Below are 41841 nucleotides of genomic sequence, written 5' to 3' on the forward strand. Positions count from 1 at the left end.
AGCCTGCGAATCCGGGCACTTGTCGTCGCAGTCGTTCACGCCGTCGCCGTCGCTGTCCATGTCGGCGCAGCTCGGGGCCACCGGGGCCGGCGCCACCGGGGCGGTCGGCTCCGGACCCAGCGGGATCACCACGCCGACCGAGGCCAGCACGTCGCCGAACCAGTCTTCACCGTCGTTGCGCTCCGGCGGCGGATCGTCGTTCACCAGCTGGGCACGGGTGTCGTTCAGGCCAACCGCACGGTAGGCCAGCTCGGTGCGCACGCGCACGCGGCCGACGTTGCTCTGCAGGCCGACGCCGAACTTGCCGGCGATCGCGCCTTCCTTCTCCTCGAACGGCGAGTTCGGGTTCGGGAAGTTGTCGATCTCGATCTCTTCGCGCTGGTAGCCCAGGCCGAACAGCAGGTAGGGGTTCCAGTTGCGGCCTTCGACGACGAAGTGGCGACGGGCGTCGAACGAGATGCCGTACTGGCTCCAGTTCAGGTCCGGGTTGCTGTCCCAGTTCGGGTTCTGGTAGTTCAGCTCACCGTCGATCGACCAGTTGGGGTTCAGGAACTTGCCGACGCCGATGGTGCCGAACGGGGCATTGCCGGTGTTGCGGTCGTTGTCCTGGATGTTGAAACCAGCCGAACCGGTCAGGTACCAGCGGTCATCGAACTCCTGGGCATTGGCGGCCTGCACCAGGCCCAGGCCGCCCAACAGCGCGGCGCAGAGGAGTTTCTTTTTCATTGGGGTTCAGCTCCTTTGATCAGGGGGAAACGTTTCTTGTTGTGGAAGGATCAGCTTTGGATCGGTCTGGATCATGCAAGGGGCGCTCGGCCCGAAACAACACGCCGCAACACTATTTCGGGTGCCGTGAAGGCGATGTTAACGCATCCATAACCAATTGCGCTGAACGGCGCCATTATTGTTGGTAAAGCTGAATGAAGTCGGAAAGGGGGAGCGCGTCCAGCGCCGCGGGGTCCGCGGCCAGCGCCATCAGGCGGTCGACCTTGTCCCCGTCGAGCTGCGCGCGCAGCGCCTTTTCGCACTTGGCCATCAGCACCGGGATGCCCTCGGCGCGACGCTTGCGGTGGCCGATCGGATAGTCGATCGACACCTTCTCCGTCGAGCTGCCGTCCTTGAAGAACACCTGCACCGAGTTGCCGATGTAGCGCTTGTCCGGGTCAAAGTAGTCCTTCGTGAACTGCGGGTTCTCGGCCACGGTCATCTTCTCGCGCAGCGCGTCGATGCGCGGATCGGCGGCGACGTCGTCGTTGTAGTCGCCGGCGGTCAGGCGGCCGAAGATCAGCGGCACGGCGACCATGTACTGGATGCAGTGGTCGCGGTCGGCGTAGTTGGCCAGCGGGCCGGTCTTGTCGATGATGCGCACGCCGGCTTCCTGGGTCTCGATGACGATCTTCTCGATCTCGTCGATGCGGTCCTTGACCTGGCCGTGCAGCTGCATCGCGCATTCGACCGCGGTCTGAGCGTGGAACTCGGCCGGGTAGCTGATCTTGAACAGCACGTTCTCCATCACGTAGCTGCCGAACGGGCGCTCGAACTGGAATGCCTTGCCGCCGAAGGCGATGTCGTAGAAGCCCCAGGTCTTGACCGACAGCGCGCTCGGGTAGCCCACCACCTTCTTGTCGACGGCGTTGATCGCATGGATCACCGCGCGGCGGCAGGCGTCGCCCGCGGCCCAGCTCTTGCGCGGACCGGTGTTGGGCGCGTGGCGGTAGGTGCGCAGCACGCCGTTGTCGATCCACGAATGCGAGACCGCGTTGATCACCTCTTCCTTGTTGCCGCCGAACATCGCGGTGGCGACCGCGGTCGAGGCCAGGCGCACCAGGATCACGTGGTCGAGGCCGACGCGGTTGAACGAGTTCTGCAGCGCGTACACGCCCTGGATCTCGTGGGCCTTGATCGCCCAGCCCAGCACGTCGCGCACGGTCAGGCCCTTGCCGCCTGCCTTCTCGGCCTTGCGCGACAGCCAGTCGGCAACGGCGAGGATGGTGCCGAGGTTGTCGGACGGATGGCCCCACTCGGCGGCCAGCCAGGTGTCGTTGAAGTCGAGCCAGCGTACTTGGGTGCCGATGTTGAACGCGGCCTGGGCCGGGTCAAGCTCGAACGCCGTGCCCGGCACGCGCGCGCCGCCGGGGATCTCGCCGCCGGGAACCAGCGGGCCGAGGTGCTTGACGCAATCGGGGAACTTCATCGCCAGCATCGCGCAGGCCAGCGAGTCGAGCAGCATGTAGCGCGCCGTGTCATAGGCCTCCTGCGAATCGATCTTGGCGTCGATGACGTAATCGGCGATGTCGACCATCGGCTGGTCGGGATCGGGGCGGGCGGCGGAACGGATGTCTGCGTGACTCATGGAAGCCTGGCTCCTGGATTCTGGCCATTGCTGGCAAGGGGAACCGGCTATTTTGCCAGAGCGCGCTCCCACGGCGGGTTTTCGCCGAACTTGCCGGCGAGGAAGTCGGTGAACGCCCGCACCCGCGGCGGCACCATGCGCCGCTGCGGCATCACCGCATGGATGCCGCTGTCGGCGATCGCATGGTCCGGCAGCACCCGCTGCAGGCGGCCTGCGCGCAGGTCCTCGCATACGTGCCAGGTCGAATGCAGGGCGATCCCGAGGCCGGCGACCGCCGCGTCGCGGATCACCTCGCCGAAATTGCTTTCGAGGCGGCCCTGCACGTGGACCACGGTATCCCGGCCCTGGCGGTCGCGCAGCCGCCAGGTGTCCTGGCGCCCCTGGCTGCCGGACAACAGGATGCATTCGTGCCGGGCAAGGTCTGCGGGGGTTTGCGGCGTGCCGTGCCGGCGCAGGTAGCCGGGCGCGGCGCACAGCACCCGGCGGTTGCTGGCCAGCCTGCGCGCGACCAGGGTGGAGTCGTCCAGCGCGCCGATGCGGATGGCAAGGTCGTAGCCGGCGCTCACCAGGTCGATCGTCTGGTCGCTCAGATCGATGCTGACCCGCAATCGCGGGTGCTCAAGCAGGAATTCGGGCAGCAGCGGGGAGATATACAGGCGCCCGAACGAGGCCGACGTGGTCACGCGCAACGTGCCGGAGACCTCGGTCGCCGAGCGACGCAGGCCGCTGGTCAGCGCTTCCAGGTCCTCGACCAGCGCACGCCCCTGCTCCACCAGCGCGATGCCCTCGGGCGTGGGGTGCAGGCGGCGGGTGGTCCGGTGCAGCAGGCGCACGCCCAGCGCGCGCTCCAGGCGTTTCAGGCGCTGGCTCGCCACGGCGGGCGACAGGTCGAGACTGCGCGCCGCGGCGCTGATCGAGCCCAGGTCGAGCACGCGCAGGAACAGGCCCAAGTCACCGATGCGATCATCCATTATCAATAAATCATTGATATTGATTCACCATTTTGGCTGTTTCTGCTGAAGACGCAACATCCTAGGCTGCGCGCTTCCCAATTCCAGAGTCCGCAGCCGCCCATGGCCACCGCCGCCCCGCCCGCCCGCTCCCGCATGCCGCTGGCCGTCTACGCACTGACGGCCGGCGCGTTCGGCATCGGCACCACCGAATTCGTGATCATGGGCCTGCTGCAGCAGGTCGCCGCCGATCTCCACGTGACCATCGCCGCTGCCGGGCTGCTGATCTCCGGCTACGCGCTGGGCGTGTTCGTCGGCGCGCCGCTGCTGACGGCCGCCACCGCGCGGCTGCCGCGCAAGGCCGTGCTGATCGCGCTGATGGTGGTCTTCACGCTGGGCAACCTCGCCTGCGCGCTGGCGCCCGACTATCCGCTGCTGATGGCCGCCCGCGTGCTGACGTCGCTGGCGCACGGCACCTTCTTCGGCGTCGGTGCGGTGGTGGCGACCGGACTGGTCGCGGAGGACCGCAAGGCGTCGGCGATCTCGGCGATGTTCACCGGGCTTGCCATCGCCACCCTGCTCGGGGTTCCGGCCGGGGCCTGGCTGGGCCTGCACCTGGGCTGGCGGGCGACGTTCTGGGCGGTGGCCGCGGTCGGCATGGTGGCGACGCTGGTGATCGCCTTGCTGGTGCCGGCCGACCGCGGCGCGACCGAAGCCATGTCCCTGCGCGGCCAGCTGTCGGTGGCGCGCCGGCCGCAGGTGTTGCTCGGCCTGCTGACGACGGTGCTGGGCTTCGCCGGCGTGTTCACCGTGTTCACCTACATCGAACCGATCCTGACCCGCGTCACCGGCTTCGCCAACCGCGCGGTGTCGCCGGTGCTGCTGGTGTTCGGCGTCGGCATGATCATCGGCAACGTGCTCGGCGGGCGCCTGGCCGATCGCCGGTTGATGCAGGCGTTGCTGGCCACCCTCGCCGCCTTGGCGCTGGTGCTGGGCGCGATGGGTTTCGCGCTGCACTTCAAGCCGGCGGCGGTGCTGTTCACCGGACTGCTCGGCGCGGCGGCCTTCGCCACCGTGTCGCCGTTGCAGCTGTGGGTGCTGCGCCGCGCCACGGGCGGCGAAGCGTTGGCCTCGAGCCTCAACATCGGCGCGTTCAACCTCGGCAATGCACTCGGCGCCTGGCTGGGCGGCGTGGTCATCGTCCACGGCCCCGGCCTGGGCGCGGTGGCCTGGGCGGCCATGCTGGTGACGCTGGGCGGCCTGGGCGTCGCGCTGTGGGCGCGCGCGCTGCAGCGGCGCGACGACAACCAGGACAACGCCACCCCCTCCCCCGTCACGACAGTCGCCCGCGCGCGTGCCTGCGATGCAGCCGCCTGAACTTCCCCCTTCCCCCCAGGAGTCCGTCATGCCTTTCACCCGAGTCGCCATTCCCGCCGGGACATCGCCCGCGCACAAGGCCGCCATTGCGCGCGGCGTGCACGAGGCGATGGTCGCGGCGATCGGCATCCCCGAGGACGATTTCTTCCAGCTGCGCGGGACGGCGGCATGAGCGGTACCGGCACGGCGATGGAATACCGCCACCTCGGCGCCTCGGGGCTGAAGGTGTCCGCGCTCGGCTTCGGCGCCGGCACGTTCGGCGGCAAGGGGCCGCTGTTCAGCGCCTGGGGCAACACCGGCGTCGAACAGGCGCGGCGCATCGTCGACATCAGTCTCGAGGCCGGCGTCAACTTCTTCGATACCGCCGACGTGTATTCCGACGGTGCGTCCGAGTCGATCCTCGGCGCGGCGATCAGGGGCCGACGCGACCGCGTGATCGTTTCGACCAAGACGTCGCTGCGTTTCGGCGACGGCCCGAACGACGTCGGCGCGTCGCGCCACCACCTCGTCGCCGCGGTCGACAACGCGCTGCGGCGGCTGGATACGGACTACATCGACCTGCTGCAGCTGCACCACTTCGACGCGATGACGCCGATGGAGGAAACCCTGTCCACGCTCGACGGCCTGGTGCGCGCCGGCAAGCTGCGCTACCTCGGCGCGTCCAATTTCTCCGGCTGGCAGCTGATGAAATCGCTGGCGGTCGCCGATCGCCGCGGCTACCCGCGCTTCGTCGCCAACCAGGCGTACTACTCGCTGGTCGGCCGCGACTACGAGTGGGAGCTGATGCCGCTCGGGCTCGACCAGGGCATCGGCGCGGTGGTGTGGAGCCCGCTGGGCTGGGGCCGGCTGACCGGCAGGATCCGCCGCGGCCAGCCGCTGCCCGAAGGCAGCCGCCTGCACGACACCGCCGGCTTCGCGCCGCCGGTCGACGAGCAACGCCTGTACCGGATCGTCGACGCGCTCGACATCGTCGCGGAGGAAACGGGAAAGAGCGTGCCGCAGGTCGCGTTGAACTGGCTGCTGCAGCGGCCTACCGTCTCCACGGTGCTGGTCGGCGCGCGCAACGAGGAACAGCTGAAGCAGAACCTCGGCGCCATCGGCTGGCACCTGGAGGCCGCGCAGGTCGCACGCTTGGACGCCGCCAGTGCCGTCACGCCGCCGTATCCCTATTACCCGTACTGGAACGGGCAATTCGCCGAACGCAGTCCCGCGCCGGTCGCCGTCCATCCCGTTCCGCAGGAGTCCGCATGAAAGCCGTCGCCCTCACCCGCTACCTGCCGATCGACGATCCGCAGTCGCTGCTCGACGTCGAGTTGCCGAGGCCGTCCGCCCCCGCCGGGCACGACCTGCTGGTGCGGGTCGAGGCGGTGTCGGTCAATCCGGTCGACACCAAGGTGCGCGCGCCTAAGCCGCAGGTCGAATCGGCGCCGAAAGTGCTGGGGTTCGATGCGGCCGGCGTGGTCGAAGCCGTCGGCGATCAGGTCACCGGTTTCAAGCCGGGCGACGAGGTCTACTACGCCGGCGACATCACCCGCCCGGGCAGCAACGCCGAATACCAACGGGTCGACGCGCGCATCGTCGGACACAAGCCGAAGTCGCTGGAGTTCGCGCAGGCGGCCGCGCTGCCGCTGACCGCGATCACGGCCTGGGAACTGCTGTTCCAGCGCATGCCGTTCGACCCGGAACACGGCGGCGACGGCAAGGTGCTGCTGGTGATCGCCGGCGCCGGCGGCGTTGGTTCGATCGCGATCCAGCTGGCGCGGCGCGCCGGCTTCACCGTGGTCGCCACCGCCTCGCGCGCGGAAACGATCGAATGGTGCAAGGCGATGGGCGCGCACCACGTCATCGATCATCGTCAGCCGCTCGCGCCGCAGCTGGCCGCGCTTGGTTTCGAACAGGTCGACGCGGCGGTCAACTTCGCCGACACCACCCGCTACTGGGAAGCGCTCGGCGAACTGGTCGCACCACAGGGCCACGTCGGTTTGATCGTGGAACCATCGGGGCCGCTCGACATCGGCGATCCCTACAAGCTCAAGAGCATCGGCATCCACTGGGAACTGATGTTCACCCGCTCGCGCTTCCAGACCGCCGACATGGCCGAACAGGGCCGCATCCTCGAACGCGTCGCCGCGCTGGTCGACGCCGGCGAGTTGCGCGGCACTCACGCCGAAACCCTCGGCCGGATCGACGCGGCCAACCTGCGCGAGGCGCATCGAAGGCTGGAATCGGGCCGCGGCATCGGCAAGCTGACGCTGGCCGGCTGGTAGGCGCCGCACCGGATCTCACCCCAACGCAACGGAGCCACTCATGGGCAACGGAACCCTGCATCGCTACGCCGCATTCTCCGACGATCCCGCCGGCGGCAATCCCGCCGGCGTCTGGATCGGCGATGCGTTGCCGGATGCAGCGACGATGCAGGCCATCGCCCGCGACGTCGGCTATTCGGAAACCGCCTTCGTCGCGCCACGGCACGGCAGCGCGCGCGTCATCCGCTACTACAGCCCGGAGGCGGAGGTACCGTTCTGCGGCCATGCCACCATCGCCACCGGCGTGGTGCTGGGCACGAGCGATGGCGACGGCATCTACCGGCTGGCCACGTCCGTGGGCGAGGTGCCGGTCGACGTGCGCACCGACAACGGCCGGCGCGAGGCCGCGCTGACCTCGGTCGCGTCGCGCCACGAGCCCGCGTCCGCAGCGCTGGTCGATACCGCGCTGTCGACGCTCGGCTGGACCCACGCGGACCTGGACCCGACGATTCCACCGGCGCGCGCCTTCGCAGGTGCCTGGCACCTGGTGCTCGCGGTCGGCGACAGCGGCACCCTGGCGCGACTCGACTACGACTTCGACCGGCTCAAGGCGCTGATGCTGGCCGATGGCCTGACCACGCTGCAGCTGCTGTGGCGCGAAGGCCCCCGCGTGTTCCATGCGCGCAACCCGTTCCCGGTCGGCGGCGTGGTCGAGGACCCGGCCACCGGCGCCGCGGCCGCCGCGCTCGGCGGCTACCTGCGCGACGCCGGCCTGCTGGACGCACCGGCGTCGCTCCTGATCCGCCAGGGCGAAACGATGGGCCGGCCAAGCCAGCTGCAGGTGGACATTCCCGCGACGGGCGGGATCGTGGTGCGCGGCACCGCGGTGCCGATCGGCTGACACCCGTCGCCGCGGAACGGCGGCTTGCCGCCTGCCGGCTTTCCCGGCATCGTGGCCCGTTCCATACGCCAGCGCACGCCAGCATGTCCGACGCCACGCCCTACCCGCACCTGTTCGCACCGCTGGACCTGGGATTCACCACCCTGCGCAACCGCGTGCTGATGGGATCGATGCACACCGGGCTGGAGGACCACCGCCGCGATTTCCCGAAGCTGGCGGCGTATTTCGCCGAACGTGCCGAAGGCGGCGTCGCGATGATGGTCACCGGCGGCTTCTCGCCGAACCTGGTCGGCTGGCTCAAGCCCTTCGCCGGCAAGCTCAGCTGGCCGTGGGAAGCGCGCAAGCACCGCCAGGTGACCGCGGCGGTGCATGCGCACGACGCGAAGATCTGCCTGCAACTGCTGCACGCCGGCCGCTACGCCTACCACCCGCTGTCGGTGTCGGCGTCGAAGCTCAAGGCGCCGATCAATCCGTTCACCCCGCACGCACTGTCGGCGCGCGGGGTCGAGCGCCAGATCGACGCCTTCGCCAACGCCGCCAGGCTCGCGCGCGACGGCGGCTACGACGGCGTCGAGATCATGGGCTCGGAGGGCTACCTGCTGAACCAGTTCACCGTCGCCCGCACCAACAGGCGCGACGACCGCTGGGGCGGCAGCGACGAAAACCGGATGCGCTTCGCGGTGGAGATCGTGCGCCGCGTGCGCGAGGCCTGCGGGCCGGACTTCATCGTGATCTATCGGCTGTCGATGCTTGACCTGGTCGACGGCGGCAACGACTGGGACGCGATCGTCGCGCAGGCAAAAGCGGTGGAGGCCGCCGGCGCGACCATCATCAACACCGGCATCGGCTGGCACGAGGCGCGCGTGCCCACCATCGCCACCTCGGTGCCGCGCGGCTCGTTCGCCGGGGTCACCGCGAAGCTGCGCCCGCATGTGGCGCTTCCGCTGGTCGCCACCAACCGCATCAACATGCCCGACGTCGCCGAGCGCATCCTCGCCGCGGGCGGCGCCGACATGGTGTCGATGGCGCGGCCGCTGCTCGCCGACCCGCAGTGGGTGGCAAAAGCCCGCGCGGGCGCGGCGCAGGCGATCAACACCTGCATCGCCTGCAACCAGGCCTGCCTGGACCACGTGTTCCAGAACAAGCGCGCCAGTTGCCTGGTCAACCCGCGCGCCTGCGCGGAGACCGAACTCAACTACACGCCGACCAGCACGCCGAAACGCATCGCCGTGGTCGGCGCCGGCCCGGCCGGCCTGGCCTGCGCGACGATCGCCGCCGGGCGGGGACACCGGGTGACGCTGTTCGACGCCGCGGACGAGATCGGCGGCCAGTTCAACCTCGCCAAGACGATCCCCGGCAAGGAGGAATTCCACGAAACCCTGCGCTATTTCCGCCACCGCATCGAGGAGACCGGGGTGGACCTGCGGCTGTCGACGCCGGTGACCCCCGAGCTGCTGTCCGGCTTCGACCAGGTGGTGCTCGCCACCGGCGTCACGCCGCGCCGGGTCGACTTCCCCGGCCACGACCATCCCAAGGTCGTCGGCTATCTCGACGTGCTGCAGCGACGCGTTGTGCCCGGCGCGCGCGTGGCCATCATCGGCGCCGGCGGCATTGGTTTCGACGTGGCCGAGTTCCTGGTCCAGGATGCGCCCTCGCCGAGCCTCGACCCTGCACGCTGGATGGCCGAATGGGGCGTGGACGCGCGTTTCGATGCCCGCGCAGGCCTCGTGCCCGCGCGGCCGGAACCGTCGCCGCGCCAGCTCTGGCTGCTGCAACGCACTCCGGGCCGCCCCGGCGCACGGCTGGGCAAGACCACCGGCTGGATCCATCGCGCCACCCTGAAGGCCAAGGGCGTGCGGATGCTGGGCGGGGTGGAGTACCTGGGCGTGGATGACACCGGCCTGCGCATCCGCGTCGACGGCGGCGAGCAACGCCTGCCCGTGGACCACGTCGTCATCTGCGCCGGGCAGGAATCCAGGCGCGACCTGCTGGCATCGCTGCAGGCCGCTTCGATCCCTGTTCAGGTCATCGGTGGTGCGGACGTGGCCGCCGAACTCGACGCCAAGCGCGCCATCGCCCAGGCGGCGGCCGTGGCAGCCGCGCTGTAGCCGCCGGCCCCTGGAATCAGAATAAAAACTCCAATCCAATCAAGCATTTCAGGATTTGTGTTCAGCTTCCGTTAGGAAACCGGACGGTACCGTGCGCGCACTTTTCCTGCCGCCTGTTTCCGGCAGGACCGGCCCGGACCGCCCTTCTGCGGTCTTCGGCGCCCGGGCTAAAGCGCCATAGAGCCGCTGCCCTCCCCAATACGCCATGCCCGTTGGCATCGCCCGGTCCCCGTGGACCGCGTGGATGCCTGCGGGCGCAACGCAGCAAGGAGTCGTTCCATGAAACTGGCCTGGATCCTGTGGCTGGCCTCAGTCCTGCCGCCGCAAGCCGCCGATTCGCTCTGCCTGAGCACGACGGTCTACCTGGAGGCCCGCAACCAGTCCGACCTCGGCCAGCAGGCCGTGGCGGAGGTGGCCCTGCGCCGCGAGGAAAGCGGCCTGTGGGGCGACTCGATGTGCGAGGTGGTCACCGCGCGCAAGCAGTTCGCGCCGTCGCTGGTGTCGCCGAACACGCGCCTGGGCAACGTCGAGGCCTGGTCGCAGGCGGTGACCGTCGCCATCGAGGCCGAGCGCAACTGGGCGCTGCCCGCCGGCGAGCGCAAGGAAGTCGTGCCCGGCGCCAGCCATTTCCTGGCCCACGACATCGCCAGCCCGAGCTGGCGCAACGCCTACCAGGTCGCAACCATCGGCGGCCACACTTTCCTCAAGGTCCAGGACCTCAAGCCGCGCCACGGCTGAGCGTCCCCCGCGGCGCGACGACCCGGTGTATCGACGGCACCGCGTCCTCACCGCGACAACGGCATCATGGTGGTTTCCAACCGCCATGGATCCGCCACATGAAGCTTTACTACGCACCCGGGGCCTGCTCGCTCGCCGACCACATCACGCTCGAATGGATCGGCAAGCCCTATGAGGCCATTCGCGTTTCGAGCGACGATCGCAAGTCGCCGGGCTATCGCAGGCTCAATCCCGCGGGCTCCGTGCCGGTGTTGCAGGACGGCGACTGGGCGCTGACGCAGAACGTGGCCATCCTCAACTTTCTCGCCGACACCTCCCCGGAAGCCGGGCTTGGCGGCGACGGCACGCCCAGGGGGCGCGCGGAGGTGAACCGCTGGCTGGCGTTCGTCAATTCCGACGTGCACCCCGGCTTCAAGCCGCTGTTCGGCGCGACGGCCTACCTCGACGACGAGGCGACGATCGAGAAGACCCGGGACGCGGCGCGCACGGCGCTGCGCGGGCTGTTCGAGCGCGCAGACGCGCAGCTTGCGAACGGCGACTGGATCGCCGGCAGCCGCTCGATTGCGGACCCCTACCTTTACGTCGTCACGCGCTGGGCGAATGCGCAGGGCGTGGACCTGTCCGGCCTGGACAACCTCGCCCGATTCTCGGCGCGCATGGAAGCCGACCCTGCGGTGCAGAAGGTGCTGGGGGAAGAAGGCCTGTCCTGACGCCAGCAACCGGGGGGCTTGCCACGGATTGCGCGGATGAGCGCGGCCAAGGCAACGGCGACATGGAGTGGAACCATTCCGTTTCGCAGGGACCACTCGATGCGCGGCTCTTCTCTTTGTTTCCCGGAGAGTGCAGAAGGCATTCCCTACTGATCCGCTTTATCCGCGTTCACCTGCGCAATCGGCGGCAAAGAAATCTTCGCCAGACCTGATGGACCCCGACGCGGCCGGAATGCCCGGTGCGGATATCCCCGGTAGCGCTTTTCCCTCAAAAGAACCCAAAAAAGCCGCGCAATGCGCGGCTCTTCTTCTTCCACCCGTCAGCGCTTGCCGATCGGCACGTACTCGCGATCTTCCGGCCCGGTGTAGTTGGCGCTCGGGCGGATGATCTTGCCGTCCTCGCGCTGCTCGATCACGTGCGCACTCCAGCCGGCGGTGCGCGCGATCACGAACAGCGGCGTGAACATCGGCGTCGGCACGCCCATCATGTGGTAGCTCGATGCGCTGAACCAGTCCAGGTTCGGGAACATCTTCTTCATGTCCATCATGACGTTCTCGATCCGCTCGGAGACGTCGAACAGCGTCATGTTGCCGCCGTCGTGGCACAGCCGGCGCGAGATCTCCTTGATGATGGGGTTGCGCGGGTCGCCGATGGTGTACACCGGGTGGCCGAAGCCGATCACGATCTCCTTGCGTTCCACGCGCGCCCGGATGTCGGCCTCCGCCTCGTCCGCCGTGCCGTAGCGCGAGATGATGTCCATCGCCACTTCATTCGCGCCGCCGTGCTTGGGCCCGCGCAGTGCGCCGATCGCGCCGGTGATGCACGAATGCATGTCGCTGCCGGTGCCGGCGATCACGCGCGCGGTGAACGTACTGGCGTTGAACTCGTGCTCGGCGTACAGGATCAGCGACTTGTCCATCGCCTCGGCATGCAGGTCGCTCGGCGTCTCGCCATGCAGCAGGTGCAGGAAGTGCGCGGCGATCGAGTCGTCGTCGGTCTCCACGTCGATGCGGCGGCCGTTGCGGGTGAAATGCCACCAGTACAGCAGCATCGAGCCGAAACTGGCCATCAGCCGGTCGGCGATATCGCGCGCCTCGGGCGCCGGATGGCCGTCGCGTTCGGGCAGCACCGTGCCCAGCACCGAGCAACCGGTGCGCATCACGTCCATCGGGTGCGCGTTGGCGGGCACCAGTTCCAGCGCCTCCTGCACGATCGCCGGCAGCCCGCGCAGGCGCTTGAGCTTGGCCTTGTAGGCCTTGAGCTGCGATGCCGTCGGCAACGCGCCGTGCACCAGCAGGTGCGCGACTTCCTCGAAGGTCGACTTCGTGGCCAGGTCGTGGATGTCGTAGCCCCGGTAGTGCAGGTCGTTGCCGCTGCGGCCGACCGTGCACAGCGCGGTGTTGCCGGCGGCGGTGCCGGACAGGGCCACCGACTTCTTCGGCTTGGGCAGGGTGGACGGGGTATCGCTCATCGGCATGCTCCGGTCGGTTCTTCTTCGTGAGCCGTGCATTTTACGGCTTTCGGCCAGCGGCCTGTCCGGCCGGTACCGTCGCCTGCGTTGACAGGACTGAAGGCTGGACGCCCCGGGGCGGAAAGGCCGGCGATGCGGATGACCGCATCGCATTCGAACGCGCCGGTGGGGTCTGGCCAGAGGGGGGTGGCTCGGACCATGGGACTTCTCTCCAGGCCCGCCGGCCGACTATCCGGCCAACGCCCGGATCACGCGGGTGGCCGTGCCGGACGCAGCCGGTTGTCGATGAATTCGTCGGCGCCGATCGCGGGACACGCCGCGATCGCCTGGCGCCTGGTGTCAGCGGATCGTTCCCGCTCATCGTAGATCCAGCACTCGCCCAGCGCGGAGCAGTAGCACAGCCGGAGCTGGATGCGCGGGTACTGCCGGTAGAAGCGCGCGAACGCGTCCGCGTCGCGCAGCGTGATCTGCTGGATCGTCTCTCCCGGCGAAAGGACGATGCCGTTGATCGTCGAAGCGGCCGTATCGCGCAGTTCGGGCAGCCCCAGCGCGTCGAACGCATGGGGCCAGTCGCGCTGCGGCCGGCCGTCGACGTACAGCGTGACCCGTTGCACCGACGCCGGGCCGACGCCCTTGTTGGACAGGTTCATGTTGTGCTGGCTGGGCGAAATGCCCGGCTGCAGGTAAGGCCAGACCTCGGCACGCACCTGCTGGCGCTGCAACCAGGCGGTGTAGCCGGACACCGCCAGCGCAAGCAGGCCGATCAGCGCCGCGATCACCGCGGCAACCGCGTTCCAGTCACGACCGTGCGAGGCCTCCGGGCCTGGCGCCTGCGGCTCGCCCGTGCCCATGCCGGTCATTCCCTGGAGAACAGCTCGTCGAGCTTGCGCTCGTAGTCGTGGTAGCCGAGGAAGTCGTACAGCTCCTCGCGCGTCTGCAGGCGGTCGACGATGTTCTTCTGCGTGCCTTCGCGGCGCACGGTTTCGTAGAAGCCCAGCGCGGCCTTGTTCATCGCACGGTAGGCGCCGCAGCAGTACAGCGCGATGTCGACGCCGGCCTCGCGCAGTTCGTCGGTGGTGAAGAACGGGGTCGATCCGAATTCGGTGAGGTTGGCCAGGATCGGCACCTGCACCGCGGCCTTGAAGCGGCGGTAGTCGTCGAGCGTTTTCATCGCCTCGGGGAAGATCATGTCGGCGCCGGCTTCGACGTAGGCCACCGCGCGCTCGATCGCCGCATCAACGCCTTCGGCAGCGGCGGCGTCGGTACGCGCCATGATCACGAAGCCCTCGTCGCTGCGCGCGTCCACCGCGGACTTCACGCGGTCGACCATCTCGCCCTTCGACACCACTTCCTTGCCGGGGCGATGGCCGCAGCGCTTCTGCCCGACCTGGTCTTCCATGTGCACGGCGGCCACGCCGACGCGCTCGAAATTGCGGATCGTGCGGGCGATGTTGAACGCCCCGCCCCAGCCGGTATCGATGTCGACCAGCAGCGGCATGCCCGTCGCATCGACGATGCGGCGGGCGTCGACCAGCACGTCTTCCATCGTCGAGATGCCCAGGTCCGGCATGCCCAGGGAGTTGGCGGCCACGCCGCCGCCGGACAGGTACAGGGCTTTGTAACCGGTGCGTTTGGCCATCAGCCCGGCGTAGGCGGTGATCGCACCCATGACCTGCAGCGGGGATTCTTCGGCCAGCGCGGCACGGAAGCGGGCGCCGGCAGAGGTGGATGCATTCATGGGAACTCCGGCAAAAACGCGATTTTAGCCGATGCGCGGAACGCGAAACCCCCGCGCCCAGTCCCGGTCATCCAAACGGCGCATCGATCGTCGGCGGCTGGCTGAACCAGCGCGGGCCATCGGCCGTCATGTGGAAGCAGTCCTCCACCCGGATGCCGAACTGGCCGGGCAGGTAGAGGCCGGGTTCGTCGGAGAAGCACATGCCGGCGGCCAGCGGCGTCTTCTCGCCGCGCACGAGGTTGACCGGCTCGTGGCCGTCCAGGCCGATGCCGTGCCCGGTGCGGTGCGACAGGCCCGGCAGCTGGTAGTCCGGACCGTAGCCGAGGCTCGCGTAATAGCGGCGGACGGCGTCATCGACCGCGCCGGCGGGCACGCCGACCTGCGCCGCCTCGAAGGCGACCTGCTGGCCGCGAAGCACCTGCTCCCACACCTTGCGCTGCGCCGCGCTCGGCTCGCCGCCGAACACGAAACTGCGCGACACGTCCGACTGGTAGCCGTGCACGTTGCAGCCGCAGTCCATCAGCACGACTTCGCCGGGCCTGACCTGCTGCGGCTTGCCGCTGCCGTGCGGGTAGGCCGCGGCTTCGCCGAGCAGGACCAGGTTGAACTCGACCGCGCCGCCGAGCTTTTCCGTGGCGGCGGTCATCAGCGCGCCGATGTCGGCGGGCGTCATCCCGGCTTGGATGCGCGGATACGTCCAGCGGTAGGCCGCGATGGTCACGTCGGTCGCACACTGCATCAGAGCGATCTCGGCGGCGCTCTTGATCATGCGGCAGCCGCGCACCACCGGATTGGCAGATACAAGCGAAATCCCCGGATGCGCCTGCTGCAGGCCATCGACGAGCAGGTAACGCGCGGTTTCCTCGATGCCGACCGGCTTGCCGGCGAGCTTGCGGTCGCGCAGGAACCCGGCCACCACCTCGAACGGGCTGGTGTCCTCCTGCCACACCCGCACCTGGGCCGGCACGCCCAGCGATTCGTGCACGGAAGGCTCTTCGAAGAACGGCGTGACGATGCAGGGATCGCCTTCGACGGGCAGCACGGCGCAGGTCAGGCGCTCGCTGCGCCACCAGCGCACGCCGGTGAAATAGACCAGCGAGGCGCCGGGTTCGATGACCACCGCGCCGATGCCGTGCTCGGCCATCAGCGCCTGCGCGCGGGCGATGCGCGCCCGGCGTTCGGCTTCACCGATCGGCTGGGCGCCCGTGGCGAGGCTGGCGAGCGCGTCGAGGCCGGTATCGGCCGCGTCCGCCGCGCTCGCGCGCGGCGAAGCCGGCAGCGCAAGCAACGGCAGCGCACCGGCAGCACCGAGCAGTGCGCGACGGGAAAGCGTGATGGGCGGTCGGCGTTCCATGGGCTTCTCGCGGTGGCGGAAGCCGCTATCCAACCACGGCAGGCGCCACACCGCCAACACGAAAAGGGCCGGCACGCGGCCAGCCCTTCCGTGCCACTGCGTGCGGCGGGATTACAGCAGGTGCGCCACGCCGGCGCGTTCCTCTTCCAGTTCGGCCAAGGTCTTGTCCATCGCCGCGCGACTGAATTCATCCACCGGCAGGTCGGTCACGCGGGTGTACTCGCCGTCCTTGCAGGTCACCGGCACGCCGTAGATGACGCCCTCGGGGATGCCGTAGCTGCCGTCGGACGGCACGCCCATGGTCACCCACTTGCCGTCGGTGCCCAGCACCCAGTCGTGGATGTGGTCGATGGCGGCGTTGGCGGCCGAGGCGGCCGAAGACAGGCCGCGCGCCTCGATGATCGCGGCGCCGCGCTTGCCGACGGTGGGGATGAAGGTGTCGGCGTTCCACGCGGCGTCGTTGATCTTGTCCTTCAGCGATTCGCCGTTGACGGTCGCGAAGCGGTAGTCCGGATACATGGTCGGGCTGTGGTTGCCCCACACGACGAGCTTCTCGATGTCGCCCACGGCCACGCCGGCCTTGGCGGCGAGCTGGCTCAGCGCGCGGTTGTGGTCCAGGCGCAACATGGCGGTGAAATTCTTCGCCGGCAGGTCGGGTGCGGACTTCATCGCGATGTAGGCGTTGGTGTTGGCCGGGTTGCCGACCACCAGCACCTTGACGTCGCGCGAGGCGACCTTGTTCAGCGCCGCGCCCTGGGCGGTGAAGATCTTCGCGTTCTCCAGCAGCAGGTCCTTGCGCTCCATGCCCGGGCCGCGCGGACGCGCGCCGACCAGCAGGGCGATGTCGGCGTCCTTGAACGCGACTTCGGCGTCATCGGTGCCGACCATGCCCGCCAGCAGCGGAAACGCGCAGTCGTCGAGCTCCATCATCACGCCCTTGAGCGCGGCCTGGGCCTTCTCCATCGGCAACTCGAGCAGCTGCAGGATGACCGGCTGGTCCTTGCCGAGCATTTCGCCCGAGGCGATGCGGAACAGCAGCGAATAGCCGATCTGGCCGGCTGCACCGGTGACGGCGACGCGGACGGGGGTTTTCATTGGTTGCTCCTCGAAGTCTCTTGTTGTTCCAAACCCACACACCTGTCATCTCGAGCCGAAGGCGAGAGACCTGCTTCTTGCGCGATGTCCGGGAGAAGCAGATCCCTCACTGCGTTCGGGATGACAGTGATGGAGATCAAATCAGTTCGGCGAAGAATTCCTGGATGCGCTGCAGCCCCGGCGCCAGCTGTGGCGTCGGGCAGGTGTAGCTGATGCGCAGGCCGCGCGGCTCGCCGAAGGCCGAGCCCGGCACGCAGGCCACGCCCTTGGCGTCGAGCAGCGCGTTGCACAGGTCGACGTCGTTGCCGATGACCTTGCCGTTGTGCGACTTGCCGAACGCCACGCTGATGTCCGGGAACGCGTAGAACGCGCCCTGCGGCACCGGGCAGGTCACGCCGGGGATCGCCTTGAGCGCGGCGACGACCTGGTCACGCTTGGCCTGGAACTCCTCGCGGCGCGCGGCCGGCACGTCCTGCGGACCGGACAGCGCGGCGACGGCCGCCGCGGTGACGATCTCCGGCAGGTTGGTGATGTGGTTGGAGTTCATCGTGGTGACCGCGGTGGCCACCACCTCCGGCCCGACCATGAAGCCGGCGCGCCAGCCGGGCATGCCGTAGGTCTTGGACAGCGAGTCGACGAACACCACCCGGTCACGCAGCTCGGGACGGGCGTGCACGAAGTTGTGGTAGCCCACGTCGTCGAACACCATCCGGTTGTAGATGTCGTCGGTGACCACCCACGTGTCCGGGTGCTTCACGATCACGTCGGCGAGCGCTGCGATCTCGTCCTTGGTGTAGACCATGCCGGTCGGGTTGGACGGGTTGTTGAACAGGAACACCTTGGGCTTCTTCGCCAGCGCCGCGTCGAGCTGGGCGGGCGTGAGCTTGTAGTCCTGCTCCGGCGGGCACGGCAGCAGCTGGATGTCGGCTTCGAGGATCTCGCCGATATCGAGGTAGCTGGTCCAGTACGGAGTGCAGAAGGCGAAGCCGTCGCCCGGGTCGAGCAGCGCCTCGCCGAGGTTGTAGAGGATGTGCTTGGCGCCGATGCCGGTCGAGCAGTTGGCGCGGGTGTAACCGGTCAGGCCGATCTGTTCGATGTGCCCCAGGAAGGCGTCGAGCAGGTCGTTGGAACCGCGGTTGCTGCCGTACTGGCCGGAGTCGTGCTCCAGCGCCTCGCGCGCGGCGGCGTAGACGTGGTCGCCGGGCAGGAAGTTGGGGACACCGATCGAGAAGCTGATGATGTCGCGGCCTTCGGCCTTGAGCTGCTTGGCCTTTTCGGCCACCACCATGATCGCACTGGGCTTGGCACGGCCCATGCGCTTGGCGAGCTGGGGCATCGCGGAACCTCGGGAAGTTGGGGAGCGGGGGGCTGCAGGCGGGCGCGGCGCCGTGACTCAGGCGCGCGCTTGGCAGCCCCGTGATTTTAGCACGCCGGCCACCCGCTCCCGGCCCTGCGGAGCGGGCGCCGGCGCACCGGTCAGGCGGCGAGGATCTTGTTCCACTCGGCCACGCGGTCGGCCTTCGCGGCCAGCGCGGCGTCGGCATCGCCCTCGATCTTCACCGACTTGATGGTGTCGCCCTGCTTGACCGCGTCGACGGCTTCCAGGCCTTCGAGCACTTTGCCGAACACGGTGTGCTTGCCGTCCAGCCAGTCGGTCTTGATGTGGGTGATGAAGAACTGGCTGCCGTTGGTGTTGGGGCCGGCGTTGGCCATCGACAGCACCCCGCGCTCATGCTTGACGCCGTTGTTGGTCTCGTCCTCGAACTTGTAGCCCGGGCCGCCAGTACCGGTGCCCTGCGGGCAGCCGCCCTGGATCATGAAGTCCGGGATCACCCGGTGGAAGCTCAGGCCGTCGTAGAAGCCGCGCCTGGCCAGGTTGACGAAGTTGGCCACGGTCAGGGGGGCCTTGTCGGGGTAGAGCTCGACCTTGATCGGGCCACGGTCGGTGTCGAAAACGGCGTTCAGGGACATGGATTGCCTCGTTGGGGTGGGAATGCCCCGCCGATATGCGGGCTGAAGAATGGGATTCAATCGGCCCCGGCCGGCCGCGTTTGCGGCATCGCAGCAATGTATACTGATCGGCTCCCTCCACTTTATGGCCGCGCCCTGCCCCACCAGCTCCGGCGCGCCTTTCCCGTTCCCGTCATGTCCATCGAACGCCTCCGCAACATCGCCATCGTCGCCCATGTCGATCATGGCAAGACCACCCTCGTCGACCAGCTGCTCAAGCAGTCGGGCACCCTGGACGAGCGCGCCGCGGTCCCCGACCGCGTCATGGACAGCAACGACATCGAGAAGGAACGCGGCATCACCATCCTCTCGAAGAACACCGCGATCCGCTGGACCCACCCGAAGACGGGCGAGGTGTGGCGCATCAACATCGTCGACACTCCCGGCCACGCCGACTTCGGCGGCGAAGTCGAGCGCGTGCTGTCGATGGTCGACTCGGTGCTGGTGCTGGTCGACGCGATGGACGGGCCGATGCCGCAGACGCGCTTCGTCACCCAGAAGGCGTTCGCGATGGGCTTCAAGCCGATCGTGGTGATCAACAAGGTCGACCGCCCGGGCGCGCGCCCGAGCTGGGTGCTGGACCAGACCTTCGACCTGTTCGACCGCCTCGGCGCCAGCAACGAACAGCTCGATTTCACCACCGTCTACGCCTCCGGCCTGCAGGGCTTCGCCGGCATGGACGAGGACGTGCGCGAGGGCGACATGACGCCGCTGTTCGAGACCATCTGCGAGCACGTGCCGGCGCCGCCGGTCGACCCGGACGGCCCGTTCCAGATGCGCGTGACCTCGCTGGACTACAACAACTACGTCGGCGTGATCGGCGTCGGCCGCATCCAGCGCGGCAAGGTGAAGACCAACCAGCCGGTGACCGTGGTCGCCGCCGACGGCAGCAAGCGCAACGCCAAGGTGCTGCAGGTGCTCGGCTTCATGGGCCTGGAGCGGGTGGAAGTGGACGAGGCGCGCGCAGGCGACATCATCGCCTTCAGCGGCATCGAGGGCATCGGCATCTCCGACACCCTGTGCGACCCGGCCGCGGTCGAGCAGCTGCCGGTGCTGACCGTCGACGAGCCGACCATCTCGATGACCTTCCAGGTCAACGACTCGCCGTTCGCCGGGGTCAAGGACCGCAGCGGCGGCAAGTTCCTCACCTCGCGCCAGCTGCGCGACCGCCTCACCCGCGAGACCGCGCACAACGTGGCGCTGCGGGTCGAGGACACCGCCGACGCCGACAAGTTCAAGGTCAGCGGCCGCGGCGAGCTGCACCTGTCGATCCTGATCGAGAACATGCGCCGCGAGGGTTACGAGCTCGCGGTGTCGCGCCCGGAAGTGATCGTGCGCGAGATCGACGGCGTGATGCAGGAGCCCTATGAATCGCTGGTCGTCGACATGGACGAGCAGTACCAGGGCGGCGTGATGGGACGGCTGGGCGAGCGCAAGGCGCAGTTGCAGGCGATGGAGCCAGACGGCAAGGGCCGCGTGCGCCTGGACTACATCATTCCCGCGCGCGGGCTGATCGGCTTCCAGACCGAGTTCCGCACCCTGACCGCCGGTACCGGCCTGCTGTTCCACGTGTTCGACCACTACGGCCCGCGTGCCGACGGCTCGATCGGCCAGCGCCAGAACGGCGTGCTGATCTCCAACGGCACCGGTTCGTCGCCGGCCTACGCGCAGATGGCGATGCAGGAGCGCGGCCGGCTGTTCATCGAGCCGGGCGAGGAAATCTACGAGGGCCAGATCGTCGGTATCCACAGCAAGGACAACGACCTGACCGTCAACGCGCTGCGCGGCAAGCAGCTGACCAACTTCCGCGCTTCGGGCAAGGACGACGACGAGGGCCTGATCCCGCCGGTGAAGCTGTCGCTGGAACAGGCGCTGGAATTCATCGACGACGACGAGCTGGTCGAGGTCACGCCGAAGCAGATCCGCCTGCGCAAGAAGCAGCGCACCGAAGTCGACCGCAAGCGGGCCTCGCGCGCGGCGTGAGCCAGGCGCTGTTCCCCGGCTGGCGGCCAAGCGGCGGGGAAGCCGCGCGGCTGGCGCCGGTCGTCGCCGCGCTGCGGGACGCGGGCCGGGGGCACGGACTGAAACTGCAGGCGCGCCGCCCGGACCAGTGGCACGCCACGCTGTGTTTCATCGGCTACGACATGCAGCACGCCGTGACGCCTGCGCTGCTCGGCGCCTTCGCGCAGGCGGCGGCGCGCATCCCGCCGCATCGTTTCTCGATCGAGCGCGCGACGTACTGGCCGCAGGCCGGTGCGGTCGTCGCCCTGCCCTTCGACTGCCCTGCGCTGCAGGCGCTTTGCGACGCGACGCGGGACGCGATCCGTCGCTGCGGCGTCGCTCCGCTGCAGACCACGACCCAGCCGCACGTCACGCTTGCCTACCTGGACAGGCACCTTCCGCCGCAGGACTGGCTGGACGACATCGACTGCGGCAGCGCCGGCACCTTCCTCGTCGACGGGTTCGAACTGCTGTTCAATCCCGGCGGCCGCTACGACGCCCTCGAACGCTGGGCGCTGACCGGCGCCGAACTGCCGCGCCCGCCCGAACAGGGCACGCTGCTGTGACGCAGGCGCGCTACAACCCCGACCCGCACGCACACCCGGGCCTGCACGCCATCGCAATCGTCGAGGCGGCAAAGGGCGCGCTCGCGGTGCTGGCGGCCAGCGGGCTGGAGTTGCTCGGTCCGGCCCCGCTGCAGCAGTTCGTGCAGCTGCTGATCACGCGCCTCCAGCTCGACCCCGACCACGGCGCGATGGCCTGGCTGGCCAACGCGATCAATCCCGGCGCCGTGCACATGGCCGCGGCCGCGGTGTTCTTCTACGGCGCACTGCACCTGCTCGAGGCCTGGGGTCTGTGGCGGGCAAAGTCCTGGGCCTCGTGGCTGGGCTGCGTGACCGCCGCGGCCTACCTGCCGTTCGACGCGTACGCGCTGTTCGCGCATCCGGGCTGGATCGCGCTGGCCGTGGTGGCGATCAACGTCATCGTCGTCTGGGTGCTGGCGCGCGACCTGCTCAAGCGCCATCGCGCCGCCGCGCGGCAGGTACCCGCTCCCGCGAAAGCGCCAGTCCCATAGGAACTGCGGAAGCCGCGACCTCCGCGACGGCCTTCGCGACCTCGCGACCGCCTGCGGTTGCCCGCACGCGCCCGCCGCGCGATGCTGGCCATTGGCCCCCGCGGAGACCGCCACGATGCCGCACCCGTCGACCCTCGCGCTGCTGCTCGCCTGCACGCTGCTCGCCGCCTGCAACCGGCCGCCGGAAGCGGCTGCGCCTGCCGCCTCCGCTGACGGCGCCACCACGACCGGCACGACGGACGACTTCGCCTTCGCCGAGGCCGACATCGCCGGCCTGCAGGCGCGCATGGCCGACGGCACGCTCGACAGCCATGCGCTGACCCGCGCCTACCTCGACCGCATCGCCGCGATCGACGACGCGGGTCCGCGACTCAACGCCGTGATCGAGCTCAATCCACGCGCACTGGAAGAAGCCGACGCGCGCGATGCCGAACGCAAGGCCGGCAACGTCCGCGGCCCGCTGCACGGCATCCCGGTGCTGCTCAAGGACAACATCGACGCCACGCCGATGGTGAACTCCGCCGGCTCGCTCGCGCTGGCCGGACACCGGCCGAAGGACGACGCCTTCCTCGTCCGCCGCCTGCGCGAGGCCGGCGCGGTCATCCTCGGCAAGACCAACCTCAGCGAATGGGCGAACATCCGCTCCTCGCGCGCAACCTCCGGCTGGAGCGCACGTGGCGGGCAGACGCGCAGCCCCTACGCGCTCGACCGCAATCCCTGCGGCTCCAGCTCCGGCACCGGCAGCGCGATCGCGGCCAACCTCGCGGCCGTCGGCGTCGGGACCGAGACCGACGGCAGCATCATCTGCCCGTCGGCGGTCGCCGCGCTGGTCGGGATCAAGCCCACGGTCGGACTGGTCAGCCGCGACGGCATCATCCCGATCTCGCAAAGCCAGGACACGGCCGGCCCGATGGCACGCAGCGTGGCCGACGCGGCGGCCCTGCTGGCGGCGATGTCCGGCGCGGACGCATCCGATCCGGCGACACAGGCAGCCACGGGCCACGCGATCGCCGACTACGCCCCGTACCTGAAGGCCGACGGCCTCGCCGGCGCACGCATTGGCGTGGTCCGCGCGCTGATGGGCTACCAGCCCGACGTCGACGCCGCGATGGAGCGCGCGATCGAAGCGATGCGCGCCGCGGGTGCAACCGTGGTCGACGCGGAAATCGCCACCCTCGGGGAATGGAACGCCGCCGAGTTCACCGTGCTCAAGTACGAACTCAAGGACGGGCTGGAACGCTACCTGTCCGGATCCGGCGCACCGGTCACCACGCTGGCCGGGCTGATCGACTTCAACCGCGAACACGCGGCGGAGGAGATGCCGTTCTTCGACCAGGACATCTTCGAGCAGGCGCAGGCGCTGGGACCGCTGACCGACGCGGTCTACCTTGAGGCCCGCGAGCGGACGCGGCGGCTGGCCGGGCCGGAAGGCCTCGACGCCGCGCTCGACGCGCAGCACCTCGACGCGCTGGTGGCGCCGGCAATGTCGCCGGCGTGGCTGACCGACCCGGTCAATGGCGACCACTTTACCGGTGCCGGCTACGGCGTCGCCGCGGCGGCCGGCACGCCCAGCATCACCGTGCCGATGGGCGACAGCCACGGCCTGCCGCTGGGTGTGGTGTTCATGGGCAAGGCGTGGAGCGAGCCGCGCTTGCTGGAACTGGCCTATGCGTTCGAGCAGAAGACGCAGGCGCGCAAGCCGCCACGGTTCCTGCCGACACTGACGCCGGACGCGGCGCCGGCCACCACGAAGTAATCAGTCGCCGATCTCGATGCGTGCGATGCGGCCCTTGTCGCCGCTGGTCCAGCCGATGCTGCCGGCGAGGTCGATGGCGTCGTAGCCGGTCGTCGATACGGACACCCACCCTGTGCCGTCCCACGCATCCACGCCGGTGGGACCAACGGCGATGCAGGTCGTGGCCTCGTCCGTGCAAGCGACACCAGAGCGATAGCCGGGCGTCGGGGCCCAGGGACTTCCGCTCACGCCGGTGACCTGGCTGTATTCGAACCCCAGGCTCTCCGCCGGCACGTCTTCCGCGAGGAAGTCACCGCCGACGACAACGAAATCTCCCGCCAGCGGCGCGACCGAAAATCCACCCTTCGATTCGGCACCGGCGTCCAGTCCATTGTGGACGGAGATCCAGCGACCATCACTGTCGTTCCGGATGTGTATCCGTGACTGCGTGCCGCCCGTCGCCACCGCCAGCGCAGTGCCGGCGCGCGCGATGCAGGTACCGCTGGCCGCGAATGCCGCTTCGCCTTCCACCGCGGCCGGGCCGTCGGCCGGCGTCCAGTCGCGGCCGCCGTTGGCACTGGCGAACACCTGGAACTGCCCGTCCACCGGATCGCCCAGCAGCCAGCCACGCTGGCCGTCGAACGCCATGCAGTCGAAGAATCCGCGCGGATCGTGGTTCTGCAGCACAAGCTGCCAGCTCTTGCCGCCATCGTCGGTGCGGTACACGCGCGAGGCCTCGCCCGGGCCGATCGCCAGCAGGACCGCGGTCACGCCGTCGAAGGCCTCGACGTCGCGGAAGTCCAGCGATTCGGCACCCGGCACCACGATTCTCTCCCAGCTGCGGCCGCCATCGCGCGTGCGCAGCACCGTGCCGTCGCGGCCGCTGGCCCAGGCCGTCTCGGCGTCGACCGCGGAAATACCGCGCAGTCGCACGTCCACGCCACTGTGCTGCGGAACGACATGCACTTCGGCGTGCGCGCCTGCCGCCGCGAACAGCAGCGGCGCGACGGCGGCAAGGATTCGGTTCGCAGGCATCGCGCATCCCCTGTCTGGAGTGCGCCGAGGCTAGCACGCGCTGCGCGTGCCGGTTGCCGGGTACGCCCGGGCCACGAGCACCTGCACCAGCAGAGAACCGCCGGAAGGCGACAACTCAGGCCGGGGTGGCGCCCGCGAGCGACCACTTGCGCACGATCAGCATCGCGGTCTCCAGCGCCTGTTCGTAGTTCAGCCGCGGATCGACGGTGGAGCGGTAGGCGCGTTCGAGGTCGCGGTCGCTCAGGTCACGCGCGCCACCGGTGCACTCGGTGACGTCCTCGCCGGTCAGCTCCAGGTGCACGCCGCCCAGCCGCGTGCCGGCCGCGGCGTGGATGTCGAACGACTGCTCGATCTCGCTGCGGATGTTGCGGAAGCGGCGGGTCTTGTAGCCGTTGCTGGTTGCCTCGGTATTGCCGTGCATCGGGTCGCAGATCCACAGCACGCGGCGGCCGTCTCGCCGGATCGCGTCGAGCAGCGGCGGCAGCTTCTCCGCGACGTGCGCGGCGCCCATGCGGTGGATCAGGCTCAGCCGGCCGGGTTCGTCGTCGGGGTTGAGCACGTCGACCAGCGCCAGCAGCTGGTCGGGCGTCACCGACGGCCCGATCTTCACCGCCACCGGGTTGCGGATGCCGCGGAAGTATTCGAGGTGCGCGCCATCGAGCGCCGCGGTGCGCATGCCGATCCACGGGAAGTGCGTGGACAGGTTGAACCAGCCCCACTGCCGCGGCACCTGCCGGGTCTGCGCCTCCTCGTACGGCAGCAGCAGCGCTTCGTGCGAGGTGTAGAAATCGACCCGGTTGAGGTTGTGCACCGACGTCCCGGACAGCGTCTCCATGAACCGCACCGCGTCGCCGATGCCCGACACCATGCTCTGGTACTCGCTGGCCAGCGGCGAATGCCCGACCCAGCGCAGGTCCCAGTACTCGGGATGATGCAGGTCGGCGAAGCCGCCGTCGATCAGCGAGCGCACGAAGTTCATCGTCATCGCCGAGCGTGCGTGCGCCTTGACCATCCGCCGCGGGTCCGGCGTGCGCGCCTGCGCATCGAACGCGGGCGCGTTGACCATGTCGCCGCGGTAGCTGGGCAGGGTGACGCCGTCGCGGGTCTCCATGTCGGCCGAACGCGGCTTGGCGTACTGGCCGGCGAAGCGGCCCACCCGCACCACCGGCAGGCGCATGCCGTGCACGAGCACCAGGCTCATCTGCAGCAGCACCTTGAGCCGGTTGGAGATCACGTCCGGGCTGCAGTCGGAGAAGTTCTCCGCGCAGTCACCGCCCTGGAGCAGGAAGCGCCGCCCCTCCTGTGCTTCGGTGAGCTGCTGCTTGAGCGCCATGATCTCCCACGACGTCACCAGCGGCGGCAGCGCGCGCAGTTCGTCCTGCACGTCGGCCAGCACGCCCGCGTCCGGGTACGACGGCTGCTGCTTTGCCGGGCGCCCGCGCCAGCTGGCGGGCGTCCAGCCTTCCGGCAGGTGGACGGGTTGGAGGGTGGATCGATCAGCGTGGGACATCGTCGGCTTATGTTGCGTCGCAGCGAAATCCCATCATCTGCCCGAAACGCGGCGTGCGCAACCGCCGCGGCGCTGGTTCAGCCGCGGCGGAAGGCCGCCGACAGCACCAGCAGCGCGAGCAGGATAAACCACAGCAGGCTCCACGCCGGCATCGACAGGCCGAGGAAGGTCCAGTCGACATTCGCACACTCGCCCGAGCCGGTCAGCACCTGGCGGATCACGTCGGTCAGCGGATTGGCCTCCATCATGAACGACAGCGGCGGTCCGCAGGCCGGGACCTCGTCGGCAGGCAGGTGGGTCAGCCAGACGTGGCGCGCGGCGATGCCCGCCCCCACCAGCGCGGGCACCAGTGCGACCAGCCCGTACGCCATCCGGCCCCCAGCGCCGCGCGGCGCATGCAGCCCGGCCACCAGCAGCACCACGCCGAGGGCGGCGAAGGCGATGCGCTGGAAGATGCACAGCGGGCACGGCTGCAGCCCCCACTGGAACTGCGAGAAGATCGCAAAGCCCACCAGCGCCACGCACGCGGCAAAGCCCGCGAGGCACTGGCTGCGGAAGGACCAGCGGGAGGGATTCAGGGTCACGGGCGGCGCCTTTGTTCTTCGGATCGGTTGCGGTGGTCACCCGCCGCGGCGGCGCCAAGATAGCAAAAACCCCGGCGCGAGGGCCGGGGTTTCTGGCGAGCTTGAAGGCGTGCCGCGCTACTCGGCGGCCTGCGGCCGGTCGACCAGCTCGACGTACGCCATCGGCGCGTTGTCGCCGGAGCGGAAGCCGCACTTGAGGATGCGCAGGTAGCCACCCGGACGGCTGGCGTAGCGCGGACCGAGCGTGGTGAACAGGTTGCCCACCGCTTCCTTGTCGCGCAGGCGCGAGAAGGCCAGGCGCCGGTTGGCAACGCCGTCGGTCTTGGCGAGCGTGATCAGCGGCTCGGCGACGCGGCGCAGTTCCTTCGCCTTGGGCAGGGTGGTCTTGATGAGTTCGTGCTTGAACAGCGAGGCGGCCATGTTGGTGAACATCGCGTCGCGGTGGGCACTGGTGCGGTTGAACTTGCGGCCGGATTTCTGGTGGCGCATGGACGTGATTCCTGTGAGGTGTGAATGCTGGAACGCTGGACTTCTCTGTCGCCATCCTGGCGTTGACGCTTGGACTGCGGTTGGCCCTGGCCGGCATCCTTCGCCGGACGTGCCGCGGACCTGGGGTCCGTCGGCGATTTCCCGACCCTCCCCTTCGAGGGGAGGGTCGGGTCAAGCAATTACCCCAGCATGCCGTGGGCGGAAACGCCCGCCGGCGGCCAGTTCTCGAGCTTCATGCCGAGCGAAAGGCCACGCTGGGCGAGGACTTCCTTGATCTCGGTGAGCGACTTCTTGCCCAGGTTCGGGGTCTTGAGCAACTCGACCTCGGTCTTCTGGATCAGGTCGCCGATGTAGTAGATGCTCTCGGCCTTGAGGCAGTTGGCCGAACGCACCGTCAGCTCCAGGTCGTCGATCGGGCGCAGCAGGATCGGGTCGACGCCGGCCTGCTGGGTCTTCGGCGCACCGCGGTCGCGCTGGGTGAAGTCGCCGAACACGCTCAGCTGGTCGGTGAGGATGTCGGCGGCCGTGCGCACGGCTTCCTCGGCGTCGATCGTGCCGTTGGTCTCGATGTCGATGACCAGCTTGTCCAGGTCGGTGCGCTGCTCGACGCGGGCGGCCTCGACCTCGTACGCCACGCGGCGCACGGGCGAGAACGAGGCGTCCAGCATCAGGCGGCCGATCGCACGGGTTTCCTCGTCCGGATGGCGGCGCGAAGCGGCCGACTGGTAGCCGAAGCCACGCTCGATCTTCAGCCGCATGTTGATCGACGCATCCTTGGTCAGGTGGCAGATCACGTGCTCGCCGTTGAGGATCTCGACGTTGTGGTCGGTCTTGATGTCGGCGGCGGTGACGACGCCGGGGCCGGACTTGGCCAGCGTGAGCGTGGAGCTCTCGCCGGTGCCCATGCGGATGGCGACGTCCTTGAGGTTGAGCAGGACTTCAAGCACGTCCTCCTGCAGTCCCTCGATCGTGCTGTACTCGTGCAGCACGCCGTCGATCTCGACTTCGGTGATCGCGAAGCCGGGGATCGAGGACAGCAGCACGCGGCGCAGCGCGTTGCCGAGGGTATGGCCGTAGCCGCGCTCGAGCGGTTCGATCACGACCTTCGCGCGGTTGCCGGCGAGGCGTTCGATCTGGGGACCACGCGGGCGCAAGACCTGATTGGCGTTAGCCGTCATGTTCTGGTGTCTCCTGGGGCGCGCCGGAGGGGGACCGGCAACGCCATGTGATTACTTCGAATACAGCTCGACGATCAGCGCTTCGTTGATGTCGGCAGGCAGGTCGCCGCGATCGGGCACCGCCTTGAACACGCCGCTGAACTTCTTCGAGTCGACCTCGACCCACGACGGCGACAGGTCCATCGTCGAGGACACGTTCAGAGCCTCCTGGACGCGCTGCTGCTTCTGTGCCTTCTCCGACAGGGCGATCGCATCGCCGGCCTTGACCTGGTACGAAGGCAGGTTGACCGGCTTGCCGTTGACCGTGATGCCGCGGTGCGACACCAGCTGGCGCGCGGCCGGGCGGGTCACGGCGAAGCCCATGCGGTAGACGACGTTGTCCAGGCGGGTTTCGAGCAGCTGCAGCAGGTTCTCGCCGGTGTTGCCCTTCTTGGTCGAGGCCTTCTTGTAGTAGTTGCGGAACTGGCGCTCCAGCAGGCCGTAGATGCGCTTGACCTTCTGCTTCTCGCGCAGCTGGGTGGCGTAGTCGGACAGCTTGCTGCGACGCGCGCCGGTGCCGGCGCCGTGCTGGCCGGGCTTCTGCTCCAGCTTGCACTTGGAGTCGAGCGCGCGCGTCGGGGACTTCAGCGAAAGGTCGGTGCCTTCGCGACGGGCGAGCTTGCAGGTGGGACCGATATAACGAGCCATTTTCTATCGCTCCCTTTAGACGCGACGCTTCTTCGGCGGACGGCACCCGTTGTGCGGGATCGGCGTCACGTCGATGATGTTGGTGATCTTGTAGCCGACGTTGTTGAGCGAACGTACGGCCGACTCACGACCCGGACCCGGGCCCTTGATGCGAACTTCCAGCGACTTCACGCCGTAGTCGAGCGCGGCCTTGCCGGCCTTCTCGGCGGCGACCTGGGCGGCGAACGGGGTCGACTTGCGCGAACCGCGGAAACCCGCGCCGCCGGAAGTCGCCCACGACAGCGCGTTGCCCTGGCGGTCGGTGATCGTGATGATGGTGTTGTTGAACGAAGCGTGGACGTGGGCGATGCCGTCGGTGACGACGCGCTTGATCTTCTTCTTCGGCTTTGCAGCGGATGGCTTGGCCATGGTCGGTTTCCTTTACTTCCTGATGGCCCGGCGCGGACCCTTGCGGGTACGGGCATTGGTCCGGGTGCGCTGGCCGCGCAGCGGCAGGCCGCGACGGTGGCGCAGGCCGCGGTAGCAGGACAGGTCCATCAGGCGCTTGATCGCCATGCCCACCTCGCGGCGGAGGTCGCCCTCGACCACGTACTTGCCGATTTCGGCGCGCAGGCGCTCGACTTCCGGCTCGGACAGGTCACGGATCTTTGTCGACGAGTTGACGCCGGCAGCTTCGCAGAGCTTCCGGGAACGGGTACGGCCAATGCCGTAGATGCTTTGCAGCCCGACCCAGACATGCTTCTGGGCAGGCAGGTTGACACCTGCAATACGCGCCATGCGCGAGATCTCCAACTGTTTGGCGGCCGGACAGGGAAATCCGGCGGAGTGAACACGAAATTCTAACAGGGTCTCGGGTTGCTAGGAAGGGGGTCCGGCATCCTGCCGGTAACGGCCCGTGCAGCCGGCCGAAACCCCTCCGGCATGGGGAGTGTGCCCATGCTCCGGCAAACGGACCCGCGCTGGCCGGGATGCCATCGCTGGCGCCCCGTCCGCCCCCCGCCACTCAAGCGCGGGGACCGGCGCTGGTCCACCCGTGCGCGAGACCGCCGCCCGGGTTGCCCTCAATGCCCTCCGTGCGGAGGGGTGTTGCCGCCGTCCTGGCGCGGCCCGGGTGGGCCGGTTTCGTCGTCCACCGCTCCATGGCGGACCTTCAAGCTGTTGTCCTTCCCCCACGCAACGGGAGAAGTCGCTGCCATCCCTGGCGCAGCCTTACCGGCTTGCGGATCGTCCTGCCCGGCCATCCATGGCCAGGCGCCCGCCAGGGCAGCGCAGCAGTGCTGCGCTATCGCGCCCTGGCGCCCCCCTTGAGGTTGGCCTTCTTCAGCAGGCTTTCGTACTGGTGCGACATCAGGTGCGCCTGGATCTGGGAGATGAAGTCCATCACCACCACCACCACGATCAGCAGCGAGGTGCCGCCGAAGTAGAACGAGGCGCCCAGGTCCTTGCGCATGAACTCCGGCAGCAGGCACACCAGCACCATGTAGGCCGCGCCCGCGGCGGTCAGCCGGGTCAGCACCGCGTCCACGTAGTCCGCCGTTGCCTTGCCGGGACGGATGCCCGGGATCAGCGCGCCCGACTTCTTGAGGTTGTCGGCGGTTTCCTGGGAATTGAAGACCAGCGCGGTATAGAAGAAGGTGAAGCCGGTGATCAGCGCCGCGAACAGGATCAGGTACAGCGGCTCGCCCGGCGACAGCGCCTGGCTGATGCGCTGCAGCGTCATCTGGAAGCCGCCGCCACCCTGCCCGCCGAACCAGGTCGTGACCGTGGCCGGGAACATGATGATCGACGAGGCGAAGATCGCCGGGATCACGCCGGACATGTTGAGCTTGAGCGGCAGGAACGAGCTCTGGTTCATGTAGGCGCCGCGGCCGCCCTGGCGGCGCGCGTAGTTCACCGTGATCCGGCGCTGGCCGCTTTCGACGAACACTACGAAGAAGGTGAACGCGAACACCACCAGCACGATCAGGATCAGCGAAATCGCGCTCAGGTCGCCGTTGCTGAAGCTTTCCAGCGTGGTCAGGACCGCGCCCGGCAACCCGGCCACGATGCCGGCGAAGATGATCAGCGACACACCGTTGCCGACGCCGCGCTCGGTCACCTGCTCGCCGACCCACATCAGGAACATGGTGCCGGCCGTCAGCGCGATCACTGCGGTCATCAGGAAGCCCCAGCCCGGGCTGTAGACCGCCTGGATGCCGCCGGTGGCACCGCCGCTCTGCAGCGCCGTGGCGATGCCGGCCGACTGGAAGATCGCCAGCGGGATCGCGCCGATGCGCGACCACTGGGTGATCCTGCGGCGACCGGACTCGCCTTCCTTCTGGATCGCCTTCAGGCTGGGCATGATCTGCACCAGCAGCTGGATCACGATCGAGGCCGAGATGTAGGGCACGACGTTCAGCGCGAACAGGCTGAAGCGCGACAGCGCACCACCGGAGAACATGTTGAACATGTCCACGATGGTGCCCTTCTGCTGCTCCATCAGCGCCAGCATCGCATCCGGGTTGACGCCCGGGACGGGGATGTAGGAGCCGACGCGGTACACCAGCAGCGCGCCGAGCACGAACAGCAGGCGCTGGCGCAGTTCAGTGAACTTGCCGAGCCCGCCCATCGCGTTTCCGCTCCGTGCCATGCGCCGCTTACTCCTCGACCTTGCCGCCGGCGGCTTCGATCGCCGCGCGCGCACCGGCCGTGGCCAGCAGGCCCTTGAGCACGAGCTTCTTCGAAACCTCGCCCTTCTTCACGATCTTGGCCTGCTTGGCCTTCGCCGGGACCAGCTTGGCGGCGCGCAGGGCGGCGAAGTCGATGTCGCCCTCGAGCTTATCGAGCTGGTACAGCATGACCTGGGCGGTGTCGTTCTTCAGCTTGGAGCGGAAGCCCACCTTCGGCAGGCGCATGTGCATCGGCATCTGGCCGCCTTCGAAGCCGGCCTTGATCTTGCCCTTGCCCGAGCGCGCGAACGAGCCCTTGTGGCCGCGGCCGGCGGTCTTGCCCAAGCCCGAACCGATGCCACGGCCGACGCGCTTGCGCTCCTGGCGCGCGCCCTCGGCGGGCGAAAGTGTATTCATGCGCATGTCTTATTCCTCCACACGGACGAGGTAGTGGACCTTGTTGATCAGTCCACGGACCTGCGGGCTGTCCTTGAGTTCCCGGACATCGTTCAATTTGCTCAAGCCCAGCGCCTTGACCGACAGGCGGTGCTTCGCCTGCGAGCCGCGCAGGCCCTTGACCAGGCGCACCTTGACGGTGCCGCCCTTGCTCTCGTTCTTAGCCATGCTGCAGGTCCTCCACCTTCTTGCCGCGCTTGGCCGCGATGCGGGCCGGCGATTGCATGTCCGTCAGGCCCTTGAGCGTGGCGCGAACCAGGTTGATCGGGTTGCGCGAGCCGGTGGCCTTGGCCAGCACGTCCTTCACGCCCACCGCCTCGAGCACGGCGCGCATCGCGCCGCCGGCGATCACGCCGGTACCTTCGGAAGCCGGCTGCATGTAGACCTTCGCCGCGCCGTGGCCCGACTTGACCGCGTGCCAGAGGGTGCCGTTGTTGAGCTCGACGTTGGACATGCCCTTGCGGGCGTATTCCATCGACTTCTGGATCGCGACCGGCACCTCGCGTGCCTTGCCGTAGCCGAAGCCGACCCTGCCGTTGCCGTCACCGACCACCGTCAGCGCGGTGAAGGTGAACTGGCGACCGCCCTTGACGGTCTTGGAGACGCGGTTGACGGCGATGAGCTTCTCGATCATCCCGTCGTCGATTTCGTCCCGGTTGTGGCGACCGCGCGAATCGCGTTCGTTGGCCATTGTCGTTTCCTGTTCTTGAAAAGGTGATTACGGCTGCTGCCGCTTGTAGTTGGGAAATACATCGGGTGTTCCGGTCGCAGCGGGAACCCGCCACGCCGTCCGGCGCAACCCGCGCCGGCAGGACGACACCGCATGGGGCCTGCGCCCCATGCGTTCAAGCATCAGAACTGCAGGCCGCCTTCGCGGGCCGCATCGGCCAGGGCCTTGATGCGGCCGTGGTAGCGGTAGCCGGAACGGTCGAACGCGACCTTCTCGACGCCCGCGGCCTTGGCCTTCTCGGCGATGGCGCGGCCGACCTTGGCGGCGGCTTCGGTGTTCTTGGCGCTCTTCAGGCCGTCGCGGACGTCGGCCTGGGTGGTGCTGGCCGAGGCCAGGACCTTCGAGCCGTCCGCGCTGAACAGCTGCGCGTAGACGTGCTGGCCGGTGCGCAGCACCGACAGGCGCGGAACGCCCAGCTCGCGGATGTGGGCGCGGGTCGACCTGGCGCGGCGCAGGCGTGCGGTTTTCTTGTCCATCTTGTTGCTCCTGGCGGAAGCTGAAGGGCGATTACGCCTTCTTGGCTTCCTTGCGAATGATGTTCTCACCTGCGTACTTCACGCCCTTGCCCTTGTAGGGCTCCGGCGGACGGAAACCGCGGATCTTGGCCGCGACTTCGCCGACGCGCTGCTTGTCGGCACCGGTGACCACGACCTCGGTCTGGGTCGGGGTGCTGATGGTGATGCCTTCGGGCACCTTGAACAGCACCGGGTGCGAGAAGCCCAGCGACAGGTTGAGGTCCTTGCCCTGCATCGCGGCACGGTAGCCGACGCCAACCAGCTCGAGCTTGCGCTCGAAGCCTTCGGACACGCCGTGCACCATGTTGGCGACGATCGCACGCAGGGTGCCGGTGATGGCGACCCGCGACGGATCCTGGCAGGACAGCTGCGCCTGGCCGTTCTCGATCTTGATCTCGACGTCGGCAGGCTTGGCGATCGACAGCGTGCCCTTCGGGCCCTTGACGCTGACGTTCTCGGCCTGGACGTTCAGTTCGACACCCTTTGGCAGGGTGATCGGCTTCTTGGCAACTCGGGACATTTGCGTTACTCCCTTAGGCCACGAAGCACAGGACTTCACCGCCGACGCCCTGCTGGCGCGCCTGCGCATCGGTCATGATGCCCCTGGAGGTGGAAATGATCGCGACGCCGAGGCCATTGAGGACCTTGGGCAGCGCGTCCTTGCCGCGGTACTGGCGCAGGCCCGAGCGCGACACGCGCTGCAGGCGCTCGATCACGGGACGGCCTTCGTAGTACTTCAGTTCGATCTCGAGCTCGGCCTTGGCGCCGTCCTCGGTCACGCGCGAACCGCCGATGTAACCCTCGTCCTGCAGGACCTTGGCGATGGCCACCTTGGTCTTGGACGACGGCATCTTCACCGTCGGCTTGCCGACCGCCGCCGCATTCCTGATGCGGGTCAGCATGTCGGCGATGGGATCAGTCATGCTCATTGATGATTACCTTCTGAGTGCACCGATATCCGCTTTCGCGAATGTCTTCGTGGAGTCCGGCCGAACGGCAGGACCGTGTGGTTGTTTACCAGGACGCCTTGCGCAGGCCCGGCACGTCGCCACGCATGGTGGCTTCGCGCAGCTTGTTGCGGCCCAGGCCGAACTTGCTGTACACGGCGCGCGGGCGGCCGGTCAGGACGCAGCGCGTGGTCTGGCGGGAAGGCGACGAATCGCGCGGCAGCTTCTGCAGCTTGACCGCGGCATCCATCTTCTCTTCGTAGCCGGCGTCCTGGCTGCTGATGATCTTCTTCAGCGCGTCGCGCCTGGCGGCGAACTTCTTCGCCAGCTTCGTCCGCTTGGCCTCGCGGTTCACCATTGATGTCTTTGCCATGGTTCTATCCTCGAATCAGCGGAACGGGAAGCGGAAGGCCTCGAGCAGCGCCCGCGCCTCGTCGTTGGTCTTGGCGGTGGTGGTGATGGCGATGTCCATCCCGCGCAGCGCGTCGACCTGGTCGAAGTCGATCTCCGGGAAGATGATCTGCTCCTTCACGCCCATGTTGAAGTTGCCACGGCCGTCGAACGAACGACCCGACACGCCGCGGAAGTCGCGCACGCGCGGCAGCGACACGTTCACCAGGCGGTCCAGGAACTCGTACATCTTCGCGCGGCGCAAGGTGACCTTGCAGCCGATCGGCCAGCCGTCGCGGATCTTGAACGACGCCACGGACACCCGCGACTTGGTCACGATCGGCTGCTGGCCCGCGATCTTGGCCATGTCGGCCACGGCGTTCTCGAGCACCTTCTTGTTGGTCGCGGCCTCGCCCACGCCCATGTTGAGCGTGATCTTGGACAGCCTCGGCACCTGCATCGGATTGGTGTAGCCGAACTTCTCCATGAGCTTCGGCACCACTTCTTCCTTGTAGAACTTTTCCAGACGGGTATTCATTTCTGCATTCCTCAGGCGTCGATCGCCTCACCACTCGAGCGGAACACGCGCAGGCGGCGTCCATCCTCGAGGACCTTGGTACCGATGCGCTCGCCCTTGCCCGAGGCAGGGTTGAAATGCATCACGTTGGAGACGTGGATCGGAGCTTCGCGCTCGATCACGCCACCGGGCTGGTTGATCTGCGGGTTCGGCTTGGTGTGGCGCTTGACCAGGTTGATGTTGGAGACGACGACCTTGTCGCCGAGCACGCGCACAACGTCGCCCTGCTTGCCCTTGTCCTTGCCGGCGGTGACGATCACGCGGTCACCCTTCTTGATGCGGTTCATATCGTTCTCTCTTCAATCCGGGGCAGCGTTGCTTCGCCCAGCCTTTACTTGCCTATGCCGCTCAGAGCACTTCGGGTGCGAGCGAGACGATCTTCATGAACTTCTCGGAACGCAGCTCGCGGGTCACGGGCCCGAAGATGCGCGTGCCGATCGGCTCGTGCTTGTTGTTGAGCAACACCGCGGCGTTGCCGTCGAAGCGGATCAGCGAGCCGTCGGCGCGGCGGACGCCCTTGCGGGTGCGCACCACGACTGCGTCGTAGACTTCGCCCTTCTTGACCTTGCCGCGCGGGATCGCGTCCTTGACGGACACCTTGATGATGTCGCCGATGCCGGCGTAACGGCGCTTGGAGCCGCCGAGCACCTTGATGCACATCACTTCCTTGGCACCGGAGTTGTCGGCCACGTCGAGGTGGCTTTGCATCTGGATCATGATTCAGCCTCCTCTTATTCGGCCGAGCGCGAGACGATCTCGACCACGCGCCAGTTCTTGGTCTTCGACATCGGTGCGATCTCCATCACCCGCACCACATCGCCTTCGTTGCAGGCGTTGTCGGCGTCGTGGGCGTGGAGCTTGGACGAGCGACGGATGTACTTGCCGTACAGCGCGTGCTTGACCTGGCGCTCGACGAGCACCGTCACCGTCTTGTCCATCTTGTTGCTGACCACGCGGCCTTCGACCGTGCGCTGCTTTTTATCAATGTTGTCCATGGTCATGGGTCCTTACTGCTTCGTGCCGAGCAGCGTGTTGACGCGTGCGATCTCGCGGCGAACGCGGCGCACGTCGTGGGTCTTGGCAAGCTGGCCGGTGGCCTTCTGCATGCGCAGGGAGAACTGCTCCTTGTGCAGCTCGAGCAGGTGGCCCTTGAGCTCTTCGGCAGACTTCCCGCGGAGTTCCTTGATGTTCATCAGCGCACCGTCCGGGTCACGAATTGGGTGGTGACCGAGAGCTTGGCGGCAGCCAGGCGGAACGCCTCGCGCGCGGTCGCCTCGTCGACGCCCTCGATCTCGTAGATCATGCGGCCGGGCTGGATCTGGGCGACCCAGTATTCGACCGCACCCTTGCCCGAGCCCATTCGGACTTCGATCGGCTTCTTGGTGATCGGCTTGTCGGGGAACACGCGGATCCACATCTTGCCGCCGCGCTTGACGTAGCGGCTGATCGAACGGCGCGCGGCCTCGATCTGGCGGGCGGTGATCTGCCCGGTCTGTGTGGCCTTCAGGCCGTACTCGCCGAAGCTGACGAGGTTGCCGCTCCACGCCAGGCCGTCGTTGCGGCCCTTGTGCATCTTGCGGTACTTGGTTCGCTTGGGTTGCAGCATGAGTTAGTCCCTCGCCTCGCGATCACGACGCGGGCCACGCGGACGCTCGCGGTCACCGCGATCGCCACGCTCGCCACGCGGCGAATCGTCCTGCTTTTCCTGGCCGACCTGGGCGAAGTCGAAAATCTCGCCCTTGTAGATCCAGGTCTTGATGCCGATGATGCCGTAGGTGGTGCGGGCCTCGGCGAAGCCGTAGTCGACGTCGGCGCGCAGGGTATGCAGCGGCACGCGGCCTTCGCGATACCACTCCGAACGCGCGATCTCGGCGCCGTTGAGGCGGCCGGCGACGTTGACCTTGATGCCCAGCGCGCCCAGGCGCATCGCGTTGCCGACGGCGCGCTTCATCGCGCGGCGGAACATGATGCGGCGCTCGAGCTGCTGCGCGATCGATTCGGCGACCAGCTGCGCGTCGAGCTCCGGCTTGCGGACCTCGGTGACGTTGATGTGCGCCGGGACGCCCATCAGGTCGGAGACTTCCTTGCGCAGCTTCTCGATGTCCTCGCCGCGCTTGCCGATCACAACGCCCGGGCGGGCGGTGTGGATCGTGACGCGCGCGGTCTTGGCCGGCCGCTCGATCATGATGCGGCTGATGCCGGCCGAGGCCAGCTTCTTGCGCAGCATCTCGCGGACCTTCAGGTCGGCGGCAAGGTACTCGGCGTATTCCTTCTTGCCGGCGTACCACTTGGAATTCCAGTCCTTGGAGATGCCCAGGCGGATGCCGGTGGGATGAACTTTGTGACCCATATGCTTACTTCCCCTCGCCGACGACGACGGTGATGTGGCTGGTGCGCTTGAGGATGCGGGTACCGCGACCCTTGGCGCGCGCCATGAAACGCTTCAGCGTCGGGCCTTCGTCGACCATGATGGTCTTGACCTTCAGCTCGTCGATGTCGGCGCCCTGGTTGTTCTCGGCATTGGCGATCGCCGACTCCACCACCTTGCGGATCAGGTGGGCGGCCTTCTTGTCGGAGAACTTGAGCAGGTTGACGGCGCCCTCGGCGGTCAGGCCACGCACCTGGTCGGCGACCAGGCGGGCCTTCTGCGGGGAGATGCGGGCGGTGCGCAGGATCGCCCTCGCCTCGTTCTGGTTGGACATGGTCGTCATCTCCTTACTTCGACTTCTTGTCGCCGCCATGACCCTTGAAGGTCCTGGTCAGGGCGAACTCGCCGAGCTTGTGGCCGACCATGTTCTCGTTGACCAGCACCGGAACGTGGTTCTTGCCGTTGTGCACCGCGATGGTGTAGCCCACCATCTCCGGCAGGACCATCGAGCGGCGCGACCAGGTCTTGATCGGGCGCTTGGTGTTACCCGCCGCTTCCACCTTCCTGACGAGGTGGTGGTCGACGAACGGGCCCTTCTTGAGTGAACGTGCCATGGTCGATTAGCTCCTGCGATCGCGCACGATGAACTGCTGCGTCCGCTTGTTGTGTCGGGTCTTGTAGCCCTTGGTCGGCACGCCCCACGGGGTGACCGGATGCGGGTTGCCCTGGCCGGCCTTCGCCTCGCCGCCGCCGTGCGGGTGGTCGACCGGGTTCATCGCCGCGCCGCGGACGGTCGGCTTGATGCCACGCCAGCGGCTGGCGCCGGCCTTGCCCAGCTTCTCGAGGTTGTGCTCGACGTTGCCGACTTCACCGATGGTGGCGCGGCACTCGGCCGGCACCCGGCGCATCTCGCCCGAACGCAGGCGCAGGGTGGCGTAGACGCCTTCGCGGGCGACCAGCTGCACGCCGGCACCGGCGGCGCGCGCGATCTGCGCGCCCTTGCCCGGCTTCATCTCGATGCAGTGCACGGTGGAGCCGACCGGGATGTTGCGCAGCGGCAGCGTGTTGCCGGTCTTGATCGGCGCGTCGTTGCCCGCGATCACCTGGTCCCCGGCCTTCAGGCCCTTGGGCGCGATGATATAGCGGCGCTCGCCGTCGACGTAGCACAGCAGCGCGATGTGCGCGGTGCGATTGGGGTCGTACTCGATCCGCTCCACGCGCGCGGGAATGCCTTCCTTGTCGCGCTTGAAGTCGATGATGCGGTAGTGCTGCTTGTGTCCGCCGCCGATGTGCCGGGTGGTGATCCGGCCATGGTGGTTGCGGCCGCCGGTCTTGCTCTTCTTTTCGAGCAGCGGCGCGTGCGGCGCACCCTTGTGCAGGTCGGGCGTGACCACGCGGACCGCGCTACGGCGACCGGCGGAAGTGGGCTTGAAAGTCATCAATGGCATCGGTCCGTCCTCAGGCCTTGGCCGTCATCACGTCGATCGACTGGCCGTCGGCCAGCTTCACGTACGCCTTGCGCCAGTCGCCGCGGCTGCCCTGGCGCTGACGGAAGGACTTGTTCTTGCCCTTCACGTTCACCACGTTGACCGCCTCGACAGTGACGTCGAACAGCTGCTCGACGGCCGACTTGATGTCGGCCTTGGTCGCCGTCTTCGCGACCTCGAACGCATACTGGTTGGAAAGCTCCTGCAGGCGCGCGGTCTTTTCGGACACGCGCGGCGCACGGATCACGCTGTAGAGCTTGGCTTCGTTCATGCCAGCCACTCCTCGATCTTCTTCACCGCGTCGCTGGTGATCAGGACGCTGTCGGCGCTGACCAGCGCCACCGGGTCCAGGCCCTGCACGTCGCGAACCTCGACGTACGGCAGGTTGCGTGCGGACAGGTACAGGTGCTCGGACGCCTCTTCGGTCACGATCAGCGGCCGCCGGCCGAGGTCGAATTCCTTGAGCTTCGACACCAGGCCGCTGGTCTTGGTGGCCTCGACGTCGAACGCGTCGACAACCTTCAGGCGACCCTGGCGGTTGAGCTCGGACAGGATCGCCGAGATCGCCGCGCGGTACATCTTGCGATTGACCTTCTGCTCGAAGCTGCGCGGCTTGGCCGCGAACGTCACGCCGCCGCCGACGAAGATCGGCGCGGTCAGCGCGCCGTGGCGGGCACCGCCGCCCTTCTGGCGCTTCGACTTCTTGGTGGTGCCGGCGACTTCCGAGCGCGTCTTCTGCGCCTTGGTGCCGGCGCGACCCGCGTTGCGGTAGGCCACGACGACCTGGTGGACCAGGTCCTGGCTGAACTCACGGCCGAATACCGCGTCGGAAACCGAGAGCTTCTGGTTGCTGTTGGTGATGGCGATTTCCATCGTCGTCTCTCCTTATGCCTTGCTCGAGGGACGGACGATGACGTCGCCGCCCGGCGCGCCCGGCACGGCGCCCTTGATCGCGATCAGGCCGCGCTCGGCGTCGACCCGGACCACTTCCAGGCGCTGCGTGCTCTGGCGTTCCGCACCCATGTGGCCGGACATCTTCTTGCCCGGGAACACGCGGCCCGGCGTCTGTCGCTGGCCGATCGAACCCGGCGCGCGATGCGACAGCGAGTTGCCGTGCGTCGCGTCGCCCATGCGGAAGTTCCAGCGCTTGATCGTGCCCTGGAAGCCCTTGCCCTTGGTGACGCCCTGGACGTCCACCAGCTGGCCGACTTCAAAGATGTCGGCCTTGATTTCACCGCCGACCTGGAAGTCGGCGATCTTGTCGTCTGCCACGCGCAGCTCCCACAGGCCGCGGCCGGCTTCGACCTTGGCCTTGGCCAGGTGGCCGGCTTCGGGCTTGGTCAGCAGCGAGGCGCGCTTGACGCCGGCAGTGACCTGCACGGCGCTGTAGCCGTCGCTCTCGACCGTCTTCACCTGGGTGATGCGGTTGGGGGTGGCTTCGATCAGGGTCACCGGGATGGACTGGCCGTCCTCGGTGAACACGCGGCTCATGCCGGCCTTGCGGCCGACGATGCCCAACGAATGAATCTTCGCGGTCATGGTGGCGTCCTCAGGTCAGCTTGATCTGGACGTCGACGCCAGCCGCGAGTTCGAGCTTCATCAGCGCGTCCACGGTCTTGTCGTTGGGGTCGACGATGTCGAGCACGCGCTTGTGCGTGCGGGTTTCGTACTGGTCACGAGCGTCCTTGTCGACGTGCGGCGACGTCAGGATGGTGTAACGCTCGATTTTGGTCGGCAGCGGGATCGGGCCGCGCACCTGCGCGCCGGTCCGCTTGGCCGTTTCGACGATCTCGCTGGCCGAGCGGTCGATCAGGCGATGATCGAATGCCTTGAGCCGGATCCGGATCTTTTGGTCCGCCATGACGGAGATTCCTTCGTTGAAAGAGCGACAGGCCCCGCGGCTGGGTGCGCGGAACCCCGTGGAAACAGTGACTTGCCGGGACTGATGACGCCTGGCGCCCCGGCAGTATCCTGACGAAAAACTAGGCGGCCCGGTCACCCGGTCCGCCCAGACGGAAAAGTATAAGGCGCGTTAACAGGCCCCGTCAACAGCTTTTCGCTGCTCCGGGACCTGCCGTGCGACCTTCTTCCCTGTCCGGCGAATACGAGGCCCGTCCTGGACCTCCTTTCGCTTTCATCGAATCCGCCGACCCAAGCGGCGAATCCGGCTATTTTGACACGTTTTCCGGCATTTGGGGCCTTTGGAGGCCGATTGCCGGGGAATATCTTCTACGACTGTGGTGCTGGGGACTGGATCCCCGCGTTCGCGGGGACGACGCGCGGCAAAGGCGGCTGCGCCAGGCGCAGCCGCGCCAGTGCGTCACTTGATGATCTTGGCCACCACGCCGGCGCCGACCGTACGGCCACCTTCGCGGAT

52 protein-coding genes are annotated in these 41841 nt (G+C 68.0%); 12 read left to right on the forward strand and 40 right to left on the reverse strand.

What is annotated here, in order from left to right; all coding sequences use genetic code 11:
• The 3 genes from ABD679_RS12275 to ABD679_RS12285 form a co-directional block, all read right to left on the reverse strand.
• The coding region (locus tag ABD679_RS12275) for a porin family protein (RefSeq protein ID WP_344760278.1) at window positions 1-726 on the reverse strand (726 nt) is incomplete at its 3' end.
• Between the two features lie 175 nt (window positions 727-901).
• Window positions 902-2353: a bifunctional 2-methylcitrate dehydratase/aconitate hydratase gene (locus tag ABD679_RS12280; RefSeq protein ID WP_344760279.1), complete on the reverse strand. Its 1452-nt coding sequence runs from the start codon at window positions 2351-2353 to the stop codon at window positions 902-904.
• Between the two features lie 47 nt (window positions 2354-2400).
• Window positions 2401-3324: a LysR family transcriptional regulator gene (locus ABD679_RS12285; protein WP_344760280.1), complete on the reverse strand. Its 924-nt coding sequence runs from the start codon at window positions 3322-3324 to the stop codon at window positions 2401-2403.
• A 102-nt stretch (window positions 3325-3426) separates the two neighbouring features.
• Between ABD679_RS12285 and ABD679_RS12290 the strand changes: the two genes are divergently transcribed.
• The 8 genes from ABD679_RS12290 (at window position 3427) to ABD679_RS12325 (ending at window position 11383) form a co-directional block, all read left to right on the forward strand.
• Window positions 3427-4680, forward strand: a complete 1254-nt coding sequence (locus ABD679_RS12290) for an MFS transporter (protein ID WP_344760281.1) — start codon at window positions 3427-3429, stop codon at window positions 4678-4680.
• Between the two features lie 28 nt (window positions 4681-4708).
• Entirely contained in the window at window positions 4709-4852 is a 144-nt protein-coding gene (locus ABD679_RS12295; protein WP_344760282.1) for a tautomerase family protein, read from the forward strand.
• Between the two features lie 17 nt (window positions 4853-4869).
• Window positions 4870-5931 carry an aldo/keto reductase gene (locus ABD679_RS12300; RefSeq protein ID WP_344760326.1) on the forward strand — a complete coding sequence of 354 codons (1062 nt, stop codon included), beginning with the start codon at window positions 4870-4872 and terminating at the stop codon, window positions 5929-5931.
• Window positions 5928-6947: a zinc-binding alcohol dehydrogenase family protein gene (locus tag ABD679_RS12305; protein ID WP_344760283.1), complete on the forward strand. Its 1020-nt coding sequence runs from the start codon at window positions 5928-5930 to the stop codon at window positions 6945-6947. The genes ABD679_RS12300 and ABD679_RS12305 overlap by 4 nt, the downstream gene beginning before the upstream one ends.
• A gap of 40 nt (window positions 6948-6987) precedes the next feature.
• The gene (locus ABD679_RS12310) at window positions 6988-7827 is read left to right on the forward strand and encodes a PhzF family phenazine biosynthesis protein (protein WP_344760284.1); all 840 of its coding nucleotides are present in this window, start codon (window positions 6988-6990) and stop codon (window positions 7825-7827) included.
• 83 nt (window positions 7828-7910) lie between these two features.
• Window positions 7911-9935: an oxidoreductase gene (locus ABD679_RS12315; protein ID WP_344760285.1), complete on the forward strand. Its 2025-nt coding sequence runs from the start codon at window positions 7911-7913 to the stop codon at window positions 9933-9935.
• 279 nt (window positions 9936-10214) lie between these two features.
• Window positions 10215-10673, forward strand: a complete 459-nt coding sequence (locus tag ABD679_RS12320) for a cell wall hydrolase (protein WP_344760286.1) — start codon at window positions 10215-10217, stop codon at window positions 10671-10673.
• Window positions 10674-10771: 98 nt separating this feature from the next.
• Window positions 10772-11383 carry a glutathione S-transferase family protein gene (locus ABD679_RS12325; protein ID WP_344760287.1) on the forward strand — a complete coding sequence of 204 codons (612 nt, stop codon included), beginning with the start codon at window positions 10772-10774 and terminating at the stop codon, window positions 11381-11383.
• 320 nt (window positions 11384-11703) lie between these two features.
• Here the strand turns inward: ABD679_RS12325 and prpC are convergent, their stop codons facing one another.
• The 7 genes from prpC to ABD679_RS12360 form a co-directional block, all read right to left on the reverse strand.
• Window positions 11704-12855 carry a bifunctional 2-methylcitrate synthase/citrate synthase gene (prpC, locus tag ABD679_RS12330; RefSeq protein WP_344760288.1) on the reverse strand — a complete coding sequence of 384 codons (1152 nt, stop codon included), beginning with the start codon at window positions 12853-12855 and terminating at the stop codon, window positions 11704-11706.
• 248 nt (window positions 12856-13103) lie between these two features.
• Window positions 13104-13706: a hypothetical protein gene (locus ABD679_RS12335; RefSeq protein WP_344760289.1), complete on the reverse strand. Its 603-nt coding sequence runs from the start codon at window positions 13704-13706 to the stop codon at window positions 13104-13106.
• A 5-nt stretch (window positions 13707-13711) separates the two neighbouring features.
• Window positions 13712-14593, reverse strand: a complete 882-nt coding sequence (gene prpB, locus ABD679_RS12340) for a methylisocitrate lyase (RefSeq protein WP_344760290.1) — start codon at window positions 14591-14593, stop codon at window positions 13712-13714.
• A gap of 67 nt (window positions 14594-14660) precedes the next feature.
• On the reverse strand, window positions 14661-15947 hold the full coding sequence (locus ABD679_RS12345; RefSeq protein ID WP_344760291.1) for a M24 family metallopeptidase: 1287 nt from the start codon (window positions 15945-15947) through the stop codon (window positions 14661-14663).
• A gap of 111 nt (window positions 15948-16058) precedes the next feature.
• Entirely contained in the window at window positions 16059-17042 is a 984-nt protein-coding gene (locus ABD679_RS12350; RefSeq protein WP_344760292.1) for a malate dehydrogenase, read from the reverse strand.
• Between the two features lie 136 nt (window positions 17043-17178).
• The gene (locus ABD679_RS12355) at window positions 17179-18378 is read right to left on the reverse strand and encodes a pyridoxal phosphate-dependent aminotransferase (protein WP_344760293.1); all 1200 of its coding nucleotides are present in this window, start codon (window positions 18376-18378) and stop codon (window positions 17179-17181) included.
• A 140-nt stretch (window positions 18379-18518) separates the two neighbouring features.
• The gene (locus tag ABD679_RS12360) at window positions 18519-19013 is read right to left on the reverse strand and encodes a peptidylprolyl isomerase (protein WP_344760294.1); all 495 of its coding nucleotides are present in this window, start codon (window positions 19011-19013) and stop codon (window positions 18519-18521) included.
• 174 nt (window positions 19014-19187) lie between these two features.
• On the opposite strand from ABD679_RS12360, the gene typA reads away from it, so the two are divergent.
• From typA to ABD679_RS12380, 4 genes are all read left to right on the forward strand, one after another.
• Complete coding sequence (typA, locus tag ABD679_RS12365) at window positions 19188-21035, forward strand: translational GTPase TypA (protein WP_344760295.1); 1848 nt, start codon at window positions 19188-19190, stop codon at window positions 21033-21035.
• A complete protein-coding gene (locus ABD679_RS12370) occupies window positions 21032-21619 on the forward strand; it encodes a 2'-5' RNA ligase family protein (protein WP_344760296.1) in 588 nt (195 codons plus the stop codon). The genes typA and ABD679_RS12370 overlap by 4 nt, the downstream gene beginning before the upstream one ends.
• The gene (locus ABD679_RS12375; protein ID WP_344760297.1) at window positions 21616-22128 is read left to right on the forward strand and encodes a DUF2127 domain-containing protein; all 513 of its coding nucleotides are present in this window, start codon (window positions 21616-21618) and stop codon (window positions 22126-22128) included. Before ABD679_RS12370 ends, ABD679_RS12375 begins: the two co-directional genes overlap by 4 nt.
• Before the next feature lie 115 nt (window positions 22129-22243).
• Window positions 22244-23884, forward strand: coding sequence for an amidase (locus ABD679_RS12380; RefSeq protein WP_344760298.1), 1641 nt, complete (start codon window positions 22244-22246; stop codon window positions 23882-23884).
• On the opposite strand, the gene ABD679_RS12385 is transcribed toward ABD679_RS12380, so the two are convergent.
• The 30 genes from ABD679_RS12385 to rpsJ form a co-directional block, all read right to left on the reverse strand.
• Window positions 23885-24898, reverse strand: a complete 1014-nt coding sequence (locus ABD679_RS12385; RefSeq protein WP_344760299.1) for a WD40/YVTN/BNR-like repeat-containing protein — start codon at window positions 24896-24898, stop codon at window positions 23885-23887.
• A gap of 115 nt (window positions 24899-25013) precedes the next feature.
• The gene (locus ABD679_RS12390; RefSeq protein WP_344760300.1) at window positions 25014-26408 is read right to left on the reverse strand and encodes a class II 3-deoxy-7-phosphoheptulonate synthase; all 1395 of its coding nucleotides are present in this window, start codon (window positions 26406-26408) and stop codon (window positions 25014-25016) included.
• Between the two features lie 77 nt (window positions 26409-26485).
• Window positions 26486-26986, reverse strand: a complete 501-nt coding sequence (locus ABD679_RS12395; protein ID WP_344760327.1) for a disulfide bond formation protein B — start codon at window positions 26984-26986, stop codon at window positions 26486-26488.
• A 123-nt stretch (window positions 26987-27109) separates the two neighbouring features.
• Window positions 27110-27481 (reverse strand): 50S ribosomal protein L17, encoded by a 372-nt coding sequence (gene rplQ, locus ABD679_RS12400; protein ID WP_344760301.1) that lies wholly within the window; start codon window positions 27479-27481, stop codon window positions 27110-27112.
• Window positions 27482-27660: 179 nt separating this feature from the next.
• Window positions 27661-28659, reverse strand: a complete 999-nt coding sequence (locus ABD679_RS12405) for a DNA-directed RNA polymerase subunit alpha (RefSeq protein ID WP_344760302.1) — start codon at window positions 28657-28659, stop codon at window positions 27661-27663.
• A 51-nt stretch (window positions 28660-28710) separates the two neighbouring features.
• Complete coding sequence (gene rpsD, locus ABD679_RS12410; RefSeq protein WP_344760303.1) at window positions 28711-29346, reverse strand: 30S ribosomal protein S4; 636 nt, start codon at window positions 29344-29346, stop codon at window positions 28711-28713.
• Between the two features lie 15 nt (window positions 29347-29361).
• A complete protein-coding gene (rpsK, locus tag ABD679_RS12415; protein ID WP_344760304.1) occupies window positions 29362-29754 on the reverse strand; it encodes a 30S ribosomal protein S11 in 393 nt (130 codons plus the stop codon).
• Between the two features lie 12 nt (window positions 29755-29766).
• Entirely contained in the window at window positions 29767-30123 is a 357-nt protein-coding gene (gene rpsM / locus ABD679_RS12420; RefSeq protein WP_344760328.1) for a 30S ribosomal protein S13, read from the reverse strand.
• Between the two features lie 505 nt (window positions 30124-30628).
• Window positions 30629-31975, reverse strand: coding sequence for a preprotein translocase subunit SecY (gene secY, locus ABD679_RS12425; protein WP_344760305.1), 1347 nt, complete (start codon window positions 31973-31975; stop codon window positions 30629-30631).
• 7 nt (window positions 31976-31982) lie between these two features.
• Entirely contained in the window at window positions 31983-32417 is a 435-nt protein-coding gene (gene rplO / locus ABD679_RS12430) for a 50S ribosomal protein L15 (protein ID WP_344760306.1), read from the reverse strand.
• Between the two features lie 3 nt (window positions 32418-32420).
• Window positions 32421-32618 (reverse strand): 50S ribosomal protein L30, encoded by a 198-nt coding sequence (gene rpmD / locus ABD679_RS12435; RefSeq protein WP_344760307.1) that lies wholly within the window; start codon window positions 32616-32618, stop codon window positions 32421-32423.
• A complete protein-coding gene (gene rpsE, locus ABD679_RS12440) occupies window positions 32611-33141 on the reverse strand; it encodes a 30S ribosomal protein S5 (RefSeq protein ID WP_344760308.1) in 531 nt (176 codons plus the stop codon). Before rpsE ends, rpmD begins: the two co-directional genes overlap by 8 nt.
• 161 nt (window positions 33142-33302) lie before the next feature.
• Window positions 33303-33656: a 50S ribosomal protein L18 gene (gene rplR, locus ABD679_RS12445; protein WP_344760309.1), complete on the reverse strand. Its 354-nt coding sequence runs from the start codon at window positions 33654-33656 to the stop codon at window positions 33303-33305.
• Window positions 33657-33687: 31 nt separating this feature from the next.
• Window positions 33688-34215, reverse strand: a complete 528-nt coding sequence (gene rplF / locus ABD679_RS12450; RefSeq protein ID WP_344760310.1) for a 50S ribosomal protein L6 — start codon at window positions 34213-34215, stop codon at window positions 33688-33690.
• Between the two features lie 13 nt (window positions 34216-34228).
• Window positions 34229-34624 (reverse strand): 30S ribosomal protein S8, encoded by a 396-nt coding sequence (gene rpsH, locus ABD679_RS12455; RefSeq protein ID WP_344760311.1) that lies wholly within the window; start codon window positions 34622-34624, stop codon window positions 34229-34231.
• Window positions 34625-34709: 85 nt separating this feature from the next.
• The gene (gene rpsN, locus ABD679_RS12460; RefSeq protein WP_344760312.1) at window positions 34710-35015 is read right to left on the reverse strand and encodes a 30S ribosomal protein S14; all 306 of its coding nucleotides are present in this window, start codon (window positions 35013-35015) and stop codon (window positions 34710-34712) included.
• A 15-nt stretch (window positions 35016-35030) separates the two neighbouring features.
• Window positions 35031-35570, reverse strand: coding sequence for a 50S ribosomal protein L5 (gene rplE / locus ABD679_RS12465; RefSeq protein WP_344760313.1), 540 nt, complete (start codon window positions 35568-35570; stop codon window positions 35031-35033).
• A gap of 11 nt (window positions 35571-35581) precedes the next feature.
• Entirely contained in the window at window positions 35582-35896 is a 315-nt protein-coding gene (gene rplX, locus ABD679_RS12470; RefSeq protein WP_344760314.1) for a 50S ribosomal protein L24, read from the reverse strand.
• Between the two features lie 61 nt (window positions 35897-35957).
• Window positions 35958-36326: a 50S ribosomal protein L14 gene (rplN, locus tag ABD679_RS12475; RefSeq protein WP_344760315.1), complete on the reverse strand. Its 369-nt coding sequence runs from the start codon at window positions 36324-36326 to the stop codon at window positions 35958-35960.
• Window positions 36327-36340: 14 nt separating this feature from the next.
• Window positions 36341-36604, reverse strand: coding sequence for a 30S ribosomal protein S17 (gene rpsQ / locus ABD679_RS12480; RefSeq protein ID WP_425561902.1), 264 nt, complete (start codon window positions 36602-36604; stop codon window positions 36341-36343).
• A 12-nt stretch (window positions 36605-36616) separates the two neighbouring features.
• Window positions 36617-36802 (reverse strand): 50S ribosomal protein L29, encoded by a 186-nt coding sequence (gene rpmC, locus ABD679_RS12485; protein ID WP_344760317.1) that lies wholly within the window; start codon window positions 36800-36802, stop codon window positions 36617-36619.
• The gene (gene rplP, locus ABD679_RS12490) at window positions 36802-37215 is read right to left on the reverse strand and encodes a 50S ribosomal protein L16 (protein WP_344760318.1); all 414 of its coding nucleotides are present in this window, start codon (window positions 37213-37215) and stop codon (window positions 36802-36804) included. Before rplP ends, rpmC begins: the two co-directional genes overlap by 1 nt.
• Before the next feature lie 3 nt (window positions 37216-37218).
• Window positions 37219-37959 (reverse strand): 30S ribosomal protein S3, encoded by a 741-nt coding sequence (rpsC, locus tag ABD679_RS12495; protein WP_344760319.1) that lies wholly within the window; start codon window positions 37957-37959, stop codon window positions 37219-37221.
• 4 nt (window positions 37960-37963) lie between these two features.
• Window positions 37964-38311, reverse strand: coding sequence for a 50S ribosomal protein L22 (gene rplV, locus ABD679_RS12500; RefSeq protein WP_344760320.1), 348 nt, complete (start codon window positions 38309-38311; stop codon window positions 37964-37966).
• A 13-nt stretch (window positions 38312-38324) separates the two neighbouring features.
• Window positions 38325-38591 (reverse strand): 30S ribosomal protein S19, encoded by a 267-nt coding sequence (rpsS, locus tag ABD679_RS12505; protein WP_344760321.1) that lies wholly within the window; start codon window positions 38589-38591, stop codon window positions 38325-38327.
• A gap of 6 nt (window positions 38592-38597) precedes the next feature.
• Complete coding sequence (rplB, locus tag ABD679_RS12510) at window positions 38598-39425, reverse strand: 50S ribosomal protein L2 (protein WP_344760322.1); 828 nt, start codon at window positions 39423-39425, stop codon at window positions 38598-38600.
• Between the two features lie 10 nt (window positions 39426-39435).
• Window positions 39436-39735 carry a 50S ribosomal protein L23 gene (rplW, locus tag ABD679_RS12515; protein ID WP_344760323.1) on the reverse strand — a complete coding sequence of 100 codons (300 nt, stop codon included), beginning with the start codon at window positions 39733-39735 and terminating at the stop codon, window positions 39436-39438.
• Window positions 39732-40337: a 50S ribosomal protein L4 gene (gene rplD, locus ABD679_RS12520; RefSeq protein WP_344760324.1), complete on the reverse strand. Its 606-nt coding sequence runs from the start codon at window positions 40335-40337 to the stop codon at window positions 39732-39734. The genes rplW and rplD overlap by 4 nt, the downstream gene beginning before the upstream one ends.
• Before the next feature lie 12 nt (window positions 40338-40349).
• Window positions 40350-41003, reverse strand: coding sequence for a 50S ribosomal protein L3 (gene rplC, locus ABD679_RS12525; RefSeq protein ID WP_344760325.1), 654 nt, complete (start codon window positions 41001-41003; stop codon window positions 40350-40352).
• Window positions 41004-41013: 10 nt separating this feature from the next.
• The gene (gene rpsJ / locus ABD679_RS12530) at window positions 41014-41325 is read right to left on the reverse strand and encodes a 30S ribosomal protein S10 (RefSeq protein ID WP_024891232.1); all 312 of its coding nucleotides are present in this window, start codon (window positions 41323-41325) and stop codon (window positions 41014-41016) included.
• Between the last annotated feature and the right edge of the window lie 516 nt (window positions 41326-41841).

This window comes from Luteimonas lutimaris, assembly GCF_039537065.1.
GTDB classification, from domain to species: domain Bacteria; phylum Pseudomonadota; class Gammaproteobacteria; order Xanthomonadales; family Xanthomonadaceae; genus Luteimonas; species Luteimonas lutimaris.

Excerpts from the sequence above, each read along its gene's own strand:
- rplC (WP_344760325.1), bottom strand. The coding sequence starts at position 41,003 with ATGACCGCGAAGATTCATTCGTTGGGCATCGTCGGCCGCAAGGCCGGC.
- rpsM (WP_344760328.1), bottom strand. The coding sequence starts at position 30,123 with ATGGCGCGTATTGCAGGTGTCAACCTGCCTGCCCAGAAGCATGTCTGG.
- prpB (WP_344760290.1), bottom strand. The coding sequence starts at position 14,593 with ATGAATGCATCCACCTCTGCCGGCGCCCGCTTCCGTGCCGCGCTGGCC.
- ABD679_RS12280 (WP_344760279.1), bottom strand. The coding sequence starts at position 2,353 with ATGAGTCACGCAGACATCCGTTCCGCCGCCCGCCCCGATCCCGACCAG.
- rplB (WP_344760322.1), bottom strand. The coding sequence starts at position 39,425 with ATGCCATTGATGACTTTCAAGCCCACTTCCGCCGGTCGCCGTAGCGCG.
- ABD679_RS12360 (WP_344760294.1), bottom strand. The coding sequence starts at position 19,013 with ATGTCCCTGAACGCCGTTTTCGACACCGACCGTGGCCCGATCAAGGTC.
- ABD679_RS12310 (WP_344760284.1), top strand. The coding sequence starts at position 6,988 with ATGGGCAACGGAACCCTGCATCGCTACGCCGCATTCTCCGACGATCCC.
- ABD679_RS12285 (WP_344760280.1), bottom strand. The coding sequence starts at position 3,324 with ATGGATGATCGCATCGGTGACTTGGGCCTGTTCCTGCGCGTGCTCGAC.
- ABD679_RS12290 (WP_344760281.1), top strand. The coding sequence starts at position 3,427 with ATGGCCACCGCCGCCCCGCCCGCCCGCTCCCGCATGCCGCTGGCCGTC.
- rplN (WP_344760315.1), bottom strand. The coding sequence starts at position 36,326 with ATGATCCAGATGCAAAGCCACCTCGACGTGGCCGACAACTCCGGTGCC.
- ABD679_RS12385 (WP_344760299.1), bottom strand. The coding sequence starts at position 24,898 with ATGCCTGCGAACCGAATCCTTGCCGCCGTCGCGCCGCTGCTGTTCGCG.
- rpmD (WP_344760307.1), bottom strand. The coding sequence starts at position 32,618 with ATGGCTAAGAACGAGAGCAAGGGCGGCACCGTCAAGGTGCGCCTGGTC.
- ABD679_RS12305 (WP_344760283.1), top strand. The coding sequence starts at position 5,928 with ATGAAAGCCGTCGCCCTCACCCGCTACCTGCCGATCGACGATCCGCAG.
- rplR (WP_344760309.1), bottom strand. The coding sequence starts at position 33,656 with ATGGACAAGAAAACCGCACGCCTGCGCCGCGCCAGGTCGACCCGCGCC.
- secY (WP_344760305.1), bottom strand. The coding sequence starts at position 31,975 with ATGGCACGGAGCGGAAACGCGATGGGCGGGCTCGGCAAGTTCACTGAA.
- rplX (WP_344760314.1), bottom strand. The coding sequence starts at position 35,896 with ATGAACCGCATCAAGAAGGGTGACCGCGTGATCGTCACCGCCGGCAAG.
- ABD679_RS12380 (WP_344760298.1), top strand. The coding sequence starts at position 22,244 with ATGCCGCACCCGTCGACCCTCGCGCTGCTGCTCGCCTGCACGCTGCTC.
- rpsJ (WP_024891232.1), bottom strand. The coding sequence starts at position 41,325 with ATGGCGGACCAAAAGATCCGGATCCGGCTCAAGGCATTCGATCATCGC.
- rplD (WP_344760324.1), bottom strand. The coding sequence starts at position 40,337 with ATGGAAATCGCCATCACCAACAGCAACCAGAAGCTCTCGGTTTCCGAC.
- rpsN (WP_344760312.1), bottom strand. The coding sequence starts at position 35,015 with ATGGCAAAGACATCAATGGTGAACCGCGAGGCCAAGCGGACGAAGCTG.
- rpsQ (WP_425561902.1), bottom strand. The coding sequence starts at position 36,604 with ATGGACAACATTGATAAAAAGCAGCGCACGGTCGAAGGCCGCGTGGTC.
- ABD679_RS12345 (WP_344760291.1), bottom strand. The coding sequence starts at position 15,947 with ATGGAACGCCGACCGCCCATCACGCTTTCCCGTCGCGCACTGCTCGGT.
- ABD679_RS12325 (WP_344760287.1), top strand. The coding sequence starts at position 10,772 with ATGAAGCTTTACTACGCACCCGGGGCCTGCTCGCTCGCCGACCACATC.
- rpmC (WP_344760317.1), bottom strand. The coding sequence starts at position 36,802 with ATGAACATCAAGGAACTCCGCGGGAAGTCTGCCGAAGAGCTCAAGGGC.
- prpC (WP_344760288.1), bottom strand. The coding sequence starts at position 12,855 with ATGAGCGATACCCCGTCCACCCTGCCCAAGCCGAAGAAGTCGGTGGCC.
- ABD679_RS12405 (WP_344760302.1), bottom strand. The coding sequence starts at position 28,659 with ATGACGGCTAACGCCAATCAGGTCTTGCGCCCGCGTGGTCCCCAGATC.
- rplO (WP_344760306.1), bottom strand. The coding sequence starts at position 32,417 with ATGCGCATGAATACACTTTCGCCCGCCGAGGGCGCGCGCCAGGAGCGC.
- rpsH (WP_344760311.1), bottom strand. The coding sequence starts at position 34,624 with ATGAGCATGACTGATCCCATCGCCGACATGCTGACCCGCATCAGGAAT.
- ABD679_RS12355 (WP_344760293.1), bottom strand. The coding sequence starts at position 18,378 with ATGCCCCAGCTCGCCAAGCGCATGGGCCGTGCCAAGCCCAGTGCGATC.
- ABD679_RS12390 (WP_344760300.1), bottom strand. The coding sequence starts at position 26,408 with ATGTCCCACGCTGATCGATCCACCCTCCAACCCGTCCACCTGCCGGAA.
- rpsK (WP_344760304.1), bottom strand. The coding sequence starts at position 29,754 with ATGGCCAAGCCATCCGCTGCAAAGCCGAAGAAGAAGATCAAGCGCGTC.
- rpsS (WP_344760321.1), bottom strand. The coding sequence starts at position 38,591 with ATGGCACGTTCACTCAAGAAGGGCCCGTTCGTCGACCACCACCTCGTC.
- rplP (WP_344760318.1), bottom strand. The coding sequence starts at position 37,215 with ATGCTGCAACCCAAGCGAACCAAGTACCGCAAGATGCACAAGGGCCGC.
- typA (WP_344760295.1), top strand. The coding sequence starts at position 19,188 with ATGTCCATCGAACGCCTCCGCAACATCGCCATCGTCGCCCATGTCGAT.
- rpsC (WP_344760319.1), bottom strand. The coding sequence starts at position 37,959 with ATGGGTCACAAAGTTCATCCCACCGGCATCCGCCTGGGCATCTCCAAG.
- rpsE (WP_344760308.1), bottom strand. The coding sequence starts at position 33,141 with ATGGCCAACGAACGCGATTCGCGCGGTCGCCACAACCGGGACGAAATC.
- rpsD (WP_344760303.1), bottom strand. The coding sequence starts at position 29,346 with ATGGCTCGTTATATCGGTCCCACCTGCAAGCTCGCCCGTCGCGAAGGC.
- rplV (WP_344760320.1), bottom strand. The coding sequence starts at position 38,311 with ATGTCCAACCAGAACGAGGCGAGGGCGATCCTGCGCACCGCCCGCATC.
- rplF (WP_344760310.1), bottom strand. The coding sequence starts at position 34,215 with ATGTCCCGAGTTGCCAAGAAGCCGATCACCCTGCCAAAGGGTGTCGAA.
- ABD679_RS12315 (WP_344760285.1), top strand. The coding sequence starts at position 7,911 with ATGTCCGACGCCACGCCCTACCCGCACCTGTTCGCACCGCTGGACCTG.
- rplQ (WP_344760301.1), bottom strand. The coding sequence starts at position 27,481 with ATGCGCCACCAGAAATCCGGCCGCAAGTTCAACCGCACCAGTGCCCAC.
- ABD679_RS12335 (WP_344760289.1), bottom strand. The coding sequence starts at position 13,706 with ATGGGCACGGGCGAGCCGCAGGCGCCAGGCCCGGAGGCCTCGCACGGT.
- ABD679_RS12320 (WP_344760286.1), top strand. The coding sequence starts at position 10,215 with ATGAAACTGGCCTGGATCCTGTGGCTGGCCTCAGTCCTGCCGCCGCAA.
- ABD679_RS12350 (WP_344760292.1), bottom strand. The coding sequence starts at position 17,042 with ATGAAAACCCCCGTCCGCGTCGCCGTCACCGGTGCAGCCGGCCAGATC.
- ABD679_RS12300 (WP_344760326.1), top strand. The coding sequence starts at position 4,870 with ATGGAATACCGCCACCTCGGCGCCTCGGGGCTGAAGGTGTCCGCGCTC.
- rplE (WP_344760313.1), bottom strand. The coding sequence starts at position 35,570 with ATGAATACCCGTCTGGAAAAGTTCTACAAGGAAGAAGTGGTGCCGAAG.
- ABD679_RS12295 (WP_344760282.1), top strand. The coding sequence starts at position 4,709 with ATGCCTTTCACCCGAGTCGCCATTCCCGCCGGGACATCGCCCGCGCAC.
- rplW (WP_344760323.1), bottom strand. The coding sequence starts at position 39,735 with ATGAACGAAGCCAAGCTCTACAGCGTGATCCGTGCGCCGCGCGTGTCC.